Origin of the sequence: Thermoanaerobacter sp. CM-CNRG TB177 (assembly GCF_018588165.1) — a bacterium.
GTDB lineage: Bacteria > Bacillota > Thermoanaerobacteria > Thermoanaerobacterales > Thermoanaerobacteraceae > Thermoanaerobacter > Thermoanaerobacter thermocopriae.
The window spans coordinates 1-57,671 of record NZ_JAFCAC010000086.1 but is presented as its reverse complement, the minus strand read 5'-3'; the positions used below and the strand labels follow the sequence as shown (position 1 = coordinate 57,671).

At 33.3% G+C, this 57,671-nt stretch carries 43 protein-coding genes, 5 pseudogenes and 1 riboswitch (1 of these 49 running past the window's edge); of the genes and pseudogenes, 35 read left to right on the top strand and 13 right to left on the bottom strand.

Going from position 1 to position 57,671, the window contains the following annotated elements; all coding sequences use genetic code 11:
* The 4 genes in view from addB to I4N53_RS10565 are tightly spaced (at most 10 nt apart) and all read left to right on the top strand, a layout consistent with a single transcriptional unit that may run on beyond the window.
* On the top strand, positions 1 to 1,285 hold the 3' end of the coding sequence (addB, locus tag I4N53_RS10580) for a helicase-exonuclease AddAB subunit AddB (RefSeq protein ID WP_214496199.1). Its footprint begins 2,177 nt before the window's first position; the window shows 1,285 of its 3,462 coding nt (coding positions 2,178–3,462); its start codon lies off the left edge, out of view; its stop codon occupies positions 1,283 to 1,285.
* On the top strand, positions 1,263 to 4,955 hold the full coding sequence (gene addA, locus I4N53_RS10575; RefSeq protein ID WP_214496198.1) for a helicase-exonuclease AddAB subunit AddA: 3,693 nt from the start codon (positions 1,263 to 1,265) through the stop codon (positions 4,953 to 4,955). The genes addB and addA overlap by 23 nt, the downstream gene beginning before the upstream one ends.
* Before the next feature lie 10 nt (positions 4,956 to 4,965).
* Entirely contained in the window at positions 4,966 to 6,183 is a 1,218-nt protein-coding gene (locus tag I4N53_RS10570; protein WP_012994385.1) for an exonuclease SbcCD subunit D, read from the top strand.
* The gene (locus tag I4N53_RS10565) at positions 6,164 to 9,697 is read left to right on the top strand and encodes an SbcC/MukB-like Walker B domain-containing protein (RefSeq protein WP_012994386.1); all 3,534 of its coding nucleotides are present in this window, start codon (positions 6,164 to 6,166) and stop codon (positions 9,695 to 9,697) included. Before I4N53_RS10570 ends, I4N53_RS10565 begins: the two co-directional genes overlap by 20 nt.
* 224 nt (positions 9,698 to 9,921) lie before the next feature.
* Here I4N53_RS10565 and I4N53_RS10560 read toward each other — a convergent pair whose 3' ends face one another.
* The 3 genes from I4N53_RS10560 to I4N53_RS10550 are packed head-to-tail and all read right to left on the bottom strand — an operon-like array spanning position 9,922 to position 11,215.
* Positions 9,922 to 10,584, bottom strand: a complete 663-nt coding sequence (locus I4N53_RS10560) for a peroxiredoxin (RefSeq protein WP_003867082.1) — start codon at positions 10,582 to 10,584, stop codon at positions 9,922 to 9,924.
* A 3-nt stretch (positions 10,585 to 10,587) separates the two neighbouring features.
* Complete coding sequence (locus I4N53_RS10555; protein ID WP_012994387.1) at positions 10,588 to 11,022, bottom strand: Fur family transcriptional regulator; 435 nt, start codon at positions 11,020 to 11,022, stop codon at positions 10,588 to 10,590.
* Positions 11,023 to 11,038: 16 nt separating this feature from the next.
* Entirely contained in the window at positions 11,039 to 11,215 is a 177-nt protein-coding gene (locus I4N53_RS10550; RefSeq protein WP_012994388.1) for a MarR family transcriptional regulator, read from the bottom strand.
* A gap of 330 nt (positions 11,216 to 11,545) precedes the next feature.
* Between I4N53_RS10550 and galT the strand changes: the two genes are divergently transcribed.
* The 4 genes from galT (at position 11,546) to I4N53_RS10530 (ending at position 15,977) form a co-directional block, all read left to right on the top strand.
* Positions 11,546 to 12,511, top strand: coding sequence for a galactose-1-phosphate uridylyltransferase (gene galT / locus I4N53_RS10545; protein WP_012994389.1), 966 nt, complete (start codon positions 11,546 to 11,548; stop codon positions 12,509 to 12,511).
* A gap of 25 nt (positions 12,512 to 12,536) precedes the next feature.
* Positions 12,537 to 14,114 carry a hypothetical protein gene (locus I4N53_RS10540; RefSeq protein ID WP_214496197.1) on the top strand — a complete coding sequence of 526 codons (1,578 nt, stop codon included), beginning with the start codon at positions 12,537 to 12,539 and terminating at the stop codon, positions 14,112 to 14,114.
* Positions 14,107 to 15,273 (top strand): glycogen synthase, encoded by a 1,167-nt coding sequence (gene glgA / locus I4N53_RS10535; protein WP_214496196.1) that lies wholly within the window; start codon positions 14,107 to 14,109, stop codon positions 15,271 to 15,273. Before I4N53_RS10540 ends, glgA begins: the two co-directional genes overlap by 8 nt.
* A gap of 83 nt (positions 15,274 to 15,356) precedes the next feature.
* Positions 15,357 to 15,977 (top strand): DedA family protein, encoded by a 621-nt coding sequence (locus I4N53_RS10530; RefSeq protein WP_003867076.1) that lies wholly within the window; start codon positions 15,357 to 15,359, stop codon positions 15,975 to 15,977.
* Positions 15,978 to 16,084: 107 nt separating this feature from the next.
* On the opposite strand, the gene I4N53_RS10525 is transcribed toward I4N53_RS10530, so the two are convergent.
* Positions 16,085 to 16,831: a DUF881 domain-containing protein gene (locus I4N53_RS10525; protein ID WP_214496195.1), complete on the bottom strand. Its 747-nt coding sequence runs from the start codon at positions 16,829 to 16,831 to the stop codon at positions 16,085 to 16,087.
* A 293-nt stretch (positions 16,832 to 17,124) separates the two neighbouring features.
* On the opposite strand from I4N53_RS10525, the gene I4N53_RS10520 reads away from it, so the two are divergent.
* From I4N53_RS10520 to I4N53_RS10505, 4 genes are all read left to right on the top strand, one after another.
* The gene (locus I4N53_RS10520; RefSeq protein WP_003867072.1) at positions 17,125 to 18,060 is read left to right on the top strand and encodes an L-lactate dehydrogenase; all 936 of its coding nucleotides are present in this window, start codon (positions 17,125 to 17,127) and stop codon (positions 18,058 to 18,060) included.
* Positions 18,061 to 18,147: 87 nt separating this feature from the next.
* Complete coding sequence (locus I4N53_RS10515) at positions 18,148 to 18,606, top strand: hypothetical protein (RefSeq protein WP_003867071.1); 459 nt, start codon at positions 18,148 to 18,150, stop codon at positions 18,604 to 18,606.
* A 1-nt stretch (position 18,607) separates the two neighbouring features.
* On the top strand, positions 18,608 to 19,708 hold the full coding sequence (locus tag I4N53_RS10510; RefSeq protein ID WP_003867070.1) for an NAD(P)/FAD-dependent oxidoreductase: 1,101 nt from the start codon (positions 18,608 to 18,610) through the stop codon (positions 19,706 to 19,708).
* A 2-nt stretch (positions 19,709 to 19,710) separates the two neighbouring features.
* Complete coding sequence (locus tag I4N53_RS10505) at positions 19,711 to 20,778, top strand: NAD(P)/FAD-dependent oxidoreductase (protein WP_214496194.1); 1,068 nt, start codon at positions 19,711 to 19,713, stop codon at positions 20,776 to 20,778.
* 12 nt (positions 20,779 to 20,790) lie between these two features.
* Here the strand turns inward: I4N53_RS10505 and I4N53_RS10500 are convergent, their stop codons facing one another.
* Positions 20,791 to 21,219, bottom strand: a complete 429-nt coding sequence (locus tag I4N53_RS10500; RefSeq protein ID WP_214496193.1) for a PPC domain-containing DNA-binding protein — start codon at positions 21,217 to 21,219, stop codon at positions 20,791 to 20,793.
* Positions 21,220 to 21,468: 249 nt separating this feature from the next.
* Between I4N53_RS10500 and I4N53_RS10495 the strand changes: the two genes are divergently transcribed.
* The 7 genes from I4N53_RS10495 to I4N53_RS10465 all read left to right on the top strand — a co-directional run bounded on the left by I4N53_RS10495 (position 21,469) and on the right by I4N53_RS10465 (position 30,735).
* Positions 21,469 to 22,476 carry a sugar-binding protein gene (locus I4N53_RS10495; protein WP_214496192.1) on the top strand — a complete coding sequence of 336 codons (1,008 nt, stop codon included), beginning with the start codon at positions 21,469 to 21,471 and terminating at the stop codon, positions 22,474 to 22,476.
* Between the two features lie 9 nt (positions 22,477 to 22,485).
* Positions 22,486 to 23,994, top strand: coding sequence for a sensor histidine kinase (locus I4N53_RS10490; RefSeq protein WP_214496191.1), 1,509 nt, complete (start codon positions 22,486 to 22,488; stop codon positions 23,992 to 23,994).
* On the top strand, positions 23,987 to 25,600 hold the full coding sequence (locus I4N53_RS10485) for a response regulator (RefSeq protein WP_012994402.1): 1,614 nt from the start codon (positions 23,987 to 23,989) through the stop codon (positions 25,598 to 25,600). The genes I4N53_RS10490 and I4N53_RS10485 overlap by 8 nt, the downstream gene beginning before the upstream one ends.
* Positions 25,590 to 26,669, top strand: coding sequence for a substrate-binding domain-containing protein (locus tag I4N53_RS10480; RefSeq protein ID WP_214496190.1), 1,080 nt, complete (start codon positions 25,590 to 25,592; stop codon positions 26,667 to 26,669). The genes I4N53_RS10485 and I4N53_RS10480 overlap by 11 nt, the downstream gene beginning before the upstream one ends.
* Before the next feature lie 174 nt (positions 26,670 to 26,843).
* Entirely contained in the window at positions 26,844 to 27,989 is a 1,146-nt protein-coding gene (locus I4N53_RS10475; RefSeq protein ID WP_214496189.1) for a sugar ABC transporter substrate-binding protein, read from the top strand.
* Positions 27,990 to 28,006: 17 nt separating this feature from the next.
* Positions 28,007 to 29,530 (top strand): sugar ABC transporter ATP-binding protein, encoded by a 1,524-nt coding sequence (locus I4N53_RS10470; RefSeq protein ID WP_214496188.1) that lies wholly within the window; start codon positions 28,007 to 28,009, stop codon positions 29,528 to 29,530.
* A gap of 14 nt (positions 29,531 to 29,544) precedes the next feature.
* Entirely contained in the window at positions 29,545 to 30,735 is a 1,191-nt protein-coding gene (locus I4N53_RS10465) for a sugar ABC transporter permease (protein ID WP_214496187.1), read from the top strand.
* 51 nt (positions 30,736 to 30,786) lie between these two features.
* Here the strand turns inward: I4N53_RS10465 and gcvPB are convergent, their stop codons facing one another.
* The 4 genes from gcvPB to gcvT are packed head-to-tail and all read right to left on the bottom strand — an operon-like array spanning position 30,787 to position 35,089.
* A complete protein-coding gene (gene gcvPB, locus I4N53_RS10460) occupies positions 30,787 to 32,241 on the bottom strand; it encodes an aminomethyl-transferring glycine dehydrogenase subunit GcvPB (RefSeq protein WP_214496186.1) in 1,455 nt (484 codons plus the stop codon).
* Positions 32,242 to 33,582: an aminomethyl-transferring glycine dehydrogenase subunit GcvPA gene (gene gcvPA / locus I4N53_RS10455; protein ID WP_214496185.1), complete on the bottom strand. Its 1,341-nt coding sequence runs from the start codon at positions 33,580 to 33,582 to the stop codon at positions 32,242 to 32,244.
* Positions 33,583 to 33,586: 4 nt separating this feature from the next.
* Positions 33,587 to 33,967: a glycine cleavage system protein GcvH gene (gene gcvH / locus I4N53_RS10450; RefSeq protein ID WP_012994409.1), complete on the bottom strand. Its 381-nt coding sequence runs from the start codon at positions 33,965 to 33,967 to the stop codon at positions 33,587 to 33,589.
* A 15-nt stretch (positions 33,968 to 33,982) separates the two neighbouring features.
* Positions 33,983 to 35,089, bottom strand: coding sequence for a glycine cleavage system aminomethyltransferase GcvT (gene gcvT, locus I4N53_RS10445; RefSeq protein ID WP_214496184.1), 1,107 nt, complete (start codon positions 35,087 to 35,089; stop codon positions 33,983 to 33,985).
* Between the two features lie 147 nt (positions 35,090 to 35,236).
* A riboswitch (glycine riboswitch) is annotated at positions 35,237 to 35,342 on the bottom strand.
* Between the two features lie 101 nt (positions 35,343 to 35,443).
* On the opposite strand from gcvT, the gene I4N53_RS10440 reads away from it, so the two are divergent.
* The 3 genes from I4N53_RS10440 (at position 35,444) to I4N53_RS10430 (ending at position 38,791) form a co-directional block, all read left to right on the top strand.
* Entirely contained in the window at positions 35,444 to 36,424 is a 981-nt protein-coding gene (locus tag I4N53_RS10440; protein WP_074665520.1) for a lipoate--protein ligase, read from the top strand.
* 179 nt (positions 36,425 to 36,603) lie between these two features.
* The gene (gene lpdA / locus I4N53_RS10435) at positions 36,604 to 38,259 is read left to right on the top strand and encodes a dihydrolipoyl dehydrogenase (protein ID WP_214496183.1); all 1,656 of its coding nucleotides are present in this window, start codon (positions 36,604 to 36,606) and stop codon (positions 38,257 to 38,259) included.
* 88 nt (positions 38,260 to 38,347) lie between these two features.
* A complete protein-coding gene (locus I4N53_RS10430; protein WP_214496182.1) occupies positions 38,348 to 38,791 on the top strand; it encodes an OsmC family protein in 444 nt (147 codons plus the stop codon).
* A 99-nt stretch (positions 38,792 to 38,890) separates the two neighbouring features.
* On the opposite strand, the gene I4N53_RS10425 is transcribed toward I4N53_RS10430, so the two are convergent.
* Complete coding sequence (locus I4N53_RS10425; protein WP_214496216.1) at positions 38,891 to 39,730, bottom strand: Rpn family recombination-promoting nuclease/putative transposase; 840 nt, start codon at positions 39,728 to 39,730, stop codon at positions 38,891 to 38,893.
* Positions 39,731 to 39,907: 177 nt separating this feature from the next.
* Here I4N53_RS10425 and I4N53_RS10420 point away from each other — a divergent pair, with 177 nt between their 5' ends.
* The 4 genes from I4N53_RS10420 to I4N53_RS10405 all read left to right on the top strand — a co-directional run bounded on the left by I4N53_RS10420 (position 39,908) and on the right by I4N53_RS10405 (position 44,841).
* On the top strand, positions 39,908 to 41,074 hold the full coding sequence (locus I4N53_RS10420) for a pyridoxal phosphate-dependent aminotransferase (protein WP_214496181.1): 1,167 nt from the start codon (positions 39,908 to 39,910) through the stop codon (positions 41,072 to 41,074).
* A gap of 134 nt (positions 41,075 to 41,208) precedes the next feature.
* Positions 41,209 to 43,356, top strand: a complete 2,148-nt coding sequence (locus tag I4N53_RS10415; RefSeq protein WP_214496215.1) for a PRD domain-containing protein — start codon at positions 41,209 to 41,211, stop codon at positions 43,354 to 43,356.
* A gap of 203 nt (positions 43,357 to 43,559) precedes the next feature.
* Complete coding sequence (locus I4N53_RS10410) at positions 43,560 to 43,799, top strand: PTS sugar transporter subunit IIA (protein WP_050749451.1); 240 nt, start codon at positions 43,560 to 43,562, stop codon at positions 43,797 to 43,799.
* 22 nt (positions 43,800 to 43,821) lie between these two features.
* Positions 43,822 to 44,841: a 6-phosphofructokinase gene (locus I4N53_RS10405; protein ID WP_012994417.1), complete on the top strand. Its 1,020-nt coding sequence runs from the start codon at positions 43,822 to 43,824 to the stop codon at positions 44,839 to 44,841.
* 424 nt (positions 44,842 to 45,265) lie between these two features.
* Here I4N53_RS10405 and I4N53_RS10400 read toward each other — a convergent pair.
* Positions 45,266 to 45,775, bottom strand: a pseudogene (locus tag I4N53_RS10400) (IS3 family transposase); the annotation flags it as partial.
* A 100-nt stretch (positions 45,776 to 45,875) separates the two neighbouring features.
* Between I4N53_RS10400 and istA the strand changes: the two are divergent.
* Together istA and istB are read left to right on the top strand one after the other, a co-directional pair.
* Complete coding sequence (istA, locus tag I4N53_RS10395) at positions 45,876 to 47,078, top strand: IS21 family transposase (protein ID WP_214496180.1); 1,203 nt, start codon at positions 45,876 to 45,878, stop codon at positions 47,076 to 47,078.
* A 20-nt stretch (positions 47,079 to 47,098) separates the two neighbouring features.
* On the top strand, positions 47,099 to 47,863 hold the full coding sequence (gene istB, locus I4N53_RS10390) for an IS21-like element ISCbe3 family helper ATPase IstB (protein ID WP_014451263.1): 765 nt from the start codon (positions 47,099 to 47,101) through the stop codon (positions 47,861 to 47,863).
* Between the two features lie 36 nt (positions 47,864 to 47,899).
* Here istB and I4N53_RS10385 read toward each other — a convergent pair.
* Positions 47,900 to 48,572, bottom strand: a pseudogene (locus I4N53_RS10385) (IS3 family transposase); the annotation flags it as partial.
* Positions 48,573 to 48,692: 120 nt separating this feature from the next.
* On the opposite strand from I4N53_RS10385, the gene I4N53_RS10380 reads away from it, so the two are divergent.
* The 6 genes and pseudogenes from I4N53_RS10380 (at position 48,693) to I4N53_RS10355 (ending at position 54,403) form a co-directional block, all read left to right on the top strand.
* Entirely contained in the window at positions 48,693 to 48,983 is a 291-nt protein-coding gene (locus I4N53_RS10380) for a PTS sugar transporter subunit IIB (protein ID WP_012994418.1), read from the top strand.
* 18 nt (positions 48,984 to 49,001) lie between these two features.
* Positions 49,002 to 50,282, top strand: a complete 1,281-nt coding sequence (locus tag I4N53_RS10375; RefSeq protein ID WP_214496179.1) for a PTS sugar transporter subunit IIC — start codon at positions 49,002 to 49,004, stop codon at positions 50,280 to 50,282.
* Positions 50,283 to 50,388: 106 nt separating this feature from the next.
* A pseudogene (locus I4N53_RS10370) lies at positions 50,389 to 50,867 on the top strand (IS110 family transposase); the annotation flags it as partial.
* Positions 50,868 to 51,017: 150 nt separating this feature from the next.
* The gene (locus tag I4N53_RS10365; RefSeq protein ID WP_012994420.1) at positions 51,018 to 51,410 is read left to right on the top strand and encodes a hypothetical protein; all 393 of its coding nucleotides are present in this window, start codon (positions 51,018 to 51,020) and stop codon (positions 51,408 to 51,410) included.
* Positions 51,411 to 51,743: 333 nt separating this feature from the next.
* Positions 51,744 to 52,795 (top strand): annotated as a pseudogene (locus I4N53_RS10360) (IS30 family transposase).
* Positions 52,796 to 53,551: 756 nt separating this feature from the next.
* Positions 53,552 to 54,403: a class II fructose-bisphosphate aldolase gene (locus tag I4N53_RS10355; protein ID WP_012994421.1), complete on the top strand. Its 852-nt coding sequence runs from the start codon at positions 53,552 to 53,554 to the stop codon at positions 54,401 to 54,403.
* Here I4N53_RS10355 and I4N53_RS10350 read toward each other — a convergent pair.
* Positions 54,349 to 55,883: pseudogene (locus tag I4N53_RS10350) on the bottom strand (IS1182 family transposase). The gene I4N53_RS10355 and the pseudogene I4N53_RS10350 sit on opposite strands and share 55 nt — an antisense overlap.
* A 248-nt stretch (positions 55,884 to 56,131) precedes the next feature.
* On the opposite strand from I4N53_RS10350, the gene I4N53_RS10345 reads away from it, so the two are divergent.
* Positions 56,132 to 56,791, top strand: coding sequence for a hypothetical protein (locus I4N53_RS10345; RefSeq protein ID WP_012994422.1), 660 nt, complete (start codon positions 56,132 to 56,134; stop codon positions 56,789 to 56,791).
* Positions 56,792 to 57,671: the final 880 nt, after the last annotated feature.

Genomic DNA, 57,671 nt, shown 5'->3' with positions numbered 1-57,671 from the left:
TCTGTGGTTGGATGTGTATAAATGGTATGCTAAAAATGATCGTTGGAAACCGAGATTGACAAGAGCTTTAGAAGGTATTTATTACACTAATCAGGTGGAAAAAGTACCTGCTCATAAGATGAAAAAGTTGTACGGGGATAAATTACGTTTTAGCGTATCCAGACTTGAAAAATACGCAGCTTGTCCTTTTGCCTATTTTGTCCAATACGGACTTAAAGCAAGAGAAAGAAAAATATATAGTTTTGAGCCACCTGATTTAGGAATATTTATGCACAATATCCTCGATAGATTTTCAAAAGCGTTGGAGGAAGAAGAACTTACATGGCAAGAGGTTGATAAAGAGTGGTGTGATGAAGCCGTATCAATAATTGTTGATGATATGATACAAAAAATACCAGGTTATATTTTAAACAGCAGTCCTAGGTATAAGTTTCTTGCTGAAAGATTAAAAAGAATACTTTCTAATGCGGTTTGGATTGTATCTGAGCATATCAAGAGGAGTTCTTTTAAACCTGTTGACCATGAAGTTGCTTTTGGTGATAATCAAAAGTATCCTCCTATAAAGATTGAACTATCAAATGGTGAAGAGATAAATCTCATAGGGCGGATAGACAGAATTGACATATTTAAAAAAGAGGATGAAGCTTATATAAGAATAATAGATTACAAGTCTGGCAACAAAACTTTAGACCTTTCTGATGTTTTCTATGGTTTAGAGCTTCAACTTTTGATATATTTGGATGCCATATTGGAAAGCGCAATAAAAGAGGGTACGACTTTGAATCCGGCTGGTGTGTTTTACTTTAAAATAGATTACCCGATTATAAAGGCAGATAAGGATATGTCGGATGAAGATCTGCAAAAAGAGATTTTTAAAAGATTAAGACTAGAAGGGCTTGTTTTAAAAGATGAGCAAATTATAAAAGAGATGGACAAATCAATTGAAGGCACTTCTTATATAATTCCAGCAACAATCAATAAAGACGGGAGCATAGGCAAAAACACCAAAGGAGCTACAAAAGAGCAGTTTGAATTATTGAGAAAACATGTTAAAAAAACTATACAGCGATTGACTGAAGAAATGCTGGAAGGGAACATCTCAATTTCTCCTTATAAAAAAGATAAAGAAACTCCTTGCAAATATTGCCCTTACTCTTCTATCTGCCAATTTGAGAAGAATTTTAAAGATAATGATTACAGGGTTATAAAGACTAAAGATGTTGAAGAAATATGGAGTATGTTAGAACAGGAAGTGAAAACAGATGGAGACTACGTGGACTCATGAACAGCAGTTAGCTATAAATACAAGGGGAAATAACCTATTAGTTGCTGCTGGTGCAGGTTCTGGCAAAACAGCCGTTTTGGTTGAAAGAATTATAAGACTTATTACAGACAAAGAAAATCCTGTAGATATTGATAGATTGTTGGTAGTGACTTTTACAAATGCTGCTGCCTCTGAAATGAGAGAAAGAATAGCAGATGCGCTGATTTCTAAGTTAGACCAAAATCCGGAAGATAGGCGGCTTAGTAATCAGCTAACATTACTTAACAAAGCTACAATCACTACAATTCACTCCTTCTGCTTAGAGGTTGTGAGAAATAACTTTTTTCTCGTAGATTTAGACCCTAACTTTAGAATAGGGGATGAAACAGAGACTTTGCTTTTAAAATTAGAGGCGGCAGAAGAGCTTTTTGAGGAATTGTATCAAAAAGAAGATAATCAGGATTTTTTGATGTTGATTGAAAGTTATGGAGGCACAAGAGACGATAAACCTCTTGTGGATGTTCTTTTAAGATTATATAATTTTGTAAAGTCACTTCCATGGCCTGAAAAATGGCTTATGGAGATGCTATTAAATTTTGAAGTGAAGGAAGATTTTAATTTTGAAAAGTCTCAATGGGCACAAGTCATCTTAGACAGTTTAAAAGTAGAAATATCGGGACTTTTAAATGGAATGTATGTGGCAATTGATAAGCTTCATGCTGAAATTGGGCTCCAAAGCTATCTTGATAATTTTGAAATAGAGGCGGGAAACTTGGAAAAACTTCTAGACTGTGAAAATTGGGAGGAATTTAGAAAACAGATAAATGCCATAAAATTTGATAGACTTCCCAGAGCAGGTAAAGATGCAGACCCTAAAGTAAAAGAAGAAGTGACAAAAATAAGGAATGAGGTTAAAGCTAAAATTAAAGAGATAAGAAATAAGTTTTTTTCAGATGACATAGAAAAGATTGAAGAAGAAATTAAAGTTTTGTACCCTATCATGAAGGCTTTGGTGGATTTGATTTTACTTTTTGATAAAAAATATGCTGATAAAAAAAGGGAAAAAGGCATTATAGACTTTAATGACATTGAACATTTCGCACTAAAAATTTTGACAGAAGTCGATGAAAAGGGTAAAATGAAGCCTTCAGAGGTAGCTTTGATGTATAGAGAAAAATTTCAAGAGATTTTTGTAGATGAATATCAAGACTCTAATTTAATACAGGAAGTTATACTAAGCACTATAGCCCGAGAAGATACACCTAACAGGTTTATGGTAGGGGATGTAAAACAGAGCATATACAGGTTTAGGCAAGCAAATCCGTATATATTTTTTGAAAAATACAATACTTATTCTTCAAAAGAGGAAGATAAAAATAAAAAGATACTGCTTTATAAAAATTTCAGAAGCAGATCCCAAATCATAGATGCGGTAAATTTCATTTTCAAAAAGATAATGTCTAAGAATGTAGGGGAGATAGATTATACGGATGAAGAAAAGTTAAACTATGGAGCAGATTTTGGAACACCTCCTCTTGGTGCCATTGTAGGTGGACCTGTAGAAATACATTTAATAGAGAAAAATGATGAAATCCCTGAGGAGGAAGAAGTAGAGGCTTATGAGGAAGAAGAGGAAGAGGTTATTGATAACATACAAGGAGAAGCAAGGGTTGTATCTCAAAGGATAAAAGAATTAGTCAACCAAAGCGAAAGAGGCATCTTTATGGTTTATGATAAAAACCTCAAAAATTACAGGCCTGTTGAGTATAGGGATATAGTAATACTCTTGAGGGCTACAGAAAGATGGGCACCTGTATTTTTAGAGGAACTTATAAATGCCGGTATTCCTGCTTTTGCGGACACAGGAACGGGATACTTTGAAACAACAGAGATAAAGACTATAATATCCCTCCTTCAGGTGATAGACAATCCAATGCAAGATATTCCCTTGTTGGCAGTCTTGAGGTCTCCTATTTTTTCCTTTACTCCTGAAGAGCTAATTGACATAAGGTTAGAAGAGCCTAATAAGACCATATATGAAGCTCTTAAAAAGGCAGCCCAAAGGCAGGATGAATTAGGACAGAAAATTGTGTTCTTCTTGAAATCTTTAAAAAAATGGCAAGAAAAAGCCATTTATATGCCGGTAGATGAGTTTTTGTGGTATTTATATCAAGACACTGGTTATTATGCCTATGTAGGGGCAATGCCTCAAGGAGTGCAGAGGCAGGCAAACTTGAGGATTTTGTTTGAAAGGGCAAAGCAGTACGAGGAAACAAGTTTCAAAGGATTGTTTAATTTTATTAATTTTGTAACTCGGCTAAAAGGCAGCAGTGGCGATATGGGAAGTGCTAAAATAGTAGGAGAAAATGAAAATGTGGTCAGGATAATGAGTATACACAAAAGTAAAGGTCTTGAATTCCCAGTAGTTATAGTGGCAGGGTTAGGTAAACAGTTTAATTTAAAGGATTTGAGTCAAAGCGTATTGTACCATCATTTATTAGGATTAGGCCCTGAGTTTGTGGACTTCAAAAGAAGAATATCGTATCCCAGCATTGTGAAAGAGGCAATAAAAAACAAAATAAAGTTAGAAAGCCTTTCTGAAGAGATGAGGGTTTTGTACGTTGCTTTGACAAGGGCAAAAGAAAAGTTAATATTAGTTGGAAGTGTCAAAGACATAAAGGAAAAAGTGAAAAAATGGTGCAATATTGCTATGTTGGGAAGTAAAGTGCCTGAGTATGAAGTTTTAAAAGGCAAAAGTTATATAGACTGGATAGGGCCTGCTGTCATAAAGCATCCTGATTTAAAACCTTTGAGAGATTTTGCACATGTACAATGTGCTGCTTTGGAAGAGGATCGTTCTCAGTGGCAGGTAAGAATTTGGGATAAAAAAGATGTAATTATCGATAAAGAAAAAGCTGAAGAAGAAACAAGTTTCTTAGAAAAGCTTAAAGATATAGATTTAAATAGCCCCAGCAGTGAATTTTATGATGAAGTAGCAAGGCGTTTAAATTACGTGTATCCTTATGAAAAGGCCTGTCACTTGCCTGCAAAGCTTTCTGTCACAGAGATTAAAAGAATTTTAAATGAGGAAGTAATAGATGAGGATACTACTTCAATATTTGAAAAAACAGTTCTTAAAACTCCTGCTTTTTTGGAGGAAAGAAAAGGGCTCACTGCTGTAGAAAAAGGGGTAGTTATGCACCTCGTTATGCAAAAATTAGATTTAAATGGGGATTTGACTGCAGAGGGTATAAAAAAGCAAATTAAAAATATGGTGGATAGAGAGATTTTGACAGAGGCACAGGCTAAGGAAGTTGACGTAAAGAAGATTGAAGCGTTTTTTAAAACTCCTCTTGGAATGAGGATGCTGAATTCTCAAAATGTGAGAAGGGAAGTGCCTTTCCACATAAAGCTTAAAAGTACAGAAGTTTACAAAGATTTGCCTGAGGACTATGAAAATGAGTTCATTGCTGTTCAAGGCATTGTTGACTGCTTTTTTGAAGAAGAAGGGGAAATAGTGCTTGTTGATTACAAGACGGATTATGTTACAGAGGAAACCTTAGAGGCGACAAAAGAAAAGTACAAAGTGCAAATAGAACTTTATGGAAAAGCCTTAGAAAAGATTACTGGTAAAAAGGTTAAAGAGAAATATATTTATTTGTTTTTCAATGGAAAGATTCTGAAATATTAAGGGTGATAAAATGAGGATTTTACATACATCTGATTGGCATTTAGGTAAAAGCCTTGAAAACTTTTCAAGGATGGAAGAGCAGGAAAAATTTTTAGAAGATTTTGTGCAAATTGTAGAAGAGAACAATGTAGACCTAGTTATAATTGCTGGAGATGTATACGACTCTTCAAATCCTCCTGCGAAGGCAGAGATGCTTTTTTATAGCACCCTAAAAAGGCTTTCTAGTGGCGAGAGAGTGATTTTGGTTATTGCAGGAAATCATGACAACCCTGAAAGGCTTTCTGCAGCAAGTCCTCTTGCCTACGAGCACGGAGTGATACTTCTAGGTACTCCTAAAAGTATTGTTCACAAGGGAGACTTTGGAAAATTTAAAATTTTAGATTCGGGAGAGGGATACTTAGAAATAGAGATAAAAGGTGAAAAAGCTGTAATTATAGCCCTTCCTTATCCCAGTGAAAAAAGATTAAATGAAATTTTCACAGAGGAAATGGAAGAAGGTAAGAGGCAAAAAAGTTACTCTGAGAGAATTGGAGAAATTTTTAAAAGGCTTTCTGAAAAGTACAGGGATGACACTATAAATATAGCAGTCTCCCACATTTTTGTTTCCGGAGGGGAGGAGGCTGGTTCTGAAAGACCTATTCAATTAGGGGGAAGTTTTGCTGTGGAAATAAGACATCTTCCACAAAAAGCTCAGTATATCGCATTAGGACATCTTCATCGGCCCCAAAAAGTTTCTTCTACACTAAACGCCTATTATTCAGGTTCAGCCCTTCAATACAGCAAAAGCGAGATAAACCATTCCAAATGTGCTTATTTAGTAGACATAAAGGCTGGCACCTCCCCTATAGTGAAAGAGGTTTATTTTAAAAATTACAAACCTATAGAAATATTTAAGTGCGACAATATTGATGAAGCAATTGAAATTTGCAAAGAATACCAAGATAAAAATATATGGGCGTATTTTGAAATAAAGACAGATTCTCCTTTGCCACCTTCTAAGATAAAAGAAATGAAACAAATTTTGCCGAACATAGTTGAAATAAAACCTATTTTGCCAGAAGATGAAGCTCAAGTAGAAGATTATGAAATAACCGAAAAAAGCATGCTGGAACTTTTTGAAGAATTTTACTTAAAAGAAAGAGGAGTAACTCCTTCACAAGACCTTATAGACCTTTTTGTGAGTATAGTAAAAGAAGAGGATGAGGAAGATGAGACCTTTGAAGCTTAGAATATCAGGACTTAACAGTTTTGTTGAAGAACAAGTTATAGACTTTGAGCGTCTTACTGAAAGAGGACTTTTTGGAATATTTGGTCCGACTGGAAGTGGCAAATCTACTATCATTGATGCTATTACTCTTTCAATGTATGGGAAAATTCCTAGAAACAGCAGAGAATTCATAAACACCAACTCTATTTCTACATCGGTAAGTTATGAATTTGAGATAGGAATTGGTGCCGAAAGAAAGAGGTATATAGTAGAAAGAAATATAAAAAAAGATTTGAAAACTGGCGGTTACAAAACTACTTTAGCGAGAATAAGAGAAATGGGGGAAAAGGGAGAAAAAGTTCTATGTGAAGGAGATAGAGAAGTACAAAAGAAAATAGCTGAAATATTAGGTCTTACAGCTGAAGACTTTACGCGATCTGTGGTATTGCCTCAAGGAAAGTTTAGTGATTTCTTAAAGTTGACAGGTAAAGATAGAAGAGATATGTTAGAAAGAATTTTTGGATTGGAGAAGTACGGCAATAACTTGCTTAAAAAAATTAGAGAAGTAAAAAATGAAAAGAATCTTATTTTAAATAGAGTAAGTGGAGAACTCAGCCGTTATGAGGGAGTATCTTCTGAGGCTTTGCAGGAAATGACAAAGAAGTTGGAAATCCTTAAAGGGCAAGAAGAAAAATTAGCCGCCGAAAAGAATCGGTTGGATTTAGAAAAAGAAAAATTAAAAGCAATATGGGAAAAGCAGCAAGAATTAAATCAATATCTTCAAAAAAAGGAACTTTTAGAAGGAAAAATTGAAGAGATAGAGAGAAAGAAAGTAAAAATTAAAAAAGCAGAAAAGGCCTTGTCAGTAAAACCTTATATAGATGCAGTTAATGAAACTAATTCTAAGATAGCTCAAAATAAAGAAGAAGTAGAAAAATATACAAAAGAATTGACGGTAATTGAAGAAAATCTTAAAAAGATTGAAAAGGAATATGATATAGCATTACAAAAAAAAGAAGAAAAAATACCTTTATTGATTGAGAAAGAAGAGAAATTAAAAAGGGCTTTGCAAATTCAAAAAGAAGTTAAGACGATAAATGAAGAAAGAGAGAAGCTTTTAAAGACATACAGGGCTGTCGAGAAAGAAATTGAAAAGCTAAAAAAGGAATTAGAAATATTATCAAATGATATAGAGATTACGAAAAAAGTATTAGAAGATAAAGACAAAAAAATAGAAGAATTAAAAATTAGCTCTGGGCAGAGAGAAAAAATATTCTCTGCGCTAGAAGTCCAAAAAGAATTTGAGAGAATCGAAAAAGACAAGAGGGAAAAAGAGGTAAAGATTTTTGAGTTGGAGGAAGCTATAAAAAGGCAACAGAAAGAGCATGAAAGACTTAAGAATCTGATAAAGCAAAAAGAGGAGGAAATACAAGCTTTAGAAGAAAAAATTAGAAATCTTGAAGGTCATATGCCGCCGACTAGCGATGAACTTCTTATCATGCAGCAGCAGTTGGAAGAACAAAAAAGTAAATTTTTAGAGGCAAAAGAAAATGATGAGTTAAGGCAAAACATTAAAGGAATTTTAGATGAAATTTCTGATTTAAAAGGGAAATTAAAAGAGCAAATAAAAAAACTGGAAGATGACATAAAAACAAAAAGCAAACAATTGGAAAATCTAACTAAAGAAATAGAAGAGATTCAAAGACAAAATATAGCAGGGGAATTGGCAAAAGATTTAGAAGAGGGAATGCCTTGTCCTGTTTGTGGCTCAGTCCATCATGTAAAATTGGCTCAAAAAATAGATGAAGAATTAATAAATGAAAAAAGAGCTTTTGAGGAGATTTTTAAAAGAGAAATTGAAGAATTTCAAAACCAGCTTCTTAAATTAAAAGGGGAGTTGGTAGCTTTAGAAGCAAAAGAAGAATTTCATAAAAAGGAATATGATAGATTAGAGGAAAAACTAAAGGGTATTGATATAAAAGCCTTTGAACAAAATGTAGGGCAGTTGCAACTTAGATTTGAGAAGGCGAAATTAAAAACAGAAAGATGGAATAAAGAAAAAGAGGAAATAAATGCTTTACTTAAAAAGCTGGGAGAAGAAAAGGCACAGTTAGATTTGGAGGAAGCGAGACTAAAAGAAAGCCTCGGCAAGGATGTCAAAGCTCTAAAAGAGTTGAAAGTATCAGTAGAAGAGCTTAGTAGAGCATATTCATGTATTTTAGACCAATTAGAAAGTTTAAGGACAGAATTAGAGATTAGAGATTTTAAACAAAAGGTTATAGAAATAAATGAAAAAGATAGAGAAGTAGAAAAGCTTCAGAAGGAAAGTGAACTTTTAGAGAAGAAACTGGAGGAATTGGTGAATAAAAAAGAGATTTTGTCAAATAAGATTAATGAACTTTTAATAAAAAAAGCTCAGATTGTTGAGATAGGCAAAGAAAAGTCAAAGTACCTCCAAGAAAGACAAAAAGAAATAGATATTTTATCAGAAGGCAAAGAAATAGAGAATTATTTAAAGGAAGTACAGAGAGAAAGAGAAAATATATTGAAAGAAGAAAAAATATTAAAAGAGCAGTTTGAAAATGAGAAAAAGAAGAGGCAGGAGACAGAAAACAAAAAAGTATCAGCTTTAGAAAATCAAATTTTATTAAACAATATGTTAAAAGATCAGTTTGAAAAACTTAATGCTTCTATTTCGAAAAATGGATTTAAGGATGAAAAAGAAGTTATGGAATGCTTTTTAGATGAAGGTACGATAAAGTCCTTGGAAGAGGAGATAAAAAATTTTGAAAATGAGTATATATCCATATGTTCAAACATTGAGAGGTTGGATTCTACTTTGAACGGGCAGAGGATTGAAGAAGAGGTTTGGAGAAATTTAGAAGAAAAAATCAAAGAGACAGAACAAGCCTTAACTGAAAAAAGAAAAGAGATAGGTGCTACACAAAAAACACTTGAAGATATACAAAATAATCTCCAAAAAGTAGAGGAATTAACTGAGCAAAAGAAAGAACTAGAGCAGTTATTAGATATGTTAGAAGATTTGGATAAACTGTTTCAAGGGAATCATTTTGTGGAGTTTGTGGCTACAAGGCAACTTAAGCTTATTACTTTTTCTGCTTCTAAAAGGCTAAAAGAAATTACAAGAGGAAGATATGCATTAGAATTGGACTCTGACAATAATTTTGTCATGAGGGACGACTTTAATGGGGGGACAAGGCGGTCTGTTGACACTTTATCTGGGGGAGAGACTTTTTTGACTTCTCTCTCTTTAGCTTTGGCACTTTCTTCTCACATACAATTAAAAGGTAGGGCGCCTTTAGAATTTTTCTTCTTGGATGAAGGCTTTGGCAGCCTTGATTCAGAACTTCTTGATGTGGTTATGACATCCCTAGAAAGACTTCGCAATGATAAGATGGTTGTAGGTATAATAAGCCATGTTGAAGAGCTAAAGAATAGGGTACCTGTAAAACTTATCATAATTCCTCCCTCAACTGCAGGAGAAGGAAGTAAGGTGAGGATAGAGTATAGTTAAATAAAGAGAAGGAATCTCTCTTCTCTCTTTACACTTTTTTAGTTACTATTTTTTCAATCAATTACTTCCAAAATCTTTTCTACTTCTTTTTTTGCCTATGTAATAAAGGGTTACGAATTTATTTACTCTCATAAAGATTTCATTTGTCAACAAATTAAAGCGACGACCTACTTTGTTAAAGAGGTCGTCGCTGTCGAAAAGAAGGGATATTTTATGGGTGACCTTTATTTCAAAGGCTTGTGTACAAACCACCAGTCAAAAGCTTCAATTTCTTTTGATTTAATTTTTTCTTTTCTTTCATTTGCAGAAGCTTCATCAGTGGAAGGTGGGACTATTACATGGTCTTTAATCAAGTAGTTATTTGGCCATTTCTCAGGGAGTGCCACGCCGTATTGGTCTGCTGTTTGCAATGCTTTTAATGCTCTTAATATTTCATCCACATTTCTTCCAACTTCTTGTGGATAATACATTATAAGTCTAATTGTTCCTTTGTCGTCTACTATAAATACTGCTCTTACAGTATTGGTGCCTTTGCCTGGATGAATCATTCCTAATTGGTTAGAGACTTTTCCTAAGTCATCGGCTATGACTGGGAAAGGAATAGCTATGTTTGTGTTGTCCTTTATCCACTCTACCCATTTTATATGGGAGAAAACTTGGTCAACTGAAAGACCTATTAATTCAGTGTTTAATTCTTTAAAGTCATTAGCTTTCCTTGCAAATTCTACAAATTCTGTTGTGCAAACTGGTGTAAAGTCTGCTGGGTGGCTAAAAAGCACAAACCATTTTCCTGCGTAATCTTCAGGCAGTCTCTTTACTCCCTGAGTTGTTACTACCTCCATAGATGGGAATTTTTCTCCTAATAATTTCATTCTAATTTCCTCCATTTTTTAAGCCTCCTTATTTTTCTCATTACATTTTTTGCATATACCATAAACATTTATATCGACATTTTTAATTACAAATCCTTTTAATTCTTCCACATTTATAATTTCCTCTGATACAGGAAAATCATATACCTTGCCACATATTTCACATTTAAAGTGTCCGTGAAAATAAACATTGATATCATATCGCAATTCCTTTTCTTTCAAAGATAGAGCATTTACAACTCCTTTTTCCATAAACAATTCCAATGTGTTGTAAATACTGGTTTTTGAAAGGGTTGGTATTTCATTTATTAAGTATTGATAAATATCATCAGCTGTTGGGTGTATTCTATTGTTTAAAAGGTATTCTAATACTTTTATCCTTATAGTAGAAGGTTTTATATCATGTCTCTTTAAATAATCTTTTAATTGCTCTATTGTATAAGTCATTTTCATTACTTCTTTCTCACGATTATTTTGCTGCGTAGTAGCATCTTTTGGGAGAAATTATCAGATCCTCTTTCTTAAGTTCTTTTATAGCTTTGTCCACCTCTTTTTTGTCTAAATTAGCTTTTTGTGCAATATCTCCTGGTCTTAAAGGTTCAGAGGATTCTTTTAAAATTTTTAACACTAACTCTTTTACTTCCATTTATCTCACCTCGTTTGTATTAAATTTAATTTTGTACTGATTTCAATTTTATTATAATATCAATTTTCTTTTTTGTCAACAGTTTTTTTAAAAATTTATTTTTATTTTTACCACTTAAAGGAGGATTATTAAATACAGAGAAGTAATCTTCAAAAAAACATTGACAATTTTAAAGGAAAAGTATATTATAGTAATAGAATGCATTCGGTTGCATAAAAGTTCTTGACATTTCTCCCCGATTTGATTAATTGTCAAAATTAATCAAATTCTTTTTTTAATGTTGGATGCATTCGATTGCATTTACTAAAAAGAATAGGAGAGGTCTTACAAATGTCCGAAATAAGATATGACCTTATAACTGGTAAAAGGGTGATTATAGCTACAGAGCGAGGTAAAAGACCTCATGATTTCAATGTAAACTATGAGGAAAAGAAAAATAATACTTGTCCTTTTTGCCCAGGAAACGAAGAGATGACTCCTCCTACTTTAGTTGAAATTAAGGATAAAAAAGGGAACTGGTTAGTCAGAGGATTTGAAAATAAATTTGCAGCAGTGAACACAGATTTAAAGAGTTTTGAGGCACCATCCCTTTATAAAGCGGAATATGGCTATGGTGTAGCGGAAGTGATAGTAGAGTCACCAGAACACGATGTAACTTTTGGAAGTTTATCTTTAGAACAAATGCAAAAAGTTTTTATGGCAATAATTGAGCGTTATAAAAAAATTGCTCAAGACGATAAAATAAAATACATTCAGGTGTTTAAAAATTTTGGGGCAAGAGGAGGAGCTTCCTTAGAACACGGGCACTGGCAAATTATAGCTACTTCTTTTATTCCAGATGTAGTAGAAAAAGAAGTAGCAGGTACACAAGAATATATTAAGAAGAAAGGCAAATGTCCTTATTGTGAAATTGTCAAATATGAAAAAGAAGAAGGTAAAAGGATAATAAGTGAAAATGAGAATTTCATTGTTATTGCTCCTTATGCATCTCAATATCCTTATGAATGTTGGATAATACCCAAAGAGCATCAAGAGAGATTTGAAGAGTTAAAAGAAGAAAATGTTGCAAGTTTGACTAAAATTTTGAAGACTCTTATAGTAAAGTACGAGAGAGAATTTAACTTTCCGCCATATAATATTGTGGTTCATACATTACCAATTTATGATACAAGAAATTACCATTGGCATTTTGAAATTGCCCCAAGGCTTACTGTGGCAGCTGGTTTTGAGTTAGGGACAGGAGTTTATATAAATCCAGTGCCACCAGAATTGGCAGCATCAGTTTTAAGAATATAAAAATTTTATTGAAAGAAGTGGTCAAATGTATATTAGTAAAACTTTCAACTTTGAAGATATACCTACAAAACTGAAAGATATACTTAAAAATATAAATAAAGACAATTTTAAAAAGTTTAGGTGGTTTCAGGAAAAGGCTTATGATATTTTAGATATATTTTTATTTGATTATGCAATATTGTCTAAAAAAGAAGCTGAGGTCATAATTGCAGCTATTATAGCTTTTGTAGTGAAAGCTTCAACGAGTAATAAGGAGATTATGTTGCTTTATTATGTACCTTTAATTATAACTCCTTATTTTAGGAATAATGATTTAATAGATATTATTGAGAGTCCAAATTTAAAAGCTTTTATATATGATGGAATCGACGATATAAATTATGTTAAGTTTTTAAATAAAGCGTTAAATGAAGAAACAGTTATAAAATTTGAGTCTGGTGCCAAATTAATTCCTTATAACCTTAAAAAAGACGATATATACAGTGCAAGAAGGCTGAGTAATAAGTCTAGTAATAGTTTAACATTTTTACAAAAAAATGAAATAATAAAGACTTATAGGAAATTTGTAAAAGGAGTTAATCCTGACCTTGAGATGACTTTTGAACTTAAAAATGCAGGTTTTGGAAATGTTCAAGATATAAGAGGATATTTTTTATATGAAGACAGTAGCGGAGAAAGGTACACTGTCGCTATAATAGTGGAACACATAAAAAACATGGGAGACATGTGGCAATATACTCAAGAGTATCTGTCTTCTGTAATTTCTACTTTATCCGATTATGATAAAATTGAGGAAAGTTACGTAGAAGGCTACTTGAGCGATTATCTTGAAGAGGTAAGAGAGATAGCAAGGATAATTGCCGATATGCATATTAAGTTGTCTTATATTGATAAAGAAGATTTTGCTAAAAGAAATGTGGAAATATCAGATGTTGAAGAAATAGTAAAAAGTATAAAAAATAATTTTACTAAACTTCTAAATTTTGTAAAATTATCTACATTTGATGAACAAATAACTTCTATGATAGAAGAGATTATAAAGCAACAAGAGTTTTTAATGAGCAAATTAGAAGAATTTAAAAATAGTGCTGTTCTTGGCAAATATATAAGATGTCATGGAGACCTACACTTAGAGCAGATTTTAAAGACTGAAGAGGGATATGTGATAATAGATTTTGAAGGGGAACCGACAAAACCTATTGAGATGAGGAGAAAAAAAATATCTCCCTTAAAAGATGTAGCAGGCATGGTACGCTCTTTTAGTTATGCTGCTTATGCTGCTTATTTTAATTATCTTAATGCAAAAGGTAAGTTTCGGGATGAAAAAATAGAAAAAGCGCTATTATGGTGGGAAAAAGCTGTCACAGAGACCTTTGTGGAAAACTATTTGGAATTGGTGACAAGGGAAGCACCAGACATTGTACCAGAAGGTAAAAACTTTGATAAGGCTTTAGCTATTTTTAAATTAGATAAAGCTCTTTTTGAAGGAATTTATGAGGTAAATAATAGACCTTCTTGGTTTAGAATACCTTTAAAAGGTATTTTAGAGTGTATTGAGGATTTGAAATTAGAAAAGCACAGATCGGAGGTAAATTATGGATAAGTTAAAAGTTACAATGTTTACAAATGAATACCCACCTAATATTTACGGTGGAGCTGGCGTTCATGTAGATTATCTTGTCAGGGAACTGTCTAAACTGATGAAAGTAGATGTGAGATGCTTTGGTGACCAAGATTATACGGCTGATAATGTAAAAGTCCGTGGATATAAAGAGTGGGATAAGTTAAAGGAAAATTCAGATCCAAGATATCAGAAAGTTTTGGGGCCTTTTTCCATAGATTTGGCAATGGTGAAAGATGAGATAGACTCAGATATTTTACACTGCCATACCTGGTATACTTTCATGGCGGGCTTTTTAGCTAAAAAATTGTATGATAAACCCCTTGTAGTTACAATTCACAGCCTTGAGCCTTTAAGGCCATGGAAAGAGGAACAGTTAGGAAATGGATATAAGCTAAGTTCTTGGATGGAAAAAACAGGAATTGAAGCCGCTGATAGGGTTATAGCAGTATCACAAGGATCGAAAGAAGATATATTGAAGTATTACAATATTCCAGAAGAAAAAGCTGAAGTTATATATAACGGCATAGATTTGAACCAATACCAGAAAACAGATAGAAATATTGCTCGCAAAAAATATGGAATTGAGGGTAAATACATTCTCTTTGTAGGAAGAATATCAAGGCAAAAGGGCATTACTTATTTAATAGATGCAGTAAAGTATCTACCTAAGGATATAAAGGTTGTACTATGTGCTAGTTCTCCAGATACACAAGAGGTTTTAGAAGAAGTAGAGCAAAAGGTTAAACTTTACGACAATATTATTTGGATAAATAAAATGGTAGAAAAAGAAGAAATTATAGAGTTGTACAGCAATGCTGAAGTTTTTGTTTGTCCTTCTATTTATGAGCCTTTTGGTATAATAAACTTAGAAGCAATGGCTTGTAAAACTCCTGTTGTGGCAAGTGCTACAGGAGGAATTAAAGAGGTTGTAGTTCATGAAGAGACAGGATTCCTTGTAGAACCAGGCAATTCTGAAGAATTGGCAAAATATATAAACATACTTTTGAATAACAAAGATTTAGCTATAAAGTTTGGAGAAAATGGGAGAAAACGTGTTGAAGAGATGTTTAGTTGGGAAAGTATTGCTAGAAAGACTTATGAGATGTATAAAGGTGTAATAGAGAAATATAAAAAATAAATGCGCTAAGGCAGGGGTGACAATTTCCCTGCTTTGTTTTTTTGTGTTATAATAAACTTAAAAAAATAATGGATGGTGTGGCCATGGAAGGAGAATCTTTTCTTTATAATTCGGTAATAATTTATGGCTACATAGCGCTTTTTATAGGGCTTATGATTGAAGGAACTGGAATGCCGGGACCAGTGCAAATATTATTTTTCGCTGCAGCGTACTTGGTTTCAAAGGGGGAAATGAACCTTTTTTATGTTATAGTCATCGCTGCATTAGGAAATGTGACAGGAAATGTGATAGCTTATTTGGTAGGCTATTATAAAGGTAGGCCTGTTGTTGAAAAGTACGGTAAATATCTAAAAATAACAGTAAAAGACCTTGAAGCTATGGATAAATGGTTTGCTAAATATGGAGGATTTACGGTTTTATTAGGTAGGCTAATAGGACTTCCGCGGACCCCGGCTATTTGGGCCTCGGGAATAACGCGTATGAATTTTACTGTGTATGTGGTGTTTTCTGCTATTGCTGATTTTATATGGTCTACTTTTTGGGCAGTAGTGTCTTATCTTGCTGCAAAACAATTGATTAACATAAACTTTTTCGGAAAGAGCCAACCGCCTTGGGTGTATTTTGCTTCCACAATAGGCTTTATGATATTTTTATATGTAGTTTGGAAGGTACTCCTTTGGATGAAAGAAAAGTATCTAACGTAACTATTAAGAAGATAGCAAATGTATCTGATCTTTTAGATATAGAGGATATATGCTATGAGTTTAGAGAATGTGTCGGAAGTTTATCCTTTATTAAAAGGTAAGAGAGTTTAGGGAGTCACAGGTTTAGCGTAAAAGAATTTAATAGGGTCACTGTATTTAGGTACCACTATTTTATCAGAAGTTTGTATGTCTACTTTAATACCATAAAATCTTAAAGTATCTACTATTCCGCCTTTTAAATTAAGAGCTGCTTGCAATGTGTCAGGGTCTCCTATTGCTTTTATTACGTAAGGAGGAGCATACCTGGTAGAGTTTATGATTATCGTTGGACCTACGCATCGTATTTCAGATGTTGCAATTATTCTTTGGTTGTTTATAGCTATTGCTTCAGCTCCACCCGCTTTCAATTCATTTACAATACTTAATAAATCTTCATCATGGACTAAGTACAAATTAGGGTCTTCCCCGTCTCGAGGCTGTAAGTCGCTGTCATTTACCGTTACTATAACTCCTGGGCCTACCATATCTGTAAGTCCTGCTAAAATTTTGTATTTTTCAACATCCTGCTGTAGATTTTTTAAAGCGGCATCATCTTTTGATGCAACATCTTCGTACTCTTTAAATCTTTTAGTGAGTTCTTCTAATTGCTGTTCTAAATTTGCCTTTTCTTCTTGAGCTTTTTTGAGCTGCTGAGTAAGTTCTTCTGACCTTGCATAATTTGTAGCTACAGTAGGGGTAGAGGTTCTATTGCTACCTTGAACAGTTTTAAATTGAATAGAAATCATTAAGCCCATTGCGATAAATACAAGCATAAAAGATAAAGTTTGCAATACCTTTCCTTTCAATTTTTCCACATCCTTTCTCTATATAAAAAGACGTCTTCGTCTTGCTTTTGGTTTCAGCTTATGTTGCTTTTGTAAATAACTATGCTACTCTATAAATACTATAACATGGAAAATGTTAAAATTTATTAAGAAATTATTAAGTTTTTATTACAAGAAGGTTACAAAAGCCTTAATATTCCCCAGAGGAATCATTTTAAACGTGAATATATTAATTAATTTAGAGAAAAAATAAACTTGACTATTTTTTGAAATCTGATAAACTTTTATTAACAGAAAATTAATATTGAAAAGGAGAGAGTATTATGAACAAAATATCTATAATAGGTTCTGGATTTGTCGGTGCTACTACTGCATACACACTGGCTTTGAGTGGGATTGCCAAAACTATTGTATTAATAGATATTAATAAAGACAAAGCAGAAGGCGATGCTCTTGATATAAGCCACGGCGTACCGTTTATTAGTCCAGTTGAATTGTACGCGGGAGATTATAGTGATGTTTCAGGTTCTGACATAATAATCATTACAGCGGGAGCAGCACAAAAACCGGGAGAAACCAGACTTGACTTAGTGAAGAGAAATACGATGATTTTTAAAGACATAGTGGCAAAACTTATTAAAGTAAATGACACAGCAATATACCTTATAGTTACAAATCCAGTAGATATTCTTACATACGTTACCTATAAAATATCTGGCTTGCCATACGGAAGAGTATTGGGGTCTGGCACAGTTCTCGACAGTGCGAGATTCAGATATCTTTTAAGCAAACATTGTAACATAGATCCGAGGAATATACACGGATATATAATTGGGGAGCATGGCGATTCTGAGCTTGCAGCTTGGAGCATTACGAACATAGCAGGCATACCAATTGATAATTACTGCAATTTATGTGGAAAAGCATGTGAAAAAGATTTTAGAGAGGAGATTTTTAATAATGTTGTAAGAGCTGCCTATACGATAATAGAAAAAAAGGGTGCGACATATTATGCGGTTGCTCTCGCAGTAAGAAGAATCGTAGAAGCTATTTTCAGAGATGAAAATTCCATTTTGACTGTGTCATCTCCGCTAACCGGCCAATATGGTGTTACAAATGTGGCTTTGAGCCTTCCCTCCGTTGTTGGACGAAATGGAATCGTAAATATACTTGAATTACCACTTTCACAGGAAGAAATTGCTGCTTTTAGAAGATCAGCCGAAGTTATCAAAAGTGTAATACAAGAGCTTGATATATAAGAGGGGAAACCCTCTTTTTTTGTATATAAAAAGTCACAGCGTGAAAATATAATAATTAAAATAATGATTTTTTAGGGTGTGATAGTCGTGCAGAAAATAACTCAGCAGGAGATTATTTTAAGTGCCTTTGTTGAAGCACAAAATTTAGAAAAGATACTGTTGGATAAAGTAAGAGAATATGGGAAAGAATCAGTAGATAATCAAATAAAAGCATTGTTAAAGCAAATTGAAATAATGATAAAAAATCATAAAGAAGACATAAAAAAGGCACAAAAGACTATGCATATTAATTCCCTTGTCAAAAAAAATATGTCTCAAGAGCCTTTAGACATGCTTCAAGATTTATTAAAAAATTTAGTTAATATTCAAGCCTTTTATAATGAAACTGTTGTGAATATTACTAATCCTTACGTTAGACAGTTGTTTACTCAAATGAGGGATGATGTTATGAGATTTATTTCTATTCTTCAAATGGAGATTGAAAGTCTGGAATCGAAACCTTCTATTCCAAATAACACAGTTTTAAATACACCGGAGATGAGTTAATATGAAAGTGGCTATTATTGGTGCTGGTGTTTCAGGGCTGGCTGCGGCAATTACTTTTCAAAGGTATGGCATTACACCAGATATTTTTGAAAAAAAGTGCAAAATAGGTGAATTATTTAACCATGTTGCGGGGTTATTAAAAGTGATAAATAGGCCTATAAAGGATCCGCTTCATCATCTTAAAAATGTTTATGGAATAGAAGTTAAACCAATTAACACCATTGACAAAATAGTAATGAAGGGGCCAACTGTAACAGCTTCTGTTACTGGGAGTAATCTTGGGTATATGATTTTAAGAGGACAGGACGCAAACTCTCTTGAAAATCAATTGTATAATAAGTTAGAAATACCAGTTAATTTCAATATAGAAGCTGATTATAAGAAGTTAAAAAATGATTACGATTATGTCATTATTGCTACGGGAAGTTCGCAGATTCCAAAAGAATTAGGTTGTTGGCAAGAGTTGGTGACGACCTGGGTGAGGGTAGCAAATGTTTTAGGGAATTTTGACACGAAAACTCTTTTAATGTGGATAAACACTCTTTACACTAAAAGCGGTTATGTATATCTCATGCCTTATAATGAAAAAAGAGCTGTCTTAGCTATGGTAGTACCTTATATTTCAAAAGAAGAGTTGCAGTATTATTGGGATACATTTCTAAAGGTAGAAAAGATGAATGTGGATATTGTAAATATGGTGGATTTGGAGCATATTTCGGGTAATTGTTTCCCACATCAATATGAAAATCTGCTTTTTGTTGGGAATGCAGGAGGAGCGATAGAGCCTTTTTTAGGGTTTGGGACTTTTAACTCAACTGTAAGTGGAGCTATAGCAGCAAAAAGTATAGCTGAGGGAGTCGATTTTAAAAAAGAAATAAGATTTTTGTCTGAAGCAAATATAAAGATGTTGGAATTTAGAAAAGCTTTAGACCTTATGGACAATGATAAGTTGGATAAGTTTATAAAAATTCTTACTTTTCCTCCTGTGAAAAAACTTGTTTACAATACTAATTTCAATGCTATAAAATATGGCTCTATTTTTATGAAATATGCAATAAATAAAATGAATAATAAACCTTATGAACACAGAAAGAAGGTATGAAAATGAGAGTAGCAATAATTGGAGCAGGAGTAGCAGGCCTATGTTGTGCATATACTCTCGAGAAATTAGGTGTACCTTGTGATATTTACGAAAGAAAACATACAATTGGAAGCCTGTATTCTTATGGAGAATTGTTATTGCAGATTGTGCATAGACCTTATAAGGATCCTCTTAAGTTTATAGCTAAAGAGTTTGGAATTTTAATTGAACCTTTAAATGAAGTAAGAAAGATAGTTATCAAATCTCCAAAGAGGGAAGCTTTCATTGAAGGTAAACAACTTGGATATATTGTAAAAAGGGGACAAGAACAGGAAAGCATAGAAAACCAATTGGCAAAAAAAATAAATGCAAAAATAAATTTTAATATAAATGCGGATTATAGGGAATTAGCCAAATCTTATGATTATGTGGTAGTTGCTACAGGAAATAGTATGATAGCAAAGCAACTTACCGAAGTTAAAAATGTAGTTTCTTCAAGGATTAAAGGAGGAATTGCATTAGGGGATTTTGAGACTAATACTGTGCATTTATGGCTTAACACTCTATATGCAAGGTCAGGTTTTGGCTATCTTGTACCTCTTAGTAAAAATAAAGCTTCAATAATTCTTGTGGCTACTTATACGCAAAAAGAAGAGATTGAAAATATGTGGCATACATTTTTGTATCAAGAAAAATTAAATTATGAGATGATAGAAACTTTTGAAACGCAATTGGACATCAGTATAACAGATAGACATCAAATAGACAATATGTATCTAATAGGAAATGCAGGGGGATTTTTAGACCCTTTTTTAGGATTTGGACTTTTAAACGCAGTGGAGAGCGCAGTCTATGCGGGAGAATCAATAAAACATGGTGAAGATTATGAAAAAAAAGTAAAAAAAATAACAGATAGAGTTGATAAGCTTATAGATTTTAGGAAGATGATGGATAGCATAAAAAATGAAGACTATGATAGGGTAGTAAAAGTGATTGAAAATCCTATAGTTAAAAGAGTGATGTACAAAACTAATTTAGATGTCATAAAATATTTACATTTTCTTATGAAAATAACAAACAGGACCCAGTGATTAAACTGGGCCTTAAATATTCCACAATTGAAGTCCTGTTGTTTCATCGTAAACTCTTTCCAGCTTATTGTCACCGTAATCTGTTATTACGAATTCTGCAGCAAATATTATTGTCCCTTCCATTAAATGACCGCCAAAAGCGTTTCCGTTTTTATCTGCTAATGTTATGTGGACATGAGCAAAGGGCTTGCCATCTTTTACTGAAATATTTCCTGTGGCATTTAGTATTTCCATGTGCTCGTCTTTTGATATGTATATGTAGTTTTTGCTTTGTGCATCATAGTAGCCAAATACTGCTTTTGATACAGCACCTATTATGCGTATTTCACCAGAACGTATATTTTCACTGGTAATGATTTTATTAATTTCTTCTAAAAGGTCTTTCCCGTATTGAAATCTTCCTATAAATCTTCTTTCAATTGATACACTTTTATACCCCATAAAACCACATCCTTTTAACTTTTATTTTTTATATAATTATATCATAAACTTGCTTAGATTTGGAATTTGCAAATTGCGCCTCATTTTTAAATTTTTTCAATAAAGGATTTTTGAAAAATTTAGCGAATAAATATAAAAAAGTAGACAATTTTTGTGTGACAACTACTTAATAATTTTAAGTTGATATTTAATCGTCAATATTTTATTATTAGTGTAAAAGAAACGTAAGGAGGAAATAGTGTAAGCTTTATGAAAACGTTAAATGAGAACTTTTTTAGGTTAATAGACAAGGTCATTTTGATTTTGGTGATTTTGATAGCAGCATTGAGCATTTTTTTGTATAAGCTTGAAAAGGTAGAAGAACCTATTTTTGCAAAAACATCACAATATCACTTTTATATGGTAGCTCAAAATTCTGTAGATCCTTTTTGGAAAGAAGTGAAAATGGGAGCCATGGATGCTGCAAAACGTTACAATGTTGCAATTGAATTTAATGCTCCTAAATTTAATAACATCCAAGAGGAACTTCAGTATTTGGATATTGCTATACTGTCTAAAGTTGATGGCATAATAACTCATGTTTCCAACAGTAAAGAATTTGTAGACTTGATTGAAGAGGCCTATAAAGAAGGGATACCAGTAATTACTATAGAAAATGACGCAAAAGATAGCAAAAGACAGGCTTTTATAGGTACTAACAGTTTTCAATTAGGTGAAGAAGCCGGAAAGCTTATGATTAAAGCGACCAAAGGAAAAGCTAACATTGCTATAATCGTCAGCAATGGTTATCAATTAGACACTGTAAATCAAAATTTGAAAATCAATGGCTTTTTAGATGCCATAAAGGATTATCCTCAAATGAAAGTAGTAAAAGTTTACACTTCAAAATTAGGTACTTTAAGCGCAGAAGAGATTACTCAGTCAATTATAAGCAGTAAGCAAAACATAAATGCTATTTATACTACAGATTCTGTAGATACCATTGGTACTGCACAAGTAATAGTTGATTTTAACAAAGTCGGAGAGATAGCGATTGTAGGTTATGGAGATACTGCGGATATTTTAAGGTATATCGACAAAGGAATAATATACGGCACAGTTATGAGTGATCCTTATAGAATAGGATATGAAAGTGTAAAGTCTATGGTAGAAATTAAAGAAAAAAATAATGTCTCTACATTTGTTGATATAGGAGTAAATGTTATTACTAAGCACAATGTCAAGGAATATTTCAAAAGAATACAATTAATGGAGTAAGGTGATGGGATGAAGAAAGATGTGTGGAGATTTACAGGCATAAGGCGAAAATTGTTAGTTTATTACCTCCTAATCACTGTTTTAATGGGTATCACAAGCTTTTATTCGTATTATAATGCGAAGTCAGTTATAAATCGTTTAAAATCAATTTTTGTGGATTATATATACCTTAACAATTTAAATGCCGATGTAAACACGCTGGAAACAGAAGTGGAGAAGTATTTATCTACCAAATCCTCAGATGCCCTTTTAAATTATTATACTCTCTATAACAAGCTTCAAGAACAAGCCTCCGCTATTTTAAATGAAAAAAACTATGACCAGGATGGTTTAATGTTAAAGGATATAGGAAATATGATTGAAAGTCTTTTGAATGAAACTGACGCGGCAATAAATGCTAAAAGAGGTAGGATAAGCAGCGAATACATTGCGCATTTTACGAGGTCCATTAGAATAAGCGAATATATAAAACTCTACATTAACAATCTTCTTAACAGCAAATTGCAAGAGGGCTCTTTAAAGTACGCTTCTATATCAAAGAACATGGAGTTTATAAGCTATTTGAATGTGTTTTTAATAATAGGTTCTATTCTTTTTAACATATTTCTTGCAATATTTTTTACCTATCGAATTACAAAACCTCTTATGGACCTTTCTTATTTGGCAGTGAGAGTTTCAAAAGGAGATTTTGATGTACGACCGGTAGAAATAAAGACAAACGATGAGATAAGCATCCTTGCAGAAGCTTTTAATAAGATGGTGGTAAGTATAAGAAATTATATAGGTGAAATAAAAAATCAGGCAGAAGTGGAGAAAAAATTAAAAGAGCAAGAAATGCAGAATCTCAAGATGAGAAATATTTTAAAAGAGGCAGAACTTAAGGCTTTGCAATCCCAGATAAATCCTCATTTTCTATTTAATACCCTAAATGCAGCTGCACAATTGGCAATGATGGAGGGGGCAGATAAGTCTTCGGAGTTTATAGAAAACGTTGCAAAGCTTTTTAGGTATAATTTAAAAAAATTGGATACTACAGTTACATTGCAAGACGAAATAAACAATGTAAAGACATATATGTACATTTTAAAAACAAGATTTGGAGACAGAGTTGATTTTAAAGTAGAAGTAGATGAAAAGGTTTTAGATGTAGAAATGCCTTGTACAATAATTCAGCCCGTAGTGGAAAATGCTTTTATTCACGGATTAGAGGATGTAGAAGAAGGAGGCTTTATTAAACTTACCGTAAAAAGAGATGATGATAAAGTTTTAATAGAAGTTGTTGACAATGGGAGGGGAATGAGCAAAGAAAAAGTAAAGGCAATATTATCAGCAGACTATGAGGATTTGTCCAAAAAGCATGTTACAGGTATTGGATTGCACAATATCATAAACAGGCTAAGGCTTTTTTATAACATTTCTGCTATACAAGATGTAATTGAGATAGATAGCAAAATAGGAGAGGGAACAAAAGTTACTTTAAAAATTCCTTTAATGAAGGGTGATAAAGAAAATGATTAGATTGTTTATTGCGGATGATGAGCAAATAGTTATAGATTCAATTAAATTTATCATAGAAAAGAATGATGTAAAAGCTGATATAATTGGTTTTGCTAAATCTGGAAGAGAAGCCATTGAAAAAGTGGAAATTTTAAAACCTGATGTAGTTTTTATGGATATAAAGATGCCAGGAATAGATGGAATTGAAGCCATAAAGCAAATTAAAGAAAGGCATAAGGACATAATTTTTGTTATTATTACCGCTTATGAGTATTTTAATTATGCGAAAGAGGCAATAGACCTTGGAGTGTTAGATTATCTTTTGAAACCTCTTAATAGAAATAAAGTTGTAGAAGCTATAAAAAAAGCTATTGAGGTGATTGAAAAAAGAAGAGAGGCAATGTTAAAGGAGTTAGAGTTAAAGGAGAAACTCAATAAAATTATTCCTTATTTAGAAGGGCAATTTTTGTATACTACTCTTTTTAGTGGTATAACCTATGATGACTTGTCCTTTTATGAAGAAATATTTGGAATTAAATTACAACGTGGTTATGCTATGATAGTAACAGTAGATGATGTTGACAACAACCTCAAAGGTCAAACTCTAAAATTAAGCATAGATAAACAGAATTTTTATGATCATTTTAAAACAATTGTAAAAAATATAAAAAAATGTTTGGTAGGTTACTTTTTTATTGACAAAGTATTTGTGTACTTTCCTGTGGTGGAGGAAGATTCATTTGAGATTAAAAATGATTCTATAGAAACAGCGCAGAAAATAATAGAAGCTATAAACCAAAAAGTGAAAATTCCTTACAGGATTGGAATAGGTAGAGCTTACAATTTCGAAAATATTTTGAAATCTTATTATGAAGCAGAAATGGCATTAAAAATGGAAAAAAATGAACTGATTGCACATTTTGATGATATTGCAATGCCACAGAATAGATTTAAGCCTTATCCTATTAATAAAGAAAGACTTTTTATTGATAGGCTTATGGCTGGAGACCTTCAAGGATCTTTTACTATATTTAATGAAATTTACGAATGGATGGTTTTGGAATACCAAGAGGATGTAGATAAAATAAAGTCCAAACTTATAGAAATAATCGGTGTTATTAAAAGGAATCTTTCCTATTATGTTGAGGAGGAAAAATTTATCGAAAACCGAGAACTGGAAGAAATTTTAAAAATAAACGACGTTGACAAAATAAAGTTTATATTTATCAACACTCTGAAAAATCTATTCGACAGCATAAAAACTATCAACAAAGAAAAAATGGATACCCTTATGACAAAAATAATTAGATTTATAGAGAACAATTTCAACAAAGATATTACACTGGATGACGTTGCAAAAGAAGTTAATATGAGTTACCACTATTTCAGCAAATTTTTCAAAGATCAAACTGGAAAAAATTTCGTCGATTACTTGACAAATTTGAGAGTAACTAAAGCCAGAGAACTTTTAGAGGATGAGAGTGTAAGCATAAAAGAAGTGTGCTACAAGGTTGGCTACAGCGACCCAAATTATTTTAGCAAGATATTTAAAAAAGCTACAGGGATGACGCCTACAGAGTACAGATTGGCTATTTACAAAAAAGGGGGTGTAGTTGGTGGAGAGTAAAAATGTAATCAAAGTGATAGTAGCAATTGTCCTGATGATTATTTTTGGTGTTTTAGTTTTTTTGACTGTTAAGCATGTAGTAGCATATAGAGAGGTAAAGAGTGTAAACTCTAACTTAGATAAAAAAGGGCACAAAATTAAAATTGGTTTTTCTCTTGGTACCTTAAAAGAAGAAAGATGGATAAAAGATAGAGATATAGTAATGGCAAAATTACGGGAATTAGGGGCAGAGGTTTTGGTACAAAACGCTAATAATGATGACCAAGACCAATTAAAACAGGTGAGATACCTTTTGGACCAAAAAATTGACGTACTTATCATTGTTCCAAATGACCTTGAAAAAGCCTCTTATGCGGTATCATTGGCACAAAAAGAAGGGGTAAAAGTGATATCCTATGACAGGCTTGTTACAAAATCAAATGTAGACCTTTATATATCTTTTAACAACATAAAAGTTGGGAAACTGATGGCGGAATATTTAGTGAAAAGAGTACCGAGAGGGAATTATTTAATAATAAATGGTGCTACGACGGATAACAACACAAAAATGATAAAGGAAGGATATGACAGTGTTCTAAAGCCCAGAATTGAAAGTGGAGATATAAAAATTGTAAAAGAAGACTGGGCACCTAATTGGATGACAGAATACGCTTTTAATTCTACAGATGAACTGCTGCAAAAGGGTGTGAAAATTGATGCCGTAATAGCGGGGGATGATGCTTTAGCGGGAGGAATTATAGAGGCTTTATCAGAGCACAGATTGGCGGGAAAAGTATTGGTTGCAGCTCAAGACGCTGACCTTGCTGCATGTCAAAGGATAGTGGAAGGAACTCAGGCTATGACAGTGTACAAACCAATTGATAAATTGGCAGAAGCTACAGCAAAAATGGCTATGAAACTTGCGAGAGGTGAAAAATTAGACGTTAAAAATACCATATATGACGGGAAATATTACGTTCCTTATTATGTTCTTGAACCAATTGCTGTTGATAAAACTAATATAGATGATACTGTAATAAAAGACGGTTTTCACAATCGCGATGAGGTATACAGAAATGTTGCTAAATGATTATTCAGGCTTTAAGCCTGTATTTTTTTGTCTTAAAAAATTACAGATAAGTAAGTTAAAAAATTTAAGTTGCCAAAAAAGTAAAGGATAACAAAAAAAGTTCCAGAGGCAATTTGAGGGGGGAGGTAGAATTAATTATTAAAATAAAATTTTAGAAAGGAGAGGTAATGTACAATGAGTAACAAGCGCAGACTTATAGTAGTAGTAATAGCATTCCTATTGTTAGTATCTGCTTTTCTTGGTGGTTGTTCTTCTTCCTCAAAACAAACTTCTAATTCCTCAGAGCAAACTTCTGAGAAAAAACAATTGGCCGTTGGTATTGTATTACCGACAAAAGATGAACCCAGATGGATTCAAGATGAGACACGCTTTCAGGATGCATTAAAGAATACCCCTTATTCTGCTGAAATTCTTTTCAGCCAAGGTGACCCTGCTAAAGAAAAAGCTAATGTAGAAACTTTGCTAAGTAAAGGTATAAAAGTACTTATTTTGTGCCCTCACGATGCAAATGCGGCAGCAGCTTCTGCAGAGGCAGCTAAAAAAGCAGGTGTAAAGGTTATATCTTATGACAGGTTAATACTTAACACAGATGCAGTAGATTATTATGTCACTTTTGATAGTGTACAGGTAGGTAAAGAACAAGGTCAATATTTAGTTGATCATGCAACAGGTAAAGGCAATCCTCTATATCTCTATGCTGGTGCTTTATCTGATAACAACTCTTTCTTATTCTTCCAAGGAGCATGGGAAGTTTTACAGCCAAAGATCGCTGATGGTACTTTTGTAATTGCAAATTCTGACAAAGCAGTTGCATTAAAAGATAAAAAAGACTTAACTCGTGATGAAATGGCAAGTATTATAGGACAAATTACTACAAATTGGGATTTTAATACTGCTAAAAACCTTGCTCAGGCAAACCTTGCTAAGGCAACAAAAGATTTAAAGGGTAATGTATTTATACTTGCTCCTAATGACGGTACCGCAAGGTCAATAGCAGATACTTTTAAAGCAGATCCGGACATTAAAAGTTATGTAATTACTGGGCAAGATGCTGAAAAACCATCTATTCAATACATTATTGATGGCAAACAATCTATGACTGTCTTCAAAGATGTTAGGATTCTTGTTAAGGATGCAATAAATGCTGCTTTGACATATTTAGACGGAAAAACACCAGAATCTACAAAAACTTATAATAATGGTGTAAAAGATGTTCCTTCTAAACCATCTCCTGTACAAGTAGTAGATAAGAATAATGTAAAACAAGCCTTAATAGATTCGGGATATTACAAAGAAAGCGATTTTACTTGGCCTAAATAATGTTGGAGGTGTAAAGAATGGGTACCCCGCTTATAGAGCTTGTAAACGTAAGTAAAAGTTTTTCAGGTGTACAAGTATTATTTGGTGTAAATTTTAAAGTTCAACCAGGGGAGATACATTGTTTAGTTGGAGAAAATGGAGCCGGCAAAAGTACTTTAATGAAAATCTTAAGCGGGGTATACCCTTATGGTGAATACGAAGGAGAGATAAGACTTGAGGGATACCCTGTAAGATTTTTTAGCATAAAAGACAGTGAAAAAGCCGGAATTTCCATTATCCATCAAGAACTTTCTTTAGTTCCAGAGATGACAGTATATGAGAATATCTTTTTGGGAAATGAAATTAAAAAGGGAAGTATAGTAGATACTTTTGAGGAAATAGAAAGAGCACGACAACTTTTATTAAAAGTCAAAGGTGAAAATATTAATCCTACTGTAAAGGCTAAGGACCTTAGTGTAAGTATGCAGCAGCTTGTTGAAATAGCAAAAGCACTTTCAAAAAATCCCAAAGTGTTAATTCTGGATGAGCCAACTTCTGCTTTAAGCGAAACTGAAAGTGAAAATCTCCTTATTCTTTTAAAAGGACTTAAAGAACAAGGAGTTACAATTATTCTTATAAGTCATAGATTAAAAGAAGTTTTGAAAGTGGCGGATTCTATAACTGTTTTACGAGATGGGCAAACAGTAGCCTATTTTAATTGCAAAACTGAAGAAGTAGATGAAAAAAAGATAATAAAACATATGGTTGGAAGAGAGATTACAAATCTTTATCCAATGCCTATAGCCGAACCTCTAGATGAACCTATAATGGAAACTAAAAATTGGAATGTAGTTGAACCCAATACAGGCCGCTATTTAGTAAAAGATGCAAACATTGTATTAAAAAAAGGAGAAATAGTAGGGTTATTTGGATTAGTTGGTGCTGGACGTACAGAATTTGGACTTAGCCTCTTTGGGAATCCATATGGCTACATTATTTCTGGAGATATAATATTAAAGGGTAGAAAAGTAAAGTTTAAGACTCCGGAAGATGCAATTAAGCAGGGAGTGCTTTATTTAACGGAGGATCGAAAAGAAAAAGGGCTGATTTTGATAAACAGCATAAAGGAAAATATAAGTTTGGCGAATTTAAAAGCTTTGAAGAAAGGAATTACAGTTGATGAAGCCAAAGAGATAGAAATAGCCCAAGGTTTTCAGAAAAGACTTAATATAAAAGCTCGTAATGTTGAAGTTAATGTTTCTACTTTGAGCGGAGGGACTCAGCAAAAAGTTTTGGTAGCTAAAGGCCTTTTTGCTGAACCAGATGTCATTATTTTGGATGAACCTACAAGAGGTATAGATGTTGGCGCAAAATATGAAATATACACATTAATAAGAGAGTTAGCAAGCGAAGGCAAAGCCATTCTCCTTATATCCTCTGAATTACCGGAAATATTGGGAATGAGTGATAGAATATATATAATGAGCAAAGGTAAAATTACAGGGGAATTGAAATCAGAAGAAGCAAATCAAGAAATCGTAATGGCTTATGCCGTGAGCTAAAGGAGGGTTTAAGATTGAAGGAATTTATTCGCCATTTAAAAGAATTTTTGAAAGATCATGTAAGAGATTATGCTATGTTTATAGCACTTTTTGCAATAATGGCTGTTTTTGCGGCCCTCTCTGGCGGCGATTTTTTGTCACCTGTAAATATTAGTAATCTTGTGGACCAGACGGGATATATAGCTGTTCTTGCAATTGGAGAAACTTTAATTATTGTTATACGACATATTGACCTTTCTGTAGGATTTTTGTCTGGATTTTTAGGAGCAATTGCAGCTATATTGATGCAATTTTATCACTTTTCTGCTTTATCAGCCATTATAATAGTGCTAGGATTAGGAACATTAGCTGGATTACTAAACGGTTCGCTAGTAACCTACTTAAGAATCCCAGCTTTTGTTGCTACTTTAGCAGGTTGGTTAGCTTATCGTGGCGCTCTTTTGTTGGCTACAAAAGGATCTGGAACTATTATAATTACCAATAAAACTTTTAATGCTATAGGCAATGGTTTTATTCCAGACTTACCTTTTATAAGTAATATTTTACCTAATTATCATAAGCTTACATTGTTAGTGGGTATTGTAGCAGCAGTGCTAATTGTTTATTTTTCTCTTAAGAATAGAGACCAACAAATTAAAAGAGGATTTGATGTACTTCCACTAGACATTTTCCTTATCGAATTGCTTTTTATTGATGCTTTATTGTTATATATAACTTTTATTTTAGCAGCTCATCGAGGGATTTCATGGACCCTTGTAATTATGATAATTACCACAGTCATTTATAGTTTTATTACTAATAGAACCGTTTTGGGAAGACATATTTATGCAGTAGGTGGTAATCCTGAAGCGGCTGCTTTAAGTGGTATTAATGTTAAGAAAATTACTCTTATTGTGTTTGCCTCTATGGGTTTTTTGTCAGGCTTGTCAGGAATATTATTTGCATCCCGCTTGCAATCAGCTACAACTACTGCTGGTACTCTTTTTGAACTTTATGCTATTGCTGGAGCTTATATAGGAGGAGTATCTGCAGCAGGCGGAGTTGGAAAAGTAATCAACTCATTGATTGGAGCATTTGTTATGTCAACTTTGACTAATGGAATGAATCTTCTAGGAGTGGATATTTCGCTTCAATATATAATTCTTGGAATAGTTTTGGCTGCCGCTGTCATATTTGATGTAGCAACTCGTAGCAAGGAAAGATAAAAAAGACGGGTAGGTCCGTCTTTTTTATCCCCATTTTTCAATGGTTCACCTCTATTTGCTCCACTTTAAAACAGGATTTCTTGCTGCTAGTACCTCATCAACTCTTCTTACAGGCGTGTTATGAGGAGCTTCTTTTAATAATTGCGGATTTTCTTTTGCTTCCTCTGCTATTTTGATCATTGCTTCAATAAAAGCATCCAGTGTTTCTTTGTTTTCAGTTTCTGTAGGTTCAATCATTATGGCTTCTTCAACAATTAGTGGGAAATATATTGTAGGTGGATGAAAACCGTAATCTATGAGCCTCTTAGCGACATCTAATGTTCTGATATCATTGACTTTTTCTAAAAGACCTGCTAAAACAAATTCATGCATGCATACTTTGTCAACAGCCACTTTATAGTGATTTTTAAGTTTTTCTTTAAGATAATTAGCATTTAAAACGGCCATTTCGCTGGCTCTCTTAAGTCCTTCAGCTCCCATAGTCAGAATATACGAATAAGCTTTTACAAGTACATTGAAATTACCATAAAAGCTTCTTACTTTTCCAATTGAAAGTGGTCTGTCATAGTTTAGGGTGTACATACCGTCCTTAAACTCTATTACGGGCACTGGCAAAAAGTCAGCAAGCTCTTTTTTGACACCTACAGGTCCAGAACCTGGTCCTCCACCACCGTGAGGTGTAGAAAATGTCTTATGAAGATTTAAATGTACCACGTCAAATCCCATGTCACCAGGGCGTGTGATTCCCATTATAGCATTCATATTTGCACCGTCGTAATACAAAAGCCCTCCTGCTTCGTGTACTAGTCTTGCGATTTCTACTATATTTTCTTCAAAAAGTCCTAAAGTACTTGGATTTGTGAGCATAAGTCCTGCTACTTCCTCATTTAAAACGGTTTTTAACGCCTCAAGGTCTATTGCGCCTTCTTTAGTGGACTTAATTTCAATGACGTCAAAACCCGCAACTGTTGCACTGGCAGGGTTTGTACCATGGGCAGAATCTGGAACGATTATTTTTTTACGCTTTTTGTCATTTCTGTGCTCGTGGTATGCTTTAATTATCATAAGGCCTGTCAATTCGCCATGTGCACCTGCAGCAGGCTGTAATGTGAATTTATCCATTCCCGTTATTTCAGAGAGCATATTTTCTAATTCATACATGAGTTTCAAAGCGCCTTGTACAGTTTCTACTGGTTGATAGGGATGTAAAGCTGTAAAACCTGTGAGGGAGGCCATGTCTTCGTTTATTTTAGGGTTATATTTCATTGTGCAGGACCCTAAAGGATAAAAGCCTGTGTCAACGCCATAATTTTTATTTGACAACAAAGTGTAATGCCTTATTATATCTACTTCACTTACTTCAGGAAGCTCTATTTCTTCTTTTCTTATCATCTGTTCCGGGAGTATTTCTTCTAATGTCTTTTCCTCCACATCTAATTTAGGAAGAGTATAGGCTTTTCTTCCTTCCTTTGACAATTCAAATATCAATTTATTGTACTCCTTCATTTATATCACCTCCAGCAGAGCTTTTAATCTATCAATTTCTTCTTTTGTTCTCTTTTCTGTAAAAGCCAGTAACATTGTATTTTTGTATTTATCGTAATCTCTGTGGAGGTTGTATCCGCCTAGTATCCCGTTTTCTAAAAGCTTTTGATTAATTATGTCTATATCTATCTCACTCTTTATTGCAAATTCCATGAAAAATGGTTTAGTAAAAGCCGGTTTATACTTTCCTGATGCAGTAAGTACTGAAAAAGCGTAATGAGCTTTTTGTGTACATTGATAAGCTACTTCTTTTATGCCTTTTTTACCCATGGTTGCAAGATATACTGCAGCAGTCAAGGCATTTAAGGAATGGTTGGAACAAATATTTGATGTAGCTTTTTCTCTTCTTATGTGTTGTTCTCTTGCTTGAAGGGTAAGGACAAAGGCTCTTTTACCGTCTACATCTTTTGTTTGGCCTACTATTCTTCCTGGCATTTTTCGTACAAGCTTTTGTGTAGTAGCTAAAAAGCCGAGATAAGGACCACCAAAGTTTAACCCATTTCCAAGAGACTGACCGTCTCCTACAGCTATGTCTGCACCAATTTCTCCTGGCGATTTGAGTATGCCGAGGGGTATTGGATGTACATAGGTTATCAACATCGCCTTATTTTCATGGGTTATTTTCTCAATTTGCTGTAAATCTTCAATAATTCCAAAGAAATTAGGATACTGTACAATTACTGCCGCGGCATTACTCCCAATTTTATTTTTTAAATTTTCTATGTCAGTTACGCCTTCTGTGTCCTCTATTTCAATTACTTGTATATCTCTAAAGTGCATGTAAGTTTTTAAAACTTTTCGAGTTTCAGGATTTACAGTTTTTGAAACTAATATGGTTTTTCTTTTTGTGTTTTCACATGCCATAATTGCAGCTTCTGCACAGGCAGTTGCACCATCATACATTGAGGCATTTGTGACTTCCATTTCCGTGAGGTTGCAAATCATCGTTTGATACTCAAATATAGCCTGTAAAGTTCCCTGGCTTATTTCTGGCTGATAAGGAGTATATGCTGTGTAAAATTCAGAACGGGAGATTATGTGTTTTACAATGGAAGGGATATAATGATCGTATACTCCTGCACCTAAAAAACTTATCAATTCTTCAAGATTTCTATTTTGTTCAGCATATATTTTAATATGTCTTTTAAGCTCTATTTCTGACATTGGTTTAGCCAAATTTAGGGATCTATTTAAACGTACTTCTTTAGGAATGTTTTCGAATAGTTCTTCTACAGAGCTTTTTCCTATGCTCTTAAGCATTTCTTTTTCGTCATTAGAGGAGATGGGAAGGTAGGGAAACATATTCTCACTCCTCATCCAAGAATTTTTTATACTCTTCAGCTGTCATTAGATTTTCAAGCTGTGATCTATCTTTAAGTTCTACTAATATCATCCAACTACCATAGGGGTCATTGTTTACTAAAGATGGGTCATCAACAATAGCATTGTTTACTTCAAGTACTTTTCCATCTACAGGTGTGTAAACATCGGAAGCAGCTTTTACAGATTCTACAACTCCAAGTACATCCCCAGCATTAAGTTCTGCGCCTACTTCTGGAAGTTCGATGTACACTATGTTTCCTAAAGAATGCTGAGCATAGTCAGTTATTCCTATGTATGCTTTATCACCTTCTACTTTAACCCACTCATGGTCTTTTGAGTAATACAAGCCTTCTAAAACTTCCATAATTATACCTCCTCCTTACTTTTTATAATTTTTTTTGTAAAAGTTTTTGCTTATTATTGAAGCCTTAAGTGGCTTATTTCTTATCACAATTTCAATTTGATTTCCTAATTGGGCATATTTTGAATCAATCAATGCAAGGCCTATATTTTTCTTTAGTGTAGGAGAGAAATACCCTGTTGTTACATAGCCTATTTTCTGATTGTCAGCCCGCACTTCATAACCATGTCTTGGAATTCCATTGTCTATCATTTCAAATCCCACGATTTTCCGTTTAACCCCTTCCTCTTTTTGCTTAAGTAGAGCATCTTTTCCGATAAAATTGCCCTTGTCAAATTTGACGAAGAATTCAAAACCCGCCTCCAAAGGAGTTATTTCTTCTGAAAGTTCATTTCCGTATAGAGGGAGACCTGCTTCAAACCTTAATGTATCTCTTGCTCCCAAACCTGCTGGTTTAAGTCCATATTCTTTTCCAACTTCAATTATTTTTTCCCACAATTCTATTGCGTATTTATTGGGGATGTAAATTTCAAATCCGTCTTCACCTGTGTACCCAGTTCTTGAAATTAAGGAGTTTATACCTGCTATTTTGACATTGTCTTTGAAGTAGAAAAATTTAATTTGAGAAAGGTCAGTGTCTGTAAGTTTTTGAAGTACTTCTTCTGCTTTTGGACCTTGTATTGCAAGCTCTGAAATTTCATCTGAAATGTTATTTATTTCTACTGCATATACTCCTTTGTTGTCCTTCATCCATTTATAATCTTTTTCTATATTAGCCGCATTTACAACAAGTAAGAAGTGTTCATCAGAATATTTGTAGATTAATAAATCATCTACAACGCCGCCATTGTAATTGCACATGAAAGTATAAAGGACTTGGTTTTCTTTTAGCTTTGACAAATCATTTGTTATGAGATTTTGCAAAAAGGCAAAAGCTTCTCTTCCTTTTACAATTATTTCTCCCATATGAGAAACATCAAATAGTCCTGCAGCGTTTCTTACAGCTTCATGTTCAGAGATTATGCTTTCAAATTGAACAGGGAGAGCCCATCCTGCAAAGTCGATGATTTTTCCATTATATTTTTTGTAAAGGTCAAAAAGAGGTGTTTTTTTGAGACTATCCAAACATACCACACCCTTTCACAAAATTTAAAAGAGGAGTTATGATGAGCACAAAAAGACTAGGTGCCATCATAACTCCTCTGTTTTTAACCTGAGAGCTTCTACTTAAAGTATTGCTCCTTCGGTGCTCTTGCGAGCTTTCCAGAGGCCTATCCGATAGCGATACTTTTGCCTGAGAGCTTCTATAAAGGCTTGGCGGGCCTTTATATTTCCCCTTCGGCTATCTTTTTTTAAAGATATCTCTCGCTATCATCATCTAGAACAGTATTCAATTTTTTTAAAATATGCTATATTTTTATTATATTATATTCCATCAAATAGTCAATAATCGTTAACCTAAAACGAGGAGAGGTGGGTATGTTATATATTTACAATAAAAACACAAATCCCTATTTTAATTTAGCTGCCGAAGAATATATTTTAAAAGAATTCCAAGAAGAATGCTTCATGCTGTGGAGGAATGAACCCAGTATTATAATAGGCAAAAACCAGAACACGCTGGCAGAAATAAATTTGGATTATGTAAGACAACATAAAATTCCAGTTGTCAGAAGATTATCAGGAGGGGGAGCGGTTTTTCACGACCTCGGCAATTTGAATTTTACTTTTATAGTCAATGAGGATGTCAGTAGTTTCAGCGATTTTAAAAGATTTACACAGCCAATCATAGACGTGCTTAGAAAACTTTCTATCAATGCTGAGTTTTCTGGGAGAAATGACATAACAATTGACGGTAAAAAAATTTCGGGAAATGCGCAGTATTATTACAAAAATAGAATATTACACCATGGAACACTTTTGTTTTCTTCTAGCATTACGGATTTGTCAGCGGCACTGAAAGTGCGACCTGTAAAATTTGAAGACAAAGGTGTGAAATCTGTGTCTAAAAGAGTTACAAACATAAGTGAGCATCTAAAAGAGCCTATTACAATAGAACAGTTTATAGACCTCATTATGAATCACATTAGAGAACAAACCGGTGGAAGTGAAATGTATGAATTTACGCAAGAAGACATAAAAAAAATAGAGAAATTGGTTAGGGAAAAGTATAGCACGTGGGAATGGAATTTTGGAACATCGCCAGATTACAAATTTAAAAATGAGAAAAAATTTGCTGGTGGTACCGTTGAGGTAAATTTAAATGTAGAAAAGGGAATAATAAAAAATGTAAAAATTTGCGGGGACTTTTTTGGAAAATACGATGTTTCAGAGGTAGAAAACCTTTTGAAAGGAGTAAAGCATTCAGAAGAGGAAATAAAAAAAGTACTTTCAAATATTGATATAAACGATTATTTGGCCAACATAACTGTTGACAATTTAATAGAAGTGATGTTTTGATAAAAAATACCTTTAGATTGTTGAATTTTTAACTAAAAAGTGATAAGATATATATAGAAGAAATTGTTAAATAATTATCGTTTTATTTTATCGAAATTACCCCCTCCCCAATGGGAGGCTTATACAGAAGATACAATTTGTTTGATTGACGAAATAGAAAGAATTGGAGGTATATATAGATGGACATAGAAATAAAAGTACCTGCTTTCTCAGATACGATGAAAAGTGGACGAATTACAAAATGGTACGTGGAAGAAGGACAATACGTAGAAAAAGGGGCTTGTTTGTGTGATATAGCAGTAAATAAAGTAAATTTTGAAGTATACAGTGACTATGAAGGCATTATTTCAAAAATTGTTTGCCATCCTGGGAGTACAGTGGAGCCGGGAGATGTTATTGCAATAGTTACACAGTCTGAAGAAGTAAAGCCTTCTGTCACCCAAAAGGAAATTAAATATGAATACAAAGAATATGATTTAGCTGTCATAGGGGCAGGTCCTGGAGGATATGTTGCTGCTATTAAAGCTGCTAAAAAAGGTGCAAAAGTAGCTTTATTTGAAAAGGATAAATTAGGTGGTACCTGTCTAAATAGAGGATGTATACCAACAAAAGCTTATGCAAGAATTGCCGAAGTGTATGACATTTTAAAACGAGCTGGAGAATTTGGATTTGATGTAAAAGTAAACTCTTTTGATTATACTCAAGTTGTAAAGAGAAAAGATGGTATTGTAGGAGAGCTTGTTGAAGGCATAAATGCTTTACTTAAAGCCAATGGAGTGGACTTGTTTTACGCTGAAGCAAAAGTTGACAAAGAAAAGAATGTACTATTTGGAGAAAACAAAATTAAAGCGAAAAATATTATCATTGCAACTGGGTCATCACCTGCTGAACTTCCTATCGAAGGCATTAACTCCAAAAATGTCATGAATAGTGATACTATTCTTGAAATGACCTCTTTGCCACAAAGTTTATGCATTATAGGTGGCGGGGTAATAGGCATGGAATTTGCTTTTATAATGAATCAATTTGGAATAAAAGTTTCTGTTGTTGAAATGATGCCTGACATTCTTCCCACCCTTGATAAAGAAGTAAGTTCTTTTATTAGGGCAATAGCTCAAAAAAGAGGAATCAGGATATATACTTCTTCAACAGTTGAGAGAATAGATGAAGAAGAAAACGGAGGAAGTATAGTAACAGTTAAAAATGGTGAAAATATAAAGCGCATATACGCAGATAAAGTGTTTGTGTCTATAGGGAGGAAGTTAAATACAGATATTGGCCCAATTACGGAACTATTAGAATTTGAAGGAAGAGCTATTAAAGTTGATAAGCACATGAGAACAAATGTAGAAGGGGTTTATGCTATAGGTGATGTCACAGGCAAAATGATGTTGGCACATGTTGCATCAGCACAAGGAGAAGTAGCAGTAGATAATATTTTTGGTGAATCAAGTACATTAGATTATATGAAGATACCTGCAGCAGTATTTACAGAGCCAGAGATTGGGTATTTTGGCTATACTGAAGAAGAGGCGAGAAACAAATTTCAAGATGTAAAAGTAGGAAGATTTAATTTTGAGCACAACGGAAGGGCTAAGACATATGGAGAGACAGAAGGTTTTGCAAAAGTGATTTCAAATGAAAAGGGAGAAGTAGTTGGCGCCTGGGTGGTAGGTAGTGGAGCTTCTGAACTTATTCACATACTTTCAACAGCCTGCCAAGAAGGTGTGGATGCGGAAGCTTTGAAGAAAGTGGTTTATGCCCATCCTACCAGGAGCGAAACGATTATGGAAGCTGTTAAGGACATTTTTGGGGAGTCTATACACAAAGTGTAATTTTAACGCCATTTATCTATATGCTTTCAGAGCTCTTATAGAGCTTCCGAAATAAATAAAATTTAAAAAATAAAAGGAGGAGTTTGAAATGGCAATTGAAACCTTCAAAGCGGTTTCAAGAAAGTTACCAGAGGGGTTAGCAGTTGAAAGCGAGGTAAGAGGCTTTAAAATAATCTTAGATGAGCCTAAAGAGCTAGGCGGTACAAACAAAGGAATGAATCCTGTAGAGGCTTTGCTTTGCGCTTTAGGTTCTTGCCAGACAATTGTGGCATCAGTTTTTGCAAAGGCAAAGGGTATAGATTTACAAGATTTTTGGGTAGAATTAGAAGGAGACCTTGATACAGACGGATTTATGGGAAAAGCTGGTGTAAGACCAGGATTCCAAGAGATAAGATTTAAAATGCACATAAAAACAGATGCTCCAAAAGAAAAAGTAGAGGAATTTGCAAAGTTTATAGAAAAGACTTGCCCAGTAGGAGATTCACTAGCAAATCCAGTAAAATTAGTTTTGTCAGATGTGATTGTTGAATAATAATCAAAAACACTCCACCTTTTTGCGGTGGAGTGTTTTTGACATTTAATTAATTTTGCTATTTTTTCTTTTGAGAGTTCAGTGATTTCTAAAGCATTTTTAATTCAACAATTTTTTTATTTCCTCTTTCGATAACTCTGTAATTTCCGCTATTTCGTCAATATCCATGCCTTTCTCTAATAATTTTTTTGCTACAGCTATTTTTCCTTCTTTTTTGCCTTTTTCTATACCTTTTTCTATACCCTTTTCTATACCTTTTTCAATTATCATTTTATATGTTTCTGACTCCTCTAGTCTAAACATCTTTTCCACCTCCCTAAATACTCTCTCAATAACTTCCTTCTTATATACTATGCCAGCCAATATTTCTGCTTTAAAAGCTATGTTCCTCTTTTTATCTATATCTACTTGTATGTTTTTTATTGCTTTCACGCATTTTTCCAGATATTTTTCTCCTTCTTCTTCACGTCTTTTTTTATCTATCAACGGAAGCAGCGAATACAAATCATAATAATTAGTTTGTGTTATCTCCGAAAATTTTATATTCCCGATATCAATTATTTTATATCTGTAATTTAGCAAATTTTCTTTGCTAAAATTAAAATTAATGCTATCAACCATCTTGAGCTCATGTCTACCCAGATAGATTACCACCTGATAAGGCATTAGATTATACTTTTCTATTACTTCAATTGCGTATCTTAACATTCTATATGGCATTTTATTGTCATTGCTTGATTGAAATTCTATGTGTACAGCAATATCTCCTGTGTCTGTGGTGCATTTGAATATCATATCACTTTCTCTTTTTTCAATTTTTGCGAACTCTATATTAAGTTCATCTATTTTGACGGACGTAAGTCCCAAAAAATAACTCATTATATCATCTGCCATGTCAGAAAAGATATTTTTCATAGCAATGTCATATTTTTGTGACATTTGATTTCTTCCTTTCATTTCTCATCCTCACTGTCTTATAAACATTATACCATAAAAAATTAAAAGATACGCATATTTTGAATTTTTATTTAAAATCTTACAAGTGAATAAATAGAGGATTTTTAAGATTTCTGTAGAACTATAATTAATAAAACTATTATTTTAGGAGGATTAGAGATGAACTTTGAAGACAGAGTGGCAAAAAGAGCAAAGTCCATAGAAATATCTACCATAAGATATTTCTTTAACATGGCTAGAGAGGTACCGGGAGCAATATCCCTTGCTATCGGAGAGCCAGATTTTGTAACGCCTCAGCACATAAGGGAAGCAGCGAAAAAAGCCCTCGATGAAGGTAAAACAGGATATACTGTAAATCCAGGGCTTATTGAACTAAGGCAGGAAATTTCAAATTATCTCAAAAGAAGGTATAACCTTTCTTACAATTCGGAAACTGAAATTTTAGTCACAATTGGTGCTACAGAAGCAATATACGTCGCTTTAAATACTTTGGTAGAGGAAGGAGACGAAGTATTAATTCCAGAGCCTTCATTTGTGGCATACCATCCTTGTACAATACTCGCAGGCGCCAAATCTGTTTTTGTGCCAACATATGAAGAAGATGACTTTGTACTAAGGGCAGATGTTTTAGAAAAATACATTACAGACAAATCAAAAGTATTAATTTTACCATATCCTAACAATCCAACTGGGGCAGTAATGCCAAAAGAGGCGATGGAAAAGATAGCTGAAGTAGTTAAAAAACATGACCTTATTGTGGTTACTGATGAAATTTATTCTGAGCTAATATATAGTGGTTTTGAACACGTAAGCTTTGCTTCTTTAAAAGACATGTGGGAAAGAACAGTTACTATAAATGGTTTCTCGAAGTCATATGCGATGACAGGATGGCGTCTGGGATATATAGCTGCACCGGAATATTTTGTAAAACACATGACAAAAGTTCACCAATATAGTGTAACAGCGGCGGCTACAATGTGCCAGTATGCTGGAATTGAGGCTATAAAAAATGGGGATGAAGATATTTTAAAGATGAGGGAAGAATACGACAGAAGAAGAAAGTATTTACTTCAAAGTGTGAGAGAAATGGGGCTTGATTGTTTTGAACCAAAAGGTGCTTTTTATATATTCCCATCAATAAAAAAGACAGGTCTTACCTCAGAAGAATTCGCTAAGAGACTCCTTTTTGAGGCAAAAGTTGCAGTTGTGCCAGGAAACGCCTTTGGAGAAAATGGGGAAGGATATGTTCGAATGGCTTATGCAACCTCTATGGAAAACCTAGAGGAAGCAGTAAAAAGAATGAAAGAGTTTATGTCCAAGTTTTAAAAAATAAAATGCGGAAGGTGAATAGCATACCTTCTGCATTTTTATTATTATTTTTTTATTTAGTTTACTTTTGCCACATTTAAATTGCAAAATGTTAAGCTTTTCATTATCGTAGAAATAAAGTATAATTTGAAATAAAAGAGGTGATAATTATCACACTCAATGAAAGATGTACTCAAATTCTTGTTAAACTTATCAATTCTAATGCGCCTATTAAAATTTCTGACCTTGCAAAAATATTCAATGTAAGCAGTAGAACTATAAGATATGACCTTGATACAATCGATGAGTTTTTAAAGTACAATAATTTGCCACAATTGATGCGAAAACCGAATGTAGGTGTGAAATTTTCTGAACTATTGGAACACAGAAATAAAGTTTTATCTCTTCTTGATAATCTTAATATTTATTATTACAACTTATCTCAAAAAGAAAGAGTAAATATCATATTAAGTGAACTTATACAGCAAAAAGACTACATCACTATCAATAGCATTGCAGATAAATTGATGGTGTCAAGAAGTACCATTATAAAAGATTTAAAAGATGTAAGAGAGTGGCTTACACGTCATGGACTTCAGTTAAAGTCTGTACCGAAATATGGAATCAAAGTTGTGGGGGATGAAAAACAATTAAGACGAGCCGCGATAGAACTTCTAACGGAGGTAATTGACGTTAATAAGGCGCTGGATATTGTAAAATCTCCGATTTATACTCGTTCTAGTGTAGGAATTGATAAACAAATTACCAAGCTGTTTGAAGATATAGACATACCTTATATCGAAGAATGTATACAAATAGCAGAAAGAGAACTGGAAACGGTTTTTTCTGATGCTGCATTTTCTGGCCTTGTAATACACATAGCAATAGCAATTAAAAGGATACAACTTGGGAAAGACATAATTATGCCAAAAGAAGAATTAAAAGCTTTAGAAATTACAAAAGAGTTTGCTGTAGCATCAAATATTGCAAAAATGTTGGAGGACCATTTTAAGGTTTCTATTCCACATGATGAAATTGGATATATTACAGTCCATCTTCTAGGAAGCAATGTTACAAAAACGCGACCTTACGCTAATGAAAATTGGGTTGAGTATCAGCTATTAACAGAAAAAATTATTAGGAATGTTAGCAGCAAAATAAATCAAGATTTGTCAGGAGATAGGCAGCTTTTTGAAGGGCTTTTAGACCATTTAAGACCGACAGTATACCGGTTAAGACACGGCCTTAAATTAAAAAATCCTATTTTGGATGAAATTAAGGCAAATTATAGAAAATTGTTTGAGATAGTAAAAGAAAGTCTAAAACCTTTAGAAGATTATACAGGCAAAGAATTAAATGACGAAGAAATAGGTTATTTTACAATACATTTTGGCGCTGCGATTGAAAAGCTAAACATTGCTAAAGCACCAAAGCTTAATATACTCGTCGTATGTGGTACAGGAATAGGTACGGCGAAACTTCTTTCTTCGAGATTACAATCAGTTTTTGATGTAAATATAGTAGATACTGTTGCATACCATCAGGTAAAAGAAATATTGAAAGAAAAAGATATAGATTTAATAGTATCTACTGTCCCGATTCCTTATGAAGGTATTAAAGCTATTGAAGTAAATCCCCTTCTTACAGAAAAAGACATAGAATTATTAAAAAGTCTTATTATTAAACCTAAGGTGCAACATACAGTTATTGACGATTTGATAAAAATAATAGAAAAGCATTGTGTCATAAACAATCGTGAAAAATTGATGGAAGATTTATCAAAATTTTTAAATAAAGCATCATATGAAAATGCGAGAGGAGTTGTACAACCAGTGTTAAAAGACCTTTTGACGAAGGAGACTATAAAACTAAATGTTGAAGCAAAAGATTGGGAAGAAGCAGTGAGGATAGGAGGTGAGTTATTAGAGAAAAGCGGAGCAATTGAGCCAAGATATATTGATGCAATGATAAACACTGTAAAAGAGATAGGCCCTTATATTGTCATTGCACCAGGAATAGCAATGCCTCACGCAAGACCAGAAGCAGGTGCAAAAAAAATAGGCATGAGCTTAATTACACTAAAAAATCCTGTTAACTTTGGCAATAAAGAAAACGATCCAGTAAAAATTGTAGTATGTTTATGTGCCATAGACCATTCTTCACACCTTAAAGCATTGTCTGAATTGGTGGAGCTTTTGGGGGATGAAAGGTTTATTTCTACTTTATTAAATTCAAGTTCTCAAGATGAAATATTTAATTATATAAGATCTAACAAAGAAGGAGGAGAAGAACTTGATTGATGTAAAAGAAGCTATTTGTAAGACCTGGTGCAGGCGCTAAGAAATAGGCATGAGTCTGATTGCATTAAAGAGATGCTAAATGATGGCAGCGCCAAGTTTATTGGCAAATTTATCTCTGTTAAAATTGTGCTCCATCGTCCCTAAATGCCTATATGTTATTCCTGCTGGTGGATCGGCTAGTTTTATATCTTTCTCTTAAGTGATTGAGTAATCAAATTGGGCATGAGTTTGATAAAATTGTCAATTATATGGATTTTGGAAACAAAGATAATGTTCCTGTAAGTGTTGTAATTAGCTTAGGTGCTATTGATAATTATTTACATAGTAAAGCTTTATCAACACTTGTGAATTTGTTTAATGACAAAGAAAAAGTTGAAATTTTAAGAAATGCTAACCCTGCAGAGGATATATTACCTTTATTAAAAGATAAAAACGAGGATTAAACCGGGAGGAGCGATTGTGGAGATGAAACCTATTAAAAGAATTGCTGTCATAGTTAGTGGAGGAGATGCGCCAGGTATTAATTCTGTATTATTCGGTATGATCAGCAAAAATAACGATATTGAAATATATGGCTTCAATGGGGGATATGATGGGATATTAAATTCAGAACCAATTTATTTTAAAGATATTAATTTAAGGCAGGCTAATGTAAGTGGTAATTCTATTTTACAAACTTCAAGAAGTGCTGCACCAAGAACTAAAGAAGGCAGGGCAAAAATAATTAAACGTCTTAAATCACTTGGTATAGATACACTTATAGTATGTGGCGGAGATGGTTCTCTTAAAGCAGCTGAATTATTAACTGAGGAAGGCATGCCATGTTTAGGTATTCCATTAACTATTGATAATGATATATATGGAACAGAATTTACTATTGGTTATAATACAGCAGTTAAGAGAGTCGTAGATGTATTATATAATTTGCATCAGACAGCTCATAATATGCCCGGAAGAATTTTTATGGTAGAGGTTTTTGGGGGGAAGTCAGGACACATTGCACTAGCTGGTGCACTAGCGGGTGGGGCAGACATTGTTATAATTCCTGAAATGACTAGACGGCCTGAAGATATTGCAAGTAGGATCAAGGAAATACTAAAAAGTAAAAATGATTATGTAATAATAGTTTGTTCAGAGTCTGTGTATGATACCAGAGATTATATTCCTGGTGATCAAGGAATATCCATGGAAATAGGCAAAAAAATAGAAGAACTAATAGGCATGAGGGTAAGACATTCAGTGTTAGGATATTTTCAACGAGGAGGAGATCCTGATCCAGCTGATTCATTGTTAGCATTACAAATGGGCAGTTTTGCAATAGAAAGTATTAAGAATGGAAAATCAGGATATATGGTTGGATGGAATCATCATAGGTGCGTTTTGGTTCCGCTATCTAAGGTAGTATCAAATAGAAAAGAACTTGATAATAATTTGCTAAAGATAGCTTTAGAAAAAGAAATGATAATTGGAAATGAAATTATGTAATTTGAACTATTTATTTCTAAATTGCACTTATTTATCACAATGAAATAATGTAGAAGCAAATTATCACATTATAATATTTCAACAATATTATTTAAGAGATAGAGAGGTGGAGAAGTGGATTTGATTAATTTTAATTAAACTAAAAATAAAGATAAAGAGCTAAATAGAATATAATGCCCCCATCTGTCAAGACAATTTTTTTAAAAATCTAAGTTAGATTTTTTGCCTCCTTTCTTTAGATAATTTTATATAAAATGTAAGTTAGATACATAAACTGAAGTTATTTGAGTGTATAGCCTTATTACATAGATGCATACCATGTTAAACAGCTATGTCAAGCATAAACATACCATAGTAACCACTGATGTACCAAGGCACGGAATGAGAAGTTCATCACAGAGAACATGTGATAAATGCTACAGATTTAGCCAGCTTGCACAAGAATCCTAGATTTGCCGTAGTAATATTCAGCAGGCGTCATATTCCCTAACGACTGGTGTGGTCTCTTGTTGTTGTAGTATTCAATATACTCTTGTGTTATTTTTCTTAACTGATGCCCGGTTTCGCAGTCTTCTAGGTAAAGCTTCTCCCACTTGTAGCTCCTGAAAAATCGTTCTATACGATGATTGTCCAATGCCCTACCTTTACTATCCATAGATATTTTTATGCTATTTTCTTTCAGCAAGGTTATATAGTCTTCACAAGTAAACTGTGAACCTTGGTCACTGTTTATGATTTCTGGTGCTCCATGCCGCTTTATGGCTTTTTTGAGTGTATCAATGACGAATGTATGTTCAAGTGTATTAGACAGCCCATATCCTACAATATACCTGGAATACCAGTCTATAATGGCTACTAAGTACATAAAGCCTCGTTTCATCCGGCAATATGTTATATCTATTGACCATACTTGATTAGGATGATCAATGTTTAGTGTTAATGATAAAATAAAAATGTACTGAAAGTGGAATATAAGGATGTACAAAATTGTACATTGATATGATATCCTTTCTCATAGTGAGGAGGGATATCAAATGCAGAACTTAACAGCACATTTAAACATGATAAGGGCGATGAAAATGAAACCTAACTTTTCAGAACTTGCAAGAATATATGGGATAGACAGAAGAACAGTAAAAAAGTATTATGAGGGTTATGAAGGAAAACCTAAGAATAGAAATAAACCAAGTAAATTGGACAAATACTATGATGAGATAAAATCAAAGCTTGCTATCAAAGGAGTTACAGTCAAGGGTGTTTATGAGTATTTAAAATCAAAAGATGAGACAATAGGAACATACTCAAATTTCAATAAGTATGTTAAGAAAAAAGGATTAAAGCCAGAGAAGAAAGTAAAAGGTCACCCAAGATTTGAGACAGATCCAGGTGAGCAAGCGCAAGTTGATTGGAAAGAGAATATAAAGCTTGTCTCAAGAAATGGAGAGGAGTTTGTTATTAATGTTCTTGATTTTAAATTAGGTTATTCAAGATATTGCTGCTTTGAGATAAACAGGACAAAAACTCAAGAAGAATTAATAGAAAGTCTAATAAGAATATTCAAAGATATAGGCGGAGTACCTAAAGAGATTTTATTTGACAATGCAGCAGCAGTTGTTGATATAACAGGTGAGAAAATTAAAGTAAATTCAAGATTTAAAAGTTTTGCAAAAGACTTTGGGTTTGAAGTGAAACTGTGCAAACCAAGACATTCGTACACAAAAGGAAAAGTTGAAGCAGCAAACAAGTTTATATATTGGATACTGCCATATCAGGGTGAATTTGAAACAGAAGAGGACTTAGTAAGGATAATAAAAGAGATAAACGCAAAGGTCAATATGCAGCCAAATCAAACAACTCAAGTCCCACCTGCTCTTCTGTTTCAAAAAGAAAAAGAGTATTTACAACCCTTGCCAGACAAAAGGTTAATAGAGAGTTACCTAAATTCCTACAAGTCAGTTAAAGTCCAAAAGGACTCTCTGATTTACTACAAGGGAAGTAAATACTCTGTTCCACCCGAATACATAGGAAAGACAGTCCAAGTAAAGGAGGTGGAAAACAAAATTTATATTTATTATAACACAAACCTGTTAAGGATACATGTTATTGATGAAAAAAGTATCAATTATCACGATGAAGATTACAAACAGCTAATGCTAATGAGAGTTGGTCAAAAAGAAGAGCTTAACAAGATATGTGAGGAGAACCTAAAGAAATTTGATAATCTGTTGAAAAACTAAAGAAAGGAGAAAATCTAAAAATGAGCAACTATGTGAAACTACTTAACAACTTAGAAGAGTTAGGTCTTCACAACATAAAGAATAACCTTGACAAATACTTAGATTTAGTGGCAAGCGGAGAAAAGAGTATGACAGATGCATTATATGAACTTAGTAATTTAGAGATAAAAGCCAAAGAAGAAAGGGCGATATTAGGATGTGTGAGGGTGGCAAATTTCCCATTTATAAAAGGTATAGAAGATTTTGATTTTTCATTTCAGCCAAGTATAAACAAGCAACAGATAATGGACTTAATGAGTTTGAGATTTTTAGAGGGTAATGAAAATATACTATTTGTCGGAACACCAGGGGTAGGGAAAACGCATCTAGCCACAGCAATAGGTATAGAGTGTGCAAAACGAAGGTATTCAACATATTTTATACATTTTCAAGAGTTAATAGCTCAGCTAAAAAAAGCACTGTTAGAGAACAGATTAGAGTACAGACTTAAGCATTTTTCGAAATACAAAGTTTTAATAATAGATGAGATAGGTTATTTGCCTATAGACAATGATGGAGCGAATTTATTTTTCCAGCTGATATCAAGCAGATATGAGAAGAGCAGCACAATAATAACAACTAATGTTGTATTTTCAGAGTGGGGAGAGATATTTGGTGGAGCGACGATAGCAAATGCAATTTTGGATAGGCTACTCCATCATTCTTACGTGATTTTCATAAAAGGTCCTTCATACAGATTGCAGTCAAAAACAGTATATTTTAGCAACACAAACCAGCAAAACTAAGTTTATTTTTTGTACATTTTTATTTTCGATTTTTTGTTCATTTTGATATTGACATTTACAGTTTAGTCCTTTTAATAAGTATGGATATAAGTATTTGTTATGCAATCTCTTACTAAGATTTGGTCCAGGGCAAAATCCGTGTATGCCCATCTCCCGCATGTAACGGCGAGTCCTTTTACGGTTAATAAGAATTCCATAATCCCTCCTTAGTATAGTTGTCATTCTGCGATATCCATATTCAGGATGGGCTGTATAGACCTCATCAATGATACGCTTAATCATGTATTCTTCATCGCTTGTTGGCACAGGCTTGTAATAAAGACTTGTGCGATTAATACTTAAGAGCTCAGCCTGTCTGCTAATACTAAGCTTTTTATCACCCCTATCAATCATTTTCATGCGTTCCTCACGAGATTTAGAATTGACCAGATTTTTTTTTAAGCCAGGCATTCTCATAAGAGAGCTGCCCTATTTGTTTCAACAATTCCTCCTTCTCCTTTTCATATGATTTTTTGACCTTTTCTAAATCATCGGTTTCTTTGCTAAATACCTTTGCTGCATTATTGAGAAATTCTGCTTTCCAGCGGCTAATCATATTCGGATGTATTTCATATTCAGCAGCGATTTCATTAAGCGTTTTTTCTTCTCGCAATACCTCTAATACAATTTTTGCTTTTTGTTCTGGTGTAAAATTTCTTCTCTTATTCATAACTATATTCTAACTTATTTTTGCCTTTTTGTCTGTCTAGTTTTCTGGTATCATTATAGAATGTTAGTGGACTTAACAATGAAAAATAATATGCTTGTTTAAGATTAAGGAGGTGAGAAGATGTTAAAAATATTAGTGGTTTGTGGTGCAGGATTAGGAAGTAGCTTTGTTTGCCAAATGAGTGTCGAATCTGTGTTAAAGGAGCTTAATGTTACTGCGATATTAGATCATGCTGATATTACTTCAGTTGCCGGTTCAGGGGCAGATATCATTATTTGTGCAAAAAACTTTGAACAACAAGTGAGAAGATATGATACTAGCGCTACCATTATATCTTTAAATGGGTTAGTTGATAAAAAGGAAATAAAAGAAAAGTTAGTTCCAGTTTTAAAAGAAAAATGTGAATTATAATTTTAAGGGGGAAAAGCTATGGCAATAGTAAATTTCATAATTAAAAATATTTTAACACAAGCACCTATTACAATTGCATTAATATCATTAATTGGGTTAATTCTCCAAAGAAAACAAGTAGGAGAAGTTATATCAGGAACATTTAAAACATTGTTAGGCTTTCTAGTATTATCTGCTGGGTCCGGGATAATAGTAGAATCACTAACCTATTTTGGTAAAATATTTACAAAAGGATTTAGGATGCAAGGTATAGTTCCTTCTATCGAAGCAATTAATGGACAAGCAATGAATAATTTACATCTTGGAAATGAGATTGCTCTAACGTTCTTAGCAATATTCGCTGTTAATATAATCATTGCAAGGCTTACTAAATGGAAATATATATTCTTAACTGGGCAAGCTATACTGTGGATGGCTACGATGACTACTGTATTTGGAAGATTTGCTGGATTAAGCGGAGTGCCATTAGTAATTGTTGGTGGAATAGTTGGAGGAATTTTTGCAGTAGCAATGCCAGCCATTGCTCAACCTATAGTTCGTAAAATAACGGGCAGTGATGATATTGCATTAGGACATTTTTGTACAATTGGATATATGTTTACGGCCGGAGTGTCCAAATTAGTCGGAGATAAAACTAAGTCAACTGAAGATATCAAATTACCAAAAGGATTTGAATTCTTACAAGATACATACCTTTCTGTTGGACTTGTTATGATACCTCTTTACACTATAGCAGCTTTATTTGCAGGAGCTAAATTTGGTTCTCAACTTTCAGGAAATGTCAACTATGTTGTATATGCATTTTTACAAGCAGTTCAATTTATTGTAGGAGTTTATGTGTTATTAGCAGGTGTTAGACTTTTGTTAGCTGAAATTGTTCCAGCATTTAGAGGAATTGCATTAAAAGTTGTACCAGATGCTAAGCCTGCACTCGATTGCCCAGTTTTATTCCCATATGCACCAAATGCTGTAACAATTGGTTTTGTAGGAACAACAATAGGCAGCGTTATCGCAATGTTCGTTTTGCCTATGTTTGGGTTAGCCATGATATTACCAGGAATGCTAACAAACTTTTTCGCTGGTGGTACAGCAGGTGTTTTTGCTAATGCAGTTGGAGGTAGAAGAGGGGCTATAATTGCTACTATAGCTCATGGATTCTTTATAACATTGTTGCCAGCATTATTAGTGATAAGCTTTAATAAAATGGGCTTTATTAATACAACGGCAACTGATGTAGATACTGTAGCAGCAGCGTTACTATATGCATGGATTATCACTCCAATACTTAAAGCATTTTAGTATATGGAAGCATTCCTGTAATAAATTAAAATAGCCTTTGCAAATAAGACCCTCCTGGTAAAAAAGTAAGTGAAAAGGAAAAACAATAACCAGGAGGGTGATACACATGAACAAAGTACAAAAACTACTTTTTAGTCCACAGTTCTGATATAATTTTTATCGGGTTTGATATAGCTAGAAAGAACCATTATGCAAGAATCATAAATCACATAGGGCTTGAAGTAGTAAAACCCTCCACATTTAATAATAGCATAGATGGCTATACTCGTCTAGTATCTGAAATACTCGAGGCCAAAGAAAAATCAAAAGCAACAAAGGCATTAAATAAAGAAACTAAACAGTGTCAAAAATAAACTTGTTGCCGTATTAGACGAATACTTTCCTGAGTTTAAAGAAGTATTCAAGAATTTGTAGGGAAAAGCAGCCTTATGAATATTGAGGAACTGTCCATTTCTCAGCATAATCCTTAATAATTACAGCAAAGAAGAAATAGCAAAACAGCTAAAGAAAGTCACTAATAACAGAGCAGGTAGGAAAAGAGCAGAAAAACTCATTGAAACAGCTAAAAGGTCAATAAGTATAGAAGGCAACTTTAGAAGTAGAGTTGCCTAAAGGAGGTGTTGTATTGTTTTAAAAAGGCTTCATTTGAAAAAGGTAAAAAAGCCAAATTCGGTGAAAAAATGAGATTTTTAAAGCTTGATTGAGCTAATTACAAAATATTAAGAGGGGATATTAATGTTTTTTAAGAAAAATAAGATGAAAGAAACTTCTTCAACGTTAAAACGAGAAAATACTGGTAAATTAGATAAAAATGAATTAATAGAAGAAGCCAAAAATTTAACCAACACTATTGATTCAGTTTCAGGTGAGGAGAGGAGTAAAGTATTAAACAGAATTGGAAGTTTATATTTTGAAGCAGATAAAATAGATGATGCTATAAAATACTATGAAATTAGCATTAGTGAAAGTAAGTCTCTTGGTAAAGCATATACAGAATTACTAAAGCTATATAATATCAAACGAAAAGAAGCCATAAACAAAAAAGATGACGAGAGCTTGAAACATTACATGGACAAAATTGACAGTTTACTGCAACTATCAAAGGATGTAATTCGAGGAAGGAGTTAAGATTAAAAATGTATGTATAGAATTTAGTTCAATGCAGGTATATTCTGTAGAAGGAGAAATAGGGACAATAGGTGGCGCATAGGATTTTACCGGTATCAGGTGACAGTATGAGGTATACGAAACCAGAAGATGCATATTACTTTGTATGTAATATACTGGTGTTGCACTAGTGGTGGCTATACATACAACTCATGGTCAATATAAATCTAAAGCAAAAATCAGTTGGTTAATTGTAAAATTAAATGCGACACCAAAAAATAGTTGAGCCATAGCATGAAACCCGATATGGATGTTGGTTGGTAAAAAAACTAACACATATGGAGGGTTTCAGCTATGGTTCTTACTCAAGAGTATACCACATCTCCTCGTACTTTTAAACACCTTACACCTTATGAAAGAGGTAAAATTTGCGTCCTTTTAAAAGAAGGATTCTCTCCATCTCAAATCGCTAAAAAACTTGGCCGTCATCGCAGCACCATTTACCGCGAAATAAAACGTGGCACCACAACTCAACGCCGTACAGATCTAACTACATATGAAGCATACTTCCCTGAAACTGGCCAGGCGGTATATGAGAAGAATTGCTCTTTCTGTGGCCGAAAAAGTAAGATCCTCCAAGTTGAATCCTTCCTCCGATATGCTGAGCAAAAGATACTTCAAGACAAATGGTTCCCTGATGAGTTGTAGGAGCTGCTCGGCGAGAAAAGCTCTTTGACCATTCGTCCATGGTTTGCACCAAAACCCTATACAGCTATATCGACCGCTGCTTACTTAAAGTCCGTAATATAGACCTTTTCATAAAGACCAGACGTAAACCGAAGAAGAATTCTTTGAGAAAACACAAGCGCCTTTTAGGCAAGAGTATTAGCGAGCGGCCTGATAGCATTGAAAAGCGTGAGGAGTTCGGTCATTGGGAAATCGACACGGTTCTCGGAAGACGCTCTAATGACCATGTTCTGCTGACTCTAACGGAAAGAAAAACTCGCTACCACCTGCTCCTCCCATTGGCAAGCAAAACTGCTGAGGCGGTGGATGAGGCATTAAAGCGGCTAAAAAGCCAGTATGGTCTTATGTTTTCTCGGGTGTTTAAGAGCATCACTGCGGATAACGGTAGTGAGTTTGCCAATTTAAATGTCCATGGAATTGATATTTACTATGCTCACCCTTACTCTGCCTGGGAACGAGCCACTAACGAGCGGCACAATGGTCTAGTTAGGCGGTTGATTCCTAAGGGAACAGCTATCAGTGAATTGTCACTTTCACAAATTGAGCGGGCGCAGAATTGGTGTAATACCTTGCCCAGAAAAATCCTTGGTTACCGCCAGCCAGCAGAGCTCTTTTTCAGGGAAATAGAACGGCTAACTTCTGAGTTTCAAAATTCATGATTTCGAAATCCAACATCATTCGGGTTTCCAAAAAATGTGTCGCATTTAATATTGCAATTTAAGGAGTTAAATAAAGCATATATTGAAGATCAATACTACTTTCATAGTGCAACCCAATCGCATCATTAAGCAGCTTATTAACTCCTGAAAATAATAGAATAAAAAATATCATAAGAGAAAAGATTGCATCGTACCAATTGTAGTAATGAATAAGATTTTTTATTAGTAAATAAATGCTACCTCAAAACAATTTGAGGTAGCATCTTCTAGCGTCCCCAGTATGGTCGTTCACTCGTCGGTGAAAGTCTGATACGGCGGTTGGTAGCGCTAACCGTGAAAGACAAATGATAATATTTTACTTAATTGCAAATACTGATGAAGTTCGAACAGAAGAAAAATTAGGTTTTTGGTGTTTATTTTAGAATTATAAGAAATAACATTAATTAAACAGAAAGAGTGTTAATAAACAACTGTGCAGAAATCATATCATTAATTAATAAGATCCCACTTATTTAAAAATTTAAAAGTAATAAAATTGAGAAAACTGTGTAACAGTGGGATGAAAGTTTGAAATTAATGTTTAAATCTAGCGAAGCTCATGCCCAATTTGTGAAAATATATAATTTGCTAATGTTAACAACATATAAAAGAGGGAAATGAACAATTTGCTAATGAATACATGATTAAAATTAATGAACCAATGTCTTTTACTAACGATGCAATTAGAGACAGAAAAAATATGGAGGTGGTTTTAGTATGTATGTAACGCTAAAAGAAATTTTGAAAAATACTAGAAGAGATAAATTTGCAGTAGGTGCATTTAATATTCATTGCCTTGAAATGGTTCCTTCGATGATAGAAGCTGCTAAAGCTAAAAATTCACCTATTATATTACAAGTTTCGCCAACCACATGTAAATATATAGGGGCTTCATTGTTAAGCGCTGTAGTAAAAGAATTAGCTAAGGAAACTGATATTAATGTTACTTTACATTTGGATCATGCAAAAGATTTTAACACGATTAAAGAAGCTGTTGATAATGGATTTTCTTCAGTAATGATTGATGCCTCAGCACTTCCACTAGAGGAAAATATAAAAAAAACAAAAGAAGTAGTAAAATATGCAGCACAACATGGTGTATCAGTAGAAGCAGAACTAGGAACTATTGGAGGTACTGAAGAAGGGGTAGCTCTTAATAATGGAAAAATTAAATATACACGTCCACAAGATGCAGTAAAATTCATAGAAGCAACAGGTATAGATGCTCTAGCAATAGCTATTGGTACTTCACATGGACAGTATAAATCTAAAGCAAAACTTAGGTTTGATATATTGAAAGATATTTATAATGTAACAAATATTCCACTAGTGCTTCATGGAGGAACTGGTGTTTCGGAAGAAGATTTAAAAAAATGTATTTCAGCCGGAATATCTAAAGTGAATATAGGAACTGAGCTAAATATAGCATGGGTAACTGCTGCAAAGGAAAGTTTTGGGAAAGCAAAAGTTAATGATTCGTGCAGAGACCTTTTAATACCTGCAAATTATGCCGTTCAAAAGGTTATCGAACATAAAATAGATGTATTAGGTAGTTCAAATAGAAAATAATATATTATCAGTTTGTTGACAAAGCAAAATTTAAGCCCCTGTTTTCTTAGTCCCGAAAACAGGGGCTGTATATATCTGAATAAAATTTTCTTTAAAACTCCAAATAATGGATAAAGTTTTGAAATGTCAAAGGGCCTTTTGCCCTTCCTCCATAACCATAAGGCCATTTTCTTTAAATTCATGGCAGCAAAAACAAGCATCGCTTGCATGGACAATTTTTCTTTCCCTCTTAATGTTGTCCATCGCAAACCATGCTTCTCCTTTAAATCCGCAAACACTCTCTCTATTGTCTCTTTCCTTCTCTCATATACTTCTTTACAGTAAGGTGTATGCCTTAAGTGTTCTGCTTCTTCTACATACCCTTCCCATATATACCTGAATATCCTCTTTGTGTAGTCTTTACTTTGGGTACACTTTTCTCTTAAAGGACAGTTTTTACATTTTTCTGGGTTTGATTTGTATTCTCTATATCCTTCTCTATTAGTTGTAACATATGTTAGTATTTCATTTTGTGGGCATATGTAACAGTCATAGTATTCATCATACACAAATTCATGTTTCTTCATAAAACCGTCTTTTGTTTTTGGTCTTGTGTATGGCACTGCTGGTATTATTTCTCTATCAAATATTGTCTTTAATATGTACGGATTTTATATCCTGCATCTACTGCTATTGCTTTTGGTTTTCCTACCCTATTTTCAACTTCTTTTAGTACTTCTTCAAACATTACGCTGTCGTGTACATTCGCTGCTTCAACTTTTACTCCTAATACAAATCCGTTTTTATCGCATGCTGTGTGAAAGGAATATGCAAAACATTTTTCTTTTTCATTTTTGTTTAACATTCCACTATCTGGGTCTGTTTTGCTTACTTTTACTTCTTTCGTCTTTATCGTCTTGATTTTCTTTAATGGCTTTTTTCCATGAGCTTCTCTATCTTTGTTTATTTCTTCTTCTAGTTTTTCTTGATAAGTCCTGGCTTCTTGTTCTATTATTTCTTTTGTATATTTTTTCTTATTGGCACTTGCTTTTACGTGAGTGGAATCTATGAATACTTCCTCTGCATTTACTAACCCATGCCTTATTGCTTCTTCTAAAATCTTCGTAAATATTTTCTCAAATATGTCTGTCCCTTTGAATCTTCTTATGTAGTTCTGGCTAAATGTTGAAAAATGAGGTATTTCTTCTGTTAACCCATACCCTAAAAACCATCTATATGCAACGTTTGTTTTTATTTCTGCTATTGTTCTTCTTATCGACGGTATACCAAAAAGATATTGAATAAATAGTATTTTTATCAATACTACTGGATCTATGCTTGGTCTGCCGTGATCTTCGGAATATTTGTCCTTTACTAAATCATATATGAAACTAAATTCTATTACTCTTTCTATCTTTCTTAAAAGGTGGTCTTTTGGTACTAATTGATCTATGCTTACAAATTCTATTTGATGTCTTGCATCCTGTTTCTTTGTTAACATCTTCCTTCTCCTCTCCTCTTTTGCTTTATACCACTAAAATAACAAGGAACCCTTCTCATCATAACGGGTTCCCGATATTTTGTCAACAGTCTGAAACTATATTTTTGTATAGTTTTTTGATTTTTATGTAAAAACTATACAAAAATATAGTAGACATTGGGAAAATATCGCTGTAAAATGAAAGTAAAGAAATCAATTCGCTAAAGAATTGATCAAAAAATACTTAATATTAGAGGGAGGAGAAAAAATTGATAAAAAAGTTAGTTTCATTACTTCTAGTTGTGTTATTTCTTACTGTTTTATCTTTTAGCCTTGCTTTTGCTGATGATTTAAATAACGTAAAAGATATGACAATGAAATCAAAACTTGAATTATTACAAAAAAAATATAACATAGTTCTTTCTGACGTTAAAGTTCTTCCTCCAGGAATTGAACCACAAAAGTTTTCAAGTGTAGAAGAATTTGAAAAATACCTAATGGAAAGACAAGTTAACAACAAAAATTTTATTAATTTAAAAGAAGTACGTAATGAACCAAATGAACAAATAAATAATAATAATATAGTAAGTACATTAGACAGTTCAGGAAAACTAATACATCGAAAGCATGTACATTTTTCAGCTTGGTTGAATATACTAGTCAAATTTGATTATGTATATAATAATTATTATCAAAGGAATCAATTTACATCATGTAATAGTGTTGATTCTTGGTATGATGGTTATTCAGTTCCAACAGGTTATGAATGGGAACAAAAAGATTATTCAGCGCAAATATTAGATGGTGGACGCACTTTAGCGGTAACTATAACAGGTGTAGAAAAACAATATATACTAATTGAAAATGTATTACAAATAATGTCTTCTACAGTAAATTATTATGATGAATTTTATTATAATGAAATATAGAATAATTATAAGTAAAGCATTTTAAGAGTTTTTTGCTTGATAGCTATGCTATATAATAGAAAAGGTTATGAGGCAAATATTTTAATTAATTAAATCCGAAAATAAAAATTTTTATTGAACTGAAAAATAGCATGTATTGCTGTAGGAATTGCATTTTCTACTGTTAAATAGGCATTTTTATATATTGATTGCTAGTTTAAGTTATATATGTATAGGAATTTGAATTTATAGCATAGGCAAGATAGTAAAATTGCTTTCTATAGGTTTTTAAAGTATAATTTAAGTATAATTTTATTAAAATAATTATAAGAAATATTTTTGAAGTTAGGAGAATTTAATAATTGGAATTAAAAAAAAGACTGTTAAAAATTGTCGGAATAATATTTACTATAATTGGCTTATTTAGCATTATTATAATTATTAAATCTATTGTATCTATGGATATGAAGTCTTTTGCAAATATAGCAAATATATTAGATATATTTGTTTCTCTATTATTTTTGTATATAGGATATATAATTTTAAGATATAGTTAAAAGCAAATCATAGAAATCCTAGTTAAAAAAATGAGAAAAAGGTAGTTTAATTACCTGCCTTTTTTATGTTTGCTAAACCTATAATTATGAGAGAGACTATTATAATGCTGCTGCCCGGCGATAGGCTCAAATAAAAAGAAGGAATCATTCCGAGGAATACTATGAGACAAAGTGAGACAAAGGGGACTGAGACAAAGGGGACGGTTCCTCTTGTCTGAATTTTTCGGATGAAAGGAACCATCCCCTTTGTCTTATACCATAGTGTAAAATTATCGTAGGATTTTTTGAGTAAAAAAAACAAGAGACAACCCCTGTGATAAAATAGATTATGGAAAACAAAACAA

Excerpts from the sequence above, each read along its gene's own strand:
- addA (WP_214496198.1), top strand. The coding sequence starts at position 1,263 with ATGGAGACTACGTGGACTCATGAACAGCAGTTAGCTATAAATACAAGG.
- I4N53_RS10570 (WP_012994385.1), top strand. The coding sequence starts at position 4,966 with ATGAGGATTTTACATACATCTGATTGGCATTTAGGTAAAAGCCTTGAA.
- I4N53_RS10565 (WP_012994386.1), top strand. The coding sequence starts at position 6,164 with ATGAGACCTTTGAAGCTTAGAATATCAGGACTTAACAGTTTTGTTGAA.
- I4N53_RS10560 (WP_003867082.1), bottom strand. The coding sequence starts at position 10,584 with ATGGAGGAAATTAGAATGAAATTATTAGGAGAAAAATTCCCATCTATG.
- I4N53_RS10555 (WP_012994387.1), bottom strand. The coding sequence starts at position 11,022 with ATGAAAATGACTTATACAATAGAGCAATTAAAAGATTATTTAAAGAGA.
- I4N53_RS10550 (WP_012994388.1), bottom strand. The coding sequence starts at position 11,215 with ATGGAAGTAAAAGAGTTAGTGTTAAAAATTTTAAAAGAATCCTCTGAA.
- galT (WP_012994389.1), top strand. The coding sequence starts at position 11,546 with ATGTCCGAAATAAGATATGACCTTATAACTGGTAAAAGGGTGATTATA.
- I4N53_RS10540 (WP_214496197.1), top strand. The coding sequence starts at position 12,537 with ATGTATATTAGTAAAACTTTCAACTTTGAAGATATACCTACAAAACTG.
- glgA (WP_214496196.1), top strand. The coding sequence starts at position 14,107 with ATGGATAAGTTAAAAGTTACAATGTTTACAAATGAATACCCACCTAAT.
- I4N53_RS10530 (WP_003867076.1), top strand. The coding sequence starts at position 15,357 with ATGGAAGGAGAATCTTTTCTTTATAATTCGGTAATAATTTATGGCTAC.
- I4N53_RS10520 (WP_003867072.1), top strand. The coding sequence starts at position 17,125 with ATGAACAAAATATCTATAATAGGTTCTGGATTTGTCGGTGCTACTACT.
- I4N53_RS10510 (WP_003867070.1), top strand. The coding sequence starts at position 18,608 with ATGAAAGTGGCTATTATTGGTGCTGGTGTTTCAGGGCTGGCTGCGGCA.
- I4N53_RS10505 (WP_214496194.1), top strand. The coding sequence starts at position 19,711 with ATGAGAGTAGCAATAATTGGAGCAGGAGTAGCAGGCCTATGTTGTGCA.
- I4N53_RS10500 (WP_214496193.1), bottom strand. The coding sequence starts at position 21,219 with ATGGGGTATAAAAGTGTATCAATTGAAAGAAGATTTATAGGAAGATTT.
- I4N53_RS10495 (WP_214496192.1), top strand. The coding sequence starts at position 21,469 with ATGAAAACGTTAAATGAGAACTTTTTTAGGTTAATAGACAAGGTCATT.
- I4N53_RS10490 (WP_214496191.1), top strand. The coding sequence starts at position 22,486 with ATGAAGAAAGATGTGTGGAGATTTACAGGCATAAGGCGAAAATTGTTA.
- I4N53_RS10485 (WP_012994402.1), top strand. The coding sequence starts at position 23,987 with ATGATTAGATTGTTTATTGCGGATGATGAGCAAATAGTTATAGATTCA.
- I4N53_RS10475 (WP_214496189.1), top strand. The coding sequence starts at position 26,844 with ATGAGTAACAAGCGCAGACTTATAGTAGTAGTAATAGCATTCCTATTG.
- I4N53_RS10470 (WP_214496188.1), top strand. The coding sequence starts at position 28,007 with ATGGGTACCCCGCTTATAGAGCTTGTAAACGTAAGTAAAAGTTTTTCA.
- gcvPB (WP_214496186.1), bottom strand. The coding sequence starts at position 32,241 with ATGAAGGAGTACAATAAATTGATATTTGAATTGTCAAAGGAAGGAAGA.
- gcvPA (WP_214496185.1), bottom strand. The coding sequence starts at position 33,582 with ATGTTTCCCTACCTTCCCATCTCCTCTAATGACGAAAAAGAAATGCTT.
- gcvH (WP_012994409.1), bottom strand. The coding sequence starts at position 33,967 with ATGGAAGTTTTAGAAGGCTTGTATTACTCAAAAGACCATGAGTGGGTT.
- I4N53_RS10440 (WP_074665520.1), top strand. The coding sequence starts at position 35,444 with ATGTTATATATTTACAATAAAAACACAAATCCCTATTTTAATTTAGCT.
- lpdA (WP_214496183.1), top strand. The coding sequence starts at position 36,604 with ATGGACATAGAAATAAAAGTACCTGCTTTCTCAGATACGATGAAAAGT.
- I4N53_RS10430 (WP_214496182.1), top strand. The coding sequence starts at position 38,348 with ATGGCAATTGAAACCTTCAAAGCGGTTTCAAGAAAGTTACCAGAGGGG.
- I4N53_RS10425 (WP_214496216.1), bottom strand. The coding sequence starts at position 39,730 with ATGTCACAAAAATATGACATTGCTATGAAAAATATCTTTTCTGACATG.
- I4N53_RS10420 (WP_214496181.1), top strand. The coding sequence starts at position 39,908 with ATGAACTTTGAAGACAGAGTGGCAAAAAGAGCAAAGTCCATAGAAATA.
- I4N53_RS10405 (WP_012994417.1), top strand. The coding sequence starts at position 43,822 with ATGAAACCTATTAAAAGAATTGCTGTCATAGTTAGTGGAGGAGATGCG.
- istA (WP_214496180.1), top strand. The coding sequence starts at position 45,876 with ATGCAGAACTTAACAGCACATTTAAACATGATAAGGGCGATGAAAATG.
- istB (WP_014451263.1), top strand. The coding sequence starts at position 47,099 with ATGAGCAACTATGTGAAACTACTTAACAACTTAGAAGAGTTAGGTCTT.
- I4N53_RS10380 (WP_012994418.1), top strand. The coding sequence starts at position 48,693 with ATGTTAAAAATATTAGTGGTTTGTGGTGCAGGATTAGGAAGTAGCTTT.
- I4N53_RS10375 (WP_214496179.1), top strand. The coding sequence starts at position 49,002 with ATGGCAATAGTAAATTTCATAATTAAAAATATTTTAACACAAGCACCT.
- I4N53_RS10365 (WP_012994420.1), top strand. The coding sequence starts at position 51,018 with ATGTTTTTTAAGAAAAATAAGATGAAAGAAACTTCTTCAACGTTAAAA.
- I4N53_RS10355 (WP_012994421.1), top strand. The coding sequence starts at position 53,552 with ATGTATGTAACGCTAAAAGAAATTTTGAAAAATACTAGAAGAGATAAA.